Source organism: Peribacillus sp. NPDC097675 (assembly GCF_050277655.1).
In the GTDB taxonomy this organism is placed as follows: domain Bacteria; phylum Bacillota; class Bacilli; order Bacillales; family DSM-1321; genus Peribacillus.
Genome location: NZ_JBNNSK010000011.1, coordinates 115,343 through 171,441 on the forward strand (window position 1 = coordinate 115,343; position 56,099 = coordinate 171,441).

Genomic DNA, 56,099 nt, shown 5'->3' on the forward strand with positions numbered 1-56,099 from the left:
TAAAGACGCTGTAGGAATTTGCCTGCAGTGTTTATTTTTTGTCTTCGTGCTGCTTCGTATCTTTTATGCTTTAAATGGGAAAGTCAATCATTTGAAACCATTCTGAAATTATCCCATACTATATATAAGCTTATATATTACTTGAGAGGAGGGGGAACATGGGACATCATGAGGGTCACTCCCATGACCACGGACACCACCATCACCATTCTAATAATAAAAAGGCTTTGTTGGCATCATTTGTACTGATCTCCACATTCATGGTAATCGAGGTAATTGGAGGATTTATGACGAATAGCCTGGCCTTGCTGTCAGATGCAGGACATATGTTAAGCGATGCTGCAGCTTTAGGGCTTAGTTATACAGCGATAAGGTTGGGCGAGAAAAAAGCCACACAGTCAAAATCATTTGGATATAAGCGCTTCGAAATCATCGCCGCTTGTTTAAACGGTTTGACGTTAATCGTTATATCGGTATTCATTTTCATTGAAGCAATTCGGAGGTTTGTGAATCCTCCTGAGGTTCAAAGTTTGGGAATGCTGATGATTTCAATCATTGGCTTGCTTGTGAACATTATTGCCGCATGGATTTTAATGAGTGGCGATAAAGAAGAAAACCTGAATGTACGGAGTGCATTCTTACATGTAATTGGTGATATGCTTGGTTCGGTGGGCGCCATTGCTGCCGCACTCTTGATTTATTTTTTCGATTGGGGAATTGCCGATCCAATCGCGAGTATGATTGTTGCGATATTAATCGTCATAAGTGGATATAGAGTGGTGCGCGATTCTTTCCATATTTTGATGGAGGGCACACCGGAACGAATCGACATGGAAGAAGTGAAAGAGAGTCTGAAGCAATTGCCACATGTAACGGAAGTCCATGACCTCCATATCTGGACGATCACTTCCGGATTTTTTTCGTTAAGCTGTCATGTCGTCATTGGTGAAGGTGGAGATCATGATACAACCTTGGCGGTAGCGCAAAAATTATTGCATGATCAATATGGGATAGAACACAGCACACTACAAGTGGAAAAACAGGATGTGGGTTGTCCGAACCCGCATGAGACATGTAATTGAAACCAGGCCGGCTCAATGATGAAGCCGGCCTTTTTGGTATGCTGAAAAGGATTGCCTGTCCCATTTGCCACACCGTGACAGGTGAATGGGGGATGGTTCAAGATGGCTAGGAATGAGTATGAACATATTCCTGACACATTCAGAGGATATGATGGAGGATAAAAAAGGTCAATTCACACTGGGGTTGGCTAATGCAATATGATTAAACTATAATTTAAGAAGGAGGAATTCCTTTATGAAAAAAATTCTAGTCGTTGAAGATGAAATTGCCATTTCAATGGTATTGAAAGCATATTTACAACGTGAAGGGATGGAAGTCGTCCAAGTATTCGATGGACTTAAGGCTATTCCAACCTTTGAAGAAATGAAACCGGACCTCGTGCTACTTGACGTGATGTTGCCAGGTAAGGAAGGCTGGGACATCCTGAAAGAGATAAGGGAGAAGGACATGTGCCCCGTGATCATGTTAACTGCATTGAATGATGTGGATTACCGTCTGTCCGGCTTTAAATCGGGAGCGGATGATTATATTTCCAAGCCGTTTGTGGCGGAAGAAGTCATGGCCCGGGTGCAAGCCGTCTTAAGGCGCAGCTCGGTACCTGTGGTGGAAGAAAAACATGTTCACGAATTTGGAAGCCTGTCCATTGATAACAAGTCCTACTCGGTATTTTTAAAAGGGCAAGAAATCAGCTTGACGCCCCGTGATTTGTCGTTGCTCATTTTTTTCGCGAAGCATCCCAACCATATTTTCACGAGAGAGCAGCTGCTCGATCAAGTGTGGGGCTTAGATTATGATGGAAGTGACCGTGCTGTGGACTTGGCCATCAAACGAATTAGGAAGGCGCTTGATGCTTGGCCATCATCGGAAGGGGAAATAAAAACGTTGCGTGGATTGGGGTATCAATTGAGTGTCTATGAAAACTAGAAAACGTACAACCTTGCAGCTCTATTGGACGAAAAGATATGTATTGACCTTGATTTCGGGCTTATTGATATTGTCGGTTTTTTCATTATGGTGGATGGAAAAGACGGCATTGGAATATAGGTTGAGCTTGCTCAAATATTTAGCGGATGAAACGTCCGACCGGGCAATGAAGGAGAATGGTCAAATTGTCGTGGGTCCCATCCTTTCAGAAATCGTTGAGGAAAGGGAAAAAATCCTGCAGCTCAATAAGCAACCAATCATATATATCGTCGATCCTGATGGAAGTATCATATATACGATGCCTCAATTATATATTGATGAGGATAATAGTAAACTGCCCGGCGCCATCATGAATAATGGAGAATTAATTCAGAAGGTCAAGATTTCAGAGAATAAGGTGTTTGTCGTCAAATCGCCGATCAAATTTGAAGGGGAGACAAAGGGATGGGTCGTCATCGCCCAGGAAGAAGGGGCCTTGAAGGAAGTGAATCAAGATCACGGCTTGCTTGCATTCTTGATTGGTGGTTTGCTTTTACTTGGGACGGGCGTCATTTATTTTCTCTCTAGAAAGATATCAAGGCCCATCCAAGATGTGGCTAATGCGGCTGTCCAGGTGAGGGAAGGCAATTATGATATTCATTTTAAAGAAGAAGAGGAAATACGGGAAGAAGAGATATACGAACTCGTGGAATCCTTTAAAGAAATGACAAACCGATTGAAACTCATGGAAAAGTTACGGGCTGAGTTGCTTGCTGGTGTCACCCATGATTTAAAAACACCAGTCACTTCCATTAGTGGTTTGATCCAAGCGGTCAGGGATGATGTGGTAACGGGTGAACAGAGTAAGGAATTCCTGGATATCTCCTTGAAGGAAACACAACGGCTACAGGTAATGATAGAAGATTTATTGGATTATAACGCAATGTCGGCCGGTGCTTTTAAAATTCGGTTGGAAAAAGAAAATCTCAATACTTTCCTACGGGAAATTGCCTATCGGTGGCATGTCACTCAGGAGAATCAGGATTTCACTCTGAAGGTACAGGTTCCGGATGAGTCGATCTATGGGGAAGTTGATTCACTGAGGATGCAACAAATTATCATTAACCTTTTGAACAATGCGAAGCATTCACTTGATGGAAAGGGATCCATTGAGATTTGCCTCTATGAAATGGATGACTCCCGAATCGGTATCGATGTGAAGGATAGTGGCCGAGGGATTCCTCTACATGAACAGCAGTATGTGTTCGAACCATTTTACCGAGGGGAAAACAAAAAATTGAAGGTACGCGGATTAGGGTTAGGTTTGCCATTCAGTAAGATGCTCGCTAAAGCGCAAAAAGGAGATTTACTATTGAAAGAAAGCGATGAAAAAGGGACGATATTTACAATTACGGTAGAGAAATCAGCTCAGGTATAACCGAAAAAGGGTTGTCCGTTTTTAATGGACAACCCTTTTGTACACAAGTATTTAATTAGGCTAGTTGACTGATGGCTTGCCATAATTGAAAATGACGAACTTTTCTTGGAAGGAAGCGGCCCATTTCTTCTTCATTGTATCCCGCATGCAAATTCTTATGATCGAAAATGATTGGGCGACGTAGCAAGTCTGGATTGGCTTGGATTAGCATGCATAGGTCGTTCAGTGGCGTATTGTTTATATCGATGTTCAAGCTTTTGAATTTCTTTGAACGGGTTGAGATGATTTCATCTGTACCACCTTCTGTTTTACGTAAGATTTCTTTGATTTCTGCTATAGATAAAGGTTGAGAATATAAGTTGCGTTCATTGTAGGAAATTTCATTTTTTTGTAACCAAGCTTTTGCTTTACGACATGCTAAGCTGCTTGGGGTAGTATAAATTGTAACCATTTAAAATCGACTCCCTTAAGGTTTCATATTTTTTTTAGGTTTTTGATTTTTATTTTTATGAGTTAAAATTATTTTTGTTTTTGTGATACTCTTACTTTAACGTTTGTATGTGTCAGCAATATGTCAAGAAAAATAAACTTAAAAGTTTTTTTAAAAAAGGGAGAATTTCAAATGAAGATTTTTAAAAGATGGGGAGTCCCTACATCTGATGGAAATCAGGAAAATATAGGTTCTATGGAGCAAGTATCATGACGGCGGAATTTTGGTCACCCGTCAGATTATCCATTCAAATCGCCGGCATCTCGGGAATCCTAGTCTTTATTTTAGGAATCCTGCTTGCCAGGTTCATGGCAAAGAAGCGTTTCAAGGGCAGAATCCTACTGGAGACCGTGTTTTTGCTTCCACTTGTTCTGCCTCCTTCTGTCGTAGGATTTTTACTGATTGTGTTTTTCGGTAAAAACGGAACGCTTGGGCAAATCATTGAAATGGTATTTAGCCAACCAATCATGTTCACCTGGTGGGCAGCGGTCATTGCTTCCACTGTGGTGGCTTTCCCGCTTATGTACCAATCGGCCAAAACGGGGTTTGAAGGCATAGACGAGGAAATCGAAAACGCCGCGAGAGTGGATGGAGCGGGCGAATGGAAATTGTTTTTGCTTGTATCCCTCCCATTAGCCGGTAGATCGATCCTTACCGGCGCGATATTAAGTTCAGCCAGGGCCTTGGGGGAATTCGGGGCTACGCTTATGTTTGCGGGAAACATCCCAGGACAGACCCAGACGATTCCGACAGCGATATATATAGCGATGGATTCGGGGAACATGACTTTAGCATGGCTATGGGTCGCTGTAATCATTGCCATCTCTTTCATCATGCTTTTCATTGTGACGTACATAAAATGATCATTTTTCGTATAGACTAATGAAAAATTCAGGTGCGACTTCCACATCTTTTGTATGTAAAAAGCCGTTTTTTTCATAAAGTTTTCGTGCAGGGTGGTTCAATGCACCGGTAGAAACGGTTAGCTTTTCCCCTAAAACGATACTCTGCAGGTGGGTAAGGAGGGCATTTGCGATCCCCTTGCGAAAATGATCCGGGTGGACGATCATTCGGCAAATCTCTATCTGCCCACTTTCGTTTTTATATGAAATAGCCCCAGCAATCTCACCGTCAATAAAAAAACCGATAAACGTCTCCTTGCAGCTTGTAAATTGGTCAAACGTTTCTAATAGTGGGGGGATTTCGAAATATCCAATCATTTCTGCTTCCACTGCATAGGCTTTTTTCTGAAGGGAAAAAAGTTGGTGCCCATGGAGGGAATTCAGTTCTGTAATAATTTTCATCATCATGCGTAAATCATCTCCTTATATACATTATAATAGAAGCTGGCGAAGAGATTTATTGTTTCTTGTGTTATAATCGACAAACAAGATGAACTAATGAAATGAGGAAGAAATTTGTTAACTTTTGAAGAAAAACTAAGTATCATTGAAACATTCCCGGAATTAGAACGGAAAGATGTATCACTAGGACGCGTCAATTTCCATTTTCCAGGTAGTGTCCAAGAGAAAAAAATCGTTGTGCAACATCTTCATCCGAATGGAAATGGCTTTGTATATGCAGGCCATCTGAAAAAGAAGGAAACAGACCGCAAAGGATTCATCAATATACGTGATTATTCCGAAGAGGAATTGAAAGCTTTGATCAAAACTAGCTTGTCCTATTTATCGGAACCTCCTGTCATGCAAGAAGAAGAGGAAGACGATGAATTCACTAAGTTGGAAGGTACTTGGGTTGGCCAGGACAAGCAGGAGCTATCGCTTGTTCGAGAAGACCAGCTTTGGAACGTATACTCAGGACCGAATTTAGAGGAGTGTTTCGAAAGCCCTATCGAAGCGGAACGCTACTTATTAGATGAAGGATTCCGTCAAAATAAGAAAAGAAAAATGTAGAATATTAGGGGAATTTGTCGGCAAAATTCCGATCATTAATATTGTTTTCAGTTAATTACCCATGCTATAATATGGGTAATTATTTTTGTTCGGAATAAGTTGTTTGATAGAAGGATTTACCGTTTTAGGGTTCCTCTTGAGACATTATCCAGAACCAAAAATAGTAATAAAACGGATTTTTTCCAAACACAGGAGGAACTAACATGGTACAAGGTAAAGTAAAATGGTTTAACGCAGAAAAAGGTTTCGGTTTCATCGAAGTTGAAGGACAAGACGACGTATTCGTACATTTCTCAGCTATTCAAGGTGAAGGCTTCAAAACTCTTGAAGAAGGCCAAGAAGTTTCTTTCGAAATCGAACAAGGCGCTCGTGGACCACAAGCTGCTAACGTTCAAAAATAATCGAACGTTAATAAAGACCCCAATTTGGGGTCTTTTTATTTTGTATTTATAAGTCTGCGAGGTTGCTAGTTTTTAAAAAGAGAAGCGAACTTTTTTATCCGGTGAAGGTCCGTCTCTTGATACAATTGTTCAATCTTCAAAGTAGCGACCAATTGGCTATTGGCAAAGAGCATGTCACGAAATTGGTCGACGGCTCCGCAAAAATGATTATAATTGGTTTCACCCGTTCCGAAGACACCAGTCTTCAGGTGTGAGATTGGCATTTGTTCTAGCTCCGCATAGAAGGCGGACATTCTGGCAGGAAGCTCGCCATTTCCCCATGTATAGGTACCGACAATCAACGAATCATACTCATGCACTGTCTGGGTATCAAATTCAATAACCCGAAATAGCTTTGCATTAGGCAATAGGGAAGCAATAACTTCAGCGAGCGCCTTTGTATTGCCGCCTGCCGAATGATGGACGATGGCCGTTTTATAGCTCATCGAACCCATTGCTAGCATTTACTTGGCTATAGGTTCTCGATTTTTGCTCGAAGAAGTCGGTTTTCGTTAGCCCGATGGATTCATCGTCGAACGTTTTGATCCAGGGCATTGGGTTTTCGCTATATTCTTGATACAAGTTATCAAGTCCAAGCATGCGTAGTCGTTTGTTGGCGATATATTCGATATACTCGTTGAATTCTTCCAAGTCGAGATCTGCTTTCGTTTGGATATCTTCAAGCATATATTCGGACCATTCCTTTTCAAGTTCAACGGCTTTTTCAATCGTCGTATAGATGAATTTCGTGTTGTCTTCATTATTCAGCTCCGGGTATTCATACATCAAGATTTGGATAAGCATGCCAATGAAATCGAAGTGAACCATTTCATCGCGATGAATATAGGAAATCATCGTTGCCGAACCGGTCATCAGGTTTTGCCGGCCTAAGTTGTAATAGAAGGCAAAAGCCAGGTAAAAATAAATCCCTTCAAGGTTCGTGGAATGGATGAGGGCCTCGAATAAATGCTGAGGGCTAGGGTCATCCACAAATGTTTGATAGGCATCCACAATCGGTTGATTCCGCTTGATCACTTCCGGGTGCTTTTTAATGCGGTCAAAAAGCTGTTTTTGCTGGCCGACAGGAATCAAAGAAGCGAGGATATAAGAATAGGACTCATTATGAATCGATTCCTGCTGGGCCATGTTGGCGAGGATCGCCTTTGCTGCCGGATCTTTGATGTAGCGGAGGATTTCCACTAATGTCGGTGTTTGAAGGCTGTCCATCCCGGCAATCATCGTGAGGATATCGAGGAAAGCGTCCTGAATGTCCTCGTCCAATTCCCCCCACTGCTTTTTATCCTGAATCATGTTCACGCTCGATGGCTTCCAAAAATTATTGATGAGCTGTGTGTATGTGTCATAGAATTTCTCATATTGAATGTCATTCCAAAGGAGGAAGCCTGAAGCTTCTCCTTTGAATACGCCCGTTGCTTTTGTAGGATGGGTTGGTTCGAGCATCCTGATTTTCTTGATATGGTTTGTCATCTATAAAATCTCCTTCAAAAAATAATTCCGATGAAACTAGTTAACTAGAGCAGCTCTCGCACGCGTTATCGTATTCGGATGAAGTGGAACGAAGATAATATGTCGACTTCAACCCGCTTTCCCAAGCTGTCAGGTGGATATCCAATAACACCTTGGCTTTGATTGTGTTTTGTACATATAAGTTGAAGCTAATGGCCTGGTCGATATGACGCTGGCGGGCTGCATTTTGCCTGATGCTTTCCTTTTGGTCCAAATGGAAGCGCGTTTTTTTATAGTATTCATACGTTTTAGGCGTCAATCCAGGTGCGGTTACTTTGAATTTGAAGTTTTTCTTCTCTTCGTAAAACTCAATTTCATATAACGGATCGATTCCATCGGTGGAATGACCGATTTTGGCCGTCGATGAGTTTGGGGCTATCGCCATTAAATAGCCGTTTCTCGTGCCATACTGCTGCACTTCTTCTTTTAATTCCAACCATTTTGAATCCGTATAGTCACGAAGGTTGAAATACTCTCCCGTATGCCAATCCGACCCTTCGAAGTATGGATAGGCCCCTTTTTCCTTGGCCAATTCATTGGAGGCTTTAATGGTTAGATATGCGATTTTCTCATATAGGGCATCGGCATACTGAACGGCTTCATCAGACTCCCAGTAGATATTTTGTGTCGCCAGTAAGTGATGCCACCCGAATGTACCTAAGCCAATTGACCGGTAGCGCTTGTTCGTAATGGAAGCCTGCTTGACGGGTAAGGTATTCACGTCAATGACGTTATCGAGCATGCGGATTTGAATTGGAATCAATCTGTCCAATACATCGCTGTTCACTGCACGGGGCAGGTTGATGGAAGAAAGGTTACAGACAACGAAATCACCGCTCTTGCGAACCACGACGACATCGCCATCTTCTGTTTCATATTCGTCGGTGATCGTTGAAGGGCTTAAATTTTGGGCAATCTCGGTGCAAAGGTTCGAACAATAGATCATGCCTTTATGTTTATTGGGATTCTTCCTGTTCACCTCGTCACGGTAGAACATATAGGGTACGCCTTCTTCTAATTGTGAAATCATGATGGCCTTCATAATGTCCATCGCCTTGATTTTCTCGAAACTATAGCCTGGAAGTGTGCCGTTCTCCGCAGCCTCTATAGCGAGGGAGTAATGGTCTCTGAAACTTCCTTCCCCTTTTTTCTCATCGTAAAAATCTTCGAGTGAAAACCCAAGGGTTTGCTTCACGGTATGAGGGTCGAAAAGGTACCATTCTTTTCGGTCGCGTACGGCTTCCATGAACAAATCAGGGATACAGACACCTGTGAAAATATCATGTGCCTTTAGGCGGTCATCTCCGTTTTGTGTCTTTAAGTCCAAGAAACTCATGATGTCTTTATGCCATGCGTCGAGATAGATGGCAATGGCACCTTTACGTTGCCCCAATTGGTCGACGCTGACGGCTGTTTGGTTAAAGAGACGTATCCAAGGAGTCGTACCTGAACTGTTGCCAGAAAAACCACGGATATCAGAACCGAGCGAGCGGATTTTCCCGACATACAGACCGACGCCGCCACCGAATTTGGATACTTTTGCGGCATCATGGTTTGATTGATAAATGCCGTCGATGGAATCCTCGATTGCGTCGATGAAGCATGAGCTCAATTGCCCATGGGTCTTCCCGGCATTTGAGAGGGTAGGGGTTGCAACCGTCATATATAGATTGGACATGGCCCAGTATGCTTCTTTTACAAGCTGCAGGCGGTGTTCTGATTTTTCCAGCCTCATGATTTCCATAGCTATGATCATGAAGCGCTCCTGAGGAAGTTCATAGACCTTGTCTCTTTTGGGACGGGCCAAGTAGCGGTCATTCAATAGATAGATTCCGATATATGAAAATAGTTTATCGTTTTCCGGATTGATGACCGAACCCAATTCTTCGATCTCTGCTTTAGTGTAAGAGTCGAGAAGCTCCAATTTATAAACGGGATAACGCTGACCTTCATGCTGTTGCGAAAGTTCTTGAATCAATTCATAGAAGGGTCCATAGCTTCTGCCTTCATAGCCCCGGTTTGTTTGGGCATCACGATACATGGTGTTCAATAGTTCTCTAGCAGCGACGAATGTCCAATCAGGAGCATCGATATCGACACTCTCAAGTGCAAGCTGAATTAGTTTTTTGGATGTTTGTTCTTCCGAAGCATCACTTTTTCGATCGCTCCATTTAGTGAAACGCTTTTTGAATTTGTCCATATCAAGCCGGTTTTCGAAATCCTTGGATAGCATCGCGAGCTGGATTGATTTTGTTTCATTTTCTATAGTCGAGTTATATGTTTGAGTCATAAATGATCCTCCTCTTAAAACGTACATAAATAAAAAATCCGCCCAATAAATTGAGCGGATCAAACGATAGGATAAAAGAGCCATGAAAAAATAGCCGTTACACTATCGTTTCACCATCTCAATCCCCGAAGAATAAGAAACATGAAAAAACCAGGCAGGTCTCCTGACTCATGATCATCCTACTTTGAGTCCTTCCCGTATAGAGAGCTATACAGTGGTTTTCTCATTTCGTCACATTTACAGTTGCGGGGACAGTTTCGGGATTACACCGAATTCCCTTTTCAGCCATCTCTGGCACCTTGGTTCCATTAATTCTATATATAGTTAGTTAAGTTGTTGAATAAGTCAATATCTAGTATTTATGCTTATATTATCGTAAGCCATCTATGCCGATAATTCAAGAGATATATTTGTGGAAAACGAAACCATATCTATTGACAAGTGGGATAAAGGGAAGGGGCATAACCAAAGAATATAGTCAGCAATAGAAAAATCCATCGAGGAATGTCAGCTGTTTTGTGTTAAAATAAATTACATAGCAAAACTAGGGATTCTGCTTATTGAAAAGAAGAAGAACCCTGAAAATCATTTAAGAAAAAGGAGCAAAAATCGTGGAAAAAATATTAGTTTTTGGACATAAAAATCCGGATACCGACACTATCTGTTCAGCCATCGCTTATGCTGATCTGAAAAAGCAGTTGGGCATCAATGCTGAACCAGTACGTCTTGGTGAAGTGAATGGTGAAACACAATATGCGTTGGACCAATTCAAATTTGAAGCACCACGCCTTGTTGAAAAGGTGGCAGGTGAAGCGGATGGCGTCATTTTGGTCGATCATAACGAACGCCAACAAAGTGCGGAAGACATTGATCAAGTCCGTGTATTGGAAGTCATCGACCATCACCGTATCGCTAATTTCGAAACAAGTGATCCTTTATATTACCGCGCAGAACCAGTTGGCTGCACGGCTACTATTTTAAATAAGATTTATAAAGAAAATGGGATTGAAGTACCTAAGGCCATTGCAGGTCTTATGCTTTCAGCCATCATTTCTGATTCTTTACTATTCAAATCTCCTACATGCACAGAGCAAGATGTCGCAGCGGCTATGGAATTAGCAGAAATTGCCGGCATCAACGCTGAAACATATGGCTTGGACATGCTAAAAGCTGGAGCTGACTTGAGTGATAAAACGATTGGTCAGCTTATCACTCTTGATGCAAAAGAATTTGTTATGGGAACGGCAAAAGTTGAGATTGCTCAAGTAAACGCTGTTGATCCGAATGAAGTACTTGCAAAGCAAACAGAAATCGAAGCAGCGATTCATGCTGTCATTGCTGCGAAAGAATTGGATCTATTCTTATTTGTCGTAACGGATATCTTAACGAATGATTCTGTTGCCTTGGCTTTAGGAACATCAGCAGTTGCAGTGGAAAAAGCCTATAACGTTACATTGAATAACAACATTGCCGTTTTAGAAGGCGTCGTGTCACGTAAAAAACAAATCGTACCGGTTTTAACAGACATCTTCGCTAAGCTATAAGCCAGGCAGCATGCAAGGTATATAAAAAAGGACTCGAAGCCACTTTGTTAGTAGCTCTCGAGTCCTTTTTTTAATTCAGTGATTCTTTCTCTTTTTCATACGCAATTACGATCAGTTCTTTGTTTGATTCCTCACGCATTTTGCCTTCAAAGAGTTTTAATTCATTGAGAAGGTCGGGTGATAGGTCTGCTGCCGTATAATCCTGCTCAGTTGACATGGTTCTCCCTCCAATCCAGAGTATCCTCCACTCTAGTTTGGCGGTTCATGAAGATTTTATACAATGAAGAAGCCATGTACCATTTATTTACCATAAGAGGCGAGGTTCTTTAGCAATTGGGAACTCTCTTGATTAAGACCGAGTACCTGAACCGTCTTGCCTTGTACTCTATATTTCAGGATAACTTTCTCAACGGCATCTACAGCAGAAGCATCCCATATCTTAGAATCGGAAAAATCAATGATAATGGAATCTGCACTCTCCAGCGGATTGAAATTCGATATGAAGTCCTGGACCGATGCAAAGAATACCTGTCCCTTTATTTTATAAGTGATAATTCTAGCCTGTTGGTCCACTGTTTTCTCGACCGACACTTTAGAAATTTTAGCCGAGAAGAAAATCATGCTCAAGAGCACCCCGGCGAATACGCCTTTGGATAAGTCATGTGTATAAAGAACAACAAGGACTGTCACGATCATGACGATTGCCTCGGTTTTAGGCGTGATCCGAAGCCTTTTTAAGGAGGACCAGTCAAAAGTCCCGATGGAGACCATAATCATGACGGCAACAAGCGCAGCCATCGGAATTTTAATTAAGACATCATTCAATAATACAATCAAGGTTAACAAAAAGGCACCGGCAACGAAAGTGGACAGTCGGCCTCTCCCCCCGGACTTGATGTTTATCCCGGATTGTCCAATCATTGCACACCCGGCCATTCCACCAAAGAATCCGGCAACGATATTCGCTATTCCTTGTCCTTTGGCTTCCCGGTTTTTATTGCTATCGGTATCGGTCATTTCGTCAACGATTTGCGCCGTTAGTAAAGATTCAAGCAACCCGACAAATGCAAGGGCAATGGAATAGGGGAAAATGATGGCCAATGTCTCGAATGTCAAAGGAATATCTGGAATCAAGAACATCGGAAGTGCTTCGCTCAATTGCCCCATGTCGCCTACCGTTCTTACTGAAGCGCTAGTTGCAACAGCCACGATTGTCATGAAGACGATTGCAACGAGTGAGGAAGGAACGGCCTTGGTTATCCGTGGGAATAGATAGATGATGGCGAGTGAACCAGCAGTCATGACATACATGACCCACGTTTCCCCTTTAAAATGAGTAAGCTGGGCCATGAAAATCATAATGGCTAATGCATTCACAAATCCAGTCATAACAGGCTTAGGTATAAATTTCATGAGCTTCCCAATTTTAAAGACACCCAGTAGAATCTGAAGGATTCCCGTTAAAATGGTGGCGGCAAGCAAATAGTTCAAGCCGTGATCCTTTACAAGGTCAACCATCACGAGTGCCATAGCCCCGGTTGCCGCCGATATCATTCCTGGTCGCCCTCCAACAAAGGAGATGACAATGGCAATGCAGAAGGAAGCATATAATCCCACCATCGGGTCGACCCCTGCAATAATGGAGAAAGCTATCGCCTCTGGAATTAAGGCCAGGGCAACGACGATACCGGAGAGTATATCCCCTCGAACATTGCCAAACCATTCTTGTTTTAATGTAGATCTATTCAAAATGACACTTCCTTTTACTCTATATAAGTCTTAGTCGGCTTTTGTAACGTACTAGATTATAGCATGACTTCATTTTTCTATCTATGGATTCATAATTAAATGGAAGTTTATAATGAAGGGGTGAAATCTAGCTGGTTTCTATTTTCTCTTTTAGCATGTCTAGCAGCGGACCAAAACAGGTGGTCTCCTGTAAAGGATTGAGTGAGAAACGGTGACTTGCGGATAAACGCCTTGCTTAATATCAGTTTGGCCAAATAAAAAAAGATTCAAGAGAGCCACCTTCAACAAAAAAAGACCCGAGCTGGTCTTTTTTTGTTGAACTTACAAGTCATAAGTAAATTTCCGGTTCCGTACACACTGTGGGATGGATGAAATAATACTATGAAAGGGGTGGGCTTGATTGCATAAATATGTAGAAGCATTAGAGAGAGGAGTGGTAAATGTCCTGCTTATTCTTCTTTATGGATAATGCTAGATTTACATGCTGTACAGGTTACTTCTTTATAATGCTTGAAAATGATCTTTCGAAGATCTCTTCTGGATAACATAGCAAATACATTATACCTCGTACCACATACACACGTATGTTTATCTTTTACGATGTGTCTTTCATCCGTTTTGATAGTAGGAAAAAGCATTTTAACCCTCTTTTAAACTAATTTTAGGCGAAAAAAACCAAGAAAAGAATAAATCTTGGAAATCCATCCACCATCACACCATCACAAAAGCTCGGATTTGTCTGGTCCGTGGCTTTCACCTTCAATAATCTTAACATAAAAAAGAATCAAATCTATAAATATACAAAAAAACACGATAATGTTTAAAAAAACAGAAGGAGGAAGACGAGGAAATGAATAGATATACCTATGACTTAGGTTGTTCGTTTAAGAACTTTTCCCTACAAAATCTGCAGGTAATATCGGAAACCGATTTAAATTTAACCTTTTTCAGGTCTTTTTTATTGAATATGCCCCGGTAATTATGAATTATTCCACATTCACAATAACGCTGATCCTTGATGATGTGAACTTTTGCATAATACGTGAAGGTCGGATACATGTTGACACCTCTTTATAGGTATATATTACCGGGTATATTATACTATTTAGTTGTGTCTATGTAAAAAAATAACTCTCTAATAAATCTGGTGAAGTAAAGCATTGCTAAAGAGAGGGTCCCAAGCACCTGTTGGGTAAGTTTGAGTGATAACAAAAGGCACCCGTTAGATGTAACATCTAATGGGTGCCTTTTGTTATCAAAGTTCCAATCAATGTGAATGGTGGGCCAACTCTGGGTTGCGATGTACAGCCAAATAAAGGACAATTCCTGCAATAAGCAGTAGGAAGCTGGTCGTTATAAAAACGGCTGAAAATCCATAGAATCCAGCAACCATTCCTCCCATTGCCGGGCCGATGATATTGCCTAAAAAGCGGAGACTGGTATTATATCCAAGCACTTCCCCTTGCATGGATACGGGAGCTTCTTGGCGGATATAGGCAATTCTAACAGGAATGATTCCGCCTATGACTATACCTAATGCAAACCGTACAAAAACAAGTTGCCAAAAGTGATTGATGAAAGCCCCAGGCAAGTATACGAGTGCTGTGAGGAAAAGAAGTAGCATCAGTATCTTTATATGCCCATGGTGGTCGCCTATCCTGCCCCAGTACCTGGCCATCAATAAGTTTCCGAGTCCAGCTGCGGAAAAGGCGATGCCTGAGTAAAAGGCAAGATTAGTGGTTCCATGCAGTTCCCCGACATATAAAGAAAGAATGGGTTGGATGCTGAAGTGAGCCACTTGGACGATCGTTGAAATGAGCATGACGTTTACGAGAATGGGGTTCCTTAAAATGTGTGAGAGGACCTCCCGGCTCGTATAACTGGCTTTTGTTCCTTTTTGGCGCTGAACTTGATATTCCTTGGTTGCGAATACAAGAAGTCCAGAGACGAAAATGGTGATGGAGGTAAACTTGAACGCTGTCGAGTAGCCAAGAGTATCCGCAAGTACGCCACCAATCAATGGTCCAAAAAGGGAGCCGGTTATGTTCCCCGTTTGAAGAGTACCCAAGACTCTTCCGGCAATCTCTTTCGGTGTCTGTGTGGAAATGAAAGCTTGTGACATGGAGATGAATCCAGTGAATATGCCCATGAACATCCTCAATAAGAATAATTGCAGGACATTTTCTACAAATCCCATCAAGAAAATCGATAGACCCATACCGAAGGCGCAGGCAATCAGGATTTTCTTTCTACCATAGCGGTCTCCGATACGTCCCCAAATAGGAGAAAACAAAAAGGCGGTCACAAAGGTAATTCCGAATGTCCACCCTGACCAATGCTGGACATATTGTGTAGAATAATTGCCAAATGTACCGATGTATAACGAGATGAAGGGAAGAACCATCGTCATGCTACCACCAATGAAGAAATTGGCAAACCACATGATGATGAGATTCCGTTTGGCCAATTTATGAACATCCATATACATGTAACACTTCTTTCTTTTGGATATTTACTGTTAGTATACAGAATTTCACTATTCTATTAAATGTATTTGATTCAGGCATGCTTCAGGGCAAGAGATAAATCTAGTTTGAAAAAGTTGTTTTTTAATGAAATACCCAGTGTTATACTAACTAAATACTAATTTTTCAGAAAATAAAAAATATTTTATGAAAGTTAATTTTTTGTAGTAAGGAGAGGATTTACATGTTATCAATTCTTGGTTTTTGTATGATATTAACATTCCTTATCTTGGTCATTTCAAAGCGTCTTTCGGTGGTCGTCGCTTTTATTTTTACTAGTATCCTTTTTGCTTTGATCGGTGGATTTGCTTCGGATATGGGAGAAATGATGATGGCAGGGATTATGAAGGTAACGCCAACAGCCGTTATGATAGTTTTTGCTATTCTATATTTTGGTTTAATGCTAGATGTTGGCTTATTTGAACCAATGATCGCTAAAATACTAAGCCTTGTGAAAGGTGATCCATTAAAAGTTGTGATGGCAACAGCTGTTATCACGATGTTAGTAGGTTTGGATGGTGATGGTTCTTCCACCTTCATGATTACCGTTACAGCTATGTTGCCGCTATATATAAAATTAGGAATGAATAGACTTATATTGGCCTGTGTCGTTGCATTAGGAGCAGGTGTCATGAATATCATTCCTTGGGGCGGCCCGTTGGTGAGAGCGGCAGCCAGTTTACAAGTGGAAGTCTCAGACTTATTCATCCCGCTCATCCCAGTGATGATATCAGGGCTAATATGGACGTTGTTTTCCGCCTATATCCTTGGTAAGAAGGAGAGAGCTAGATTGGGAATCAGCCAAGCGGAGAGTACCATGCTTCCGGGATGGAATGAACAGGCTGTTGCTGTTGAATCTACTAATGGAAAAACCAAGCTTTTTTGGTTCAATTGGTTATTAACGATAGTACTAATGGTGTTTTTGGTATTGGAAGTGTTGCCTTTACAAATTTTATTTGCATCGGCTTTTGCCATAGCATTATTTGTTAACTATCCGAATCCAAAAGAACAGCAGGAAAAGATTTTAAGTCATGCCAATAGTTTTGTTATGATATGTACACTGATTTTTGCAGCCGGAATTTTTACGGGTATCTTCACTGAAACAAAAATGATGGATTCGATGGCATCTTCCATTGTTTCCGTTATACCAGAGTGGCTGGGTGCTCATTTACCTCTTGTTGTAGCACTTACTAGCATTCCGATGGGGTTTATTTTTTCACCTGATGCTTATTACTTTGGCATTATTCCTATTATTAGTGAAACCGCAGCGAACTTTGGAATTGCTCCAGTAGAAATTGGAAGGGCAGCATTATTAGGCCATTCAACAACAGGCTTTCCCTTATCTCCCTTGGTTCCAGCCACCTTCATTCTGATTGGACTTGTTGGTGTCGATTTTGGTGACCATCAAAAGTACCTATTCAAATGGGCGTGTGGGACAACGATTGTTATGACGATGGTAGCCATAACTCTTGGAGTGATTCCTTTATAAATGCAAGTCTAATAAACTATGTATTGAAATTTTTTACTGTAATAGTAGTAAGGGAGTACTATACATGCATAATCTAATTCCCTATTTTTCCCTCTCTCCGTTTACACTTTCAATATAGTGGAAATGATTAATAAGACTATACATAATAAATGAGAGAGAGGGAATGGACAATGAACTATAAGCAAAAGTTGATGATACCTATGTGCGCTGCCTTTTTATTGTATGGATGCAATTCAAAAGATAATTCAACGGATACTGATAAAAACGCAGATGATGCAAGACCCGTACAAGGCCTACAAACAGAGGTGGATCCTCAAGCAAAGGCGGAAGTCAAAGATACCGAGGGTAAAACATTAGGTACTGTCAATTTTTCCGCGGAAGAGAATTCGGTCTTGATTGAGGCGTCCCTAGAAGGTTTAGAACCAGGTTATCACGGCTTCCATGTTCATGAAAATGCTTCGTGTGAATCAGATGCAAAGGAAGGTCCTTTCACGACTGCTGGGGGTCACTACAATCCAACGGATGAAACGCACTCCAAACATGCCGGTGATATGCTTCCCCTGTTTGCTAAAGATGATGGAACGGCCAAATATACAGCCACGTTGGATAACGTGACGGTGGAGCAACTGAAGCAAGAAAAGCTGTCAGTCATCGTACATGCAAATCCGGACAACTTTGCCAATATCCCTGACCATTATGAAGCGGATGGAGAAAAGGGACCGAATGAAGCCACGTTGAAAACGGGCGATGCTGGTGACAGGCAAGCCTGTGGGATTGTAGTTAGTGTTGATGAAAAAAAATAAGCATATGAGCAAATAAAATAGAGTAAATGGGGCGGCCAAATTGGGCCGCCTTTTACTAGTAGTCAGCGATTATGGATGTTTCGACCAAAAGGTCATACCGGAATGGCGAATATAGCTTCAAAATGGTCTTAAAAAAAGGTTTTTCTATTTTGATATAGAAGTAAGGAGGAGGGGGAAGAAAAAACAAGTAGAAAAAACCCGAATAGGAACATAGATCTCCTAATTCGGGTTTGCAAGGTCTTATTCTGCTGTAGTAGGTTCTTTAATAAGTTGCAGTCGTTCTGCCACTTCTTCTTCAGATAAGTTATGCTCGACCACATAGCGGTTACGAGGGTGGACCCGGCATTCGTGGGAACAGCTGCGTAAATGCTTGTGCTCGTTTTCTTCACTGCAAAGAATCTTCTTGTTACATTCCGGGTTCGCGCAGTTTACATAGCGTTCACATGGTTCGCCAGAGTATATATCCCGGCCGACAATGACATGTTCCTTTTGATTAATTGGAACGGCAATTCTTTGATCGAATACATACATTTGGCCATCCCAAAGATCGCCTTGGACCTCAGGGTCCTTTCCGTACGTTGCGATTCCGCCGTGAAGCTGGCTGACATCTTCAAAGCCTTCTTTGACAAGCCATCCGGAGAATTTCTCGCAACGGATTCCGCCTGTACAATACGTAAGAATTTTTTTACCTTCAAACATCTCTTTATTCTCACGTACCCATTCCGGAAGCTCGCGGAAATTCGTGATATCGGGCTTGATTGCGCCGCGGAAGTGACCTAAATCAAATTCATAGTCATTTCTCGCATCAAGTACGACTGTATTTTCATCTTGCATTTGCTCATAAAATTCTTTTGGGCTTAAATAATTCCCTGTTGTCTGGTTTGGATCGACGTCATCCTCCAATCGAAGTGTAACCAGTTCATTTTTTGGACGGACATGCATTTTTTTGAAAGCATGGCCATCAGCTTCATCGATTTTATAGACCATATCGGCAAAGCGAGGATCGCTTTTCATCATGTCCATGTATTTGTTGGTTTGTTCGATTGTACCTGAAACCGTACCGTTGATTCCTTCTTGTGCAACTAGAATCCGGCCTTTCAGCTCAAGTTCTTTACAAGCCGCAAGATGTTCCGCAGCGAACTCCACGTGGTTCTCGATCGGTGTATACAAATAATACAGTAAAACTCTATATGGTTTTGTTTCCATTTATTAACTACCACCTATGTTTTATATTTGCAAGATATAAAGGGTGATCATTTAAGACACTTTTTCTCTTACAGACAATCATTATACCAAGAAAACATAACTTTGATAAGTGAATGATGAAAAATGAAAGGGGATGAGCAAAAGTGCTTCAAAATTTAATGGAATATCCCATCATACAAGCTCCCATGGCTGGAGGGGCATCCACCCCAATGCTTGCAGCTACGGTATGTAATGCAGGAGGAATAGGATTTCTCGCGGCCGGTTATAAAACTTCAGATGAAATGAGAAGTGAAATAGAAGAGACCCAGCGATTGACCGATCGGCCTTTTGGCGTAAATGTTTTTGTTCCAAGTAAAGAGGTTGTGGATGAAGCCATATTATCCGCCTATCGGGAAAAAATACAAAAAGAGGCAGAGAGTGTCGGGGTTTCAGTAGGACAAGCCATTATCGATGATGATGACTGGGGCAGTAAAATAACCACGTTAAAGGAACTGAGTGTCGCGATAGTGAGTTTCACGTTCGGGTGTCCTGAATCACGCATAATCAAGGAACTCCAAGATGCAGGTTCGCTTGTTGCCATATCGGTAACCAACCTGGATGAAGCACGAATCGCGGTTACGGCGGGAGCGGATATTCTTTGTGCACAAGGAATTGAGGCCGGAGGGCATCGAGCAAGTTTCGAAAATCAGACAGAAGGTGATCAAGGTCTTTTAGAATTGGTCGGGATGATCAAAAAAGAATTAAACGTTCCGATGATTGCCGCAGGTGGATTGATGGATGGCAAAGACATCACTGCAGTACTTGCCGCAGGTGCAGTGGCGGCACAACTGGGCACCGCTTTTCTACGGTGTCCGGAAAGTGGCGCCAGCCCCGCTCATAAGGCAGCTCTTTATGATCCCCGGTTTACTAAAACGGCGATCACCCGCGCATTTAGCGGTCGCCGGGCAAGAGGGTTGGTGAATCGCTTCTTAGCAGAATATGACAAGGACGCCCCGCGCGCCTATCCTTATGTTCATCACATGACGAAACAAATGCGGAAGGTGGCAGGGCAGAAAGAACAACCTGAATTGATGGCTCTTTGGGCAGGTCAAGGGTACAGGCGAAGTAGAGAGCTTCCTGCTTCGCAATTGATGGGAAAATTACTAGAGGAAATGAGAAGTGAATGAATATGGAGGTTAGACTTTTATACCCGAATGAGATACCGCCAATGGATTTGCTGCTACTTGCCGATCCTTCAAGAGAGTTGGTCGAGGCCTATTTGCAAAGGGGTACATGCTTTGTAGCTGAGATGGACGGGCAAATGATCGGTGTGTATGTTTTGTTGGAATTAACCGCTGAAACAGTGGAAATCGTCAACGTTGCTGTTGCGGAACAATACCAAGGCAAAGGCCTAGGGAAACAATTGGTCAACCATGCGATTCGCCATGCTAAATCACTTGGGTATGTCACAATTGAGATTGGTACCGGTAATTCGGGAATAGGGCAGCTTGCCCTTTATCAAAAATGTGGATTTAGAATAACGGCAATCGATCAAGATTTTTTCACGAGGAATTATCCGGAAGCCATATATGAAAATGGAATCCAGTGCCGGGATATGATTCGTTTATCTCAAACCATCGGGATAAAATAAGCCAACTGTGCTTCATCATATTGGTATGGGGGGAATACCATGTTCTTGGGAGATACGATTTATCTTTTATTTGCGTTTCTTATGCCACTTTTTTTCGCTATTATCGTGTTTATATTCATTCGGTCCACTAAAAAGCAGAATGAAGCTTTAAAGCATAGGGAGAAGGAGATGATGGAATTTCATAAAGAATCGTCTGGAAAATAATTTTAAATGGAGAGTGTCCAAATGAGTGGACACTCTCTTTACTCATCTTTTCAGAAATCCTTCCAACCTCTGCTTCACAGCCGGCCATTCTTCTTGGAGAATGCTATAAACCATGGTGTTTCTGACTCTACCATCTTTCAGTTTCCTATCTTTGCGTAACATTCCCTCTTCAAGAGCTCCAAGCCTTGTTATGGCCGCACGTGATTTACGGTTCAATTCATCCGTCCTGAATTCGACCCGGTTCATCTGCCATGTTTCAAAGGCATGCTGTAAAAGCAGAAATTTACATTCGGTGTTGACGGCGGTCCTCCATTTGGAAGGATGATACCAAGTTGATCCGATTTCTACTGTCTGGTTGTCGAATTGGATATCCCTTAGAGAGGTGCTTCCAATGACCGAACCAGTCAAAGAATCGATTACGACAAAAGGATAGTGCTGTTTCTTCTCCCTCGCTAAAATACCTTCTTGTACAAAGTCTACAGCGTCTTGATGCGACAAAATCTTCGTGGCGCTCCACACCCAGATTTCTGTGGGGAGAGAGGCTGTGTAAATCGGTTCAATATGTTTTTCCGTCATGGGTATCAGTGACACGTATTTCCCGGTTAATTCAATTGACTTCATGCCAACTCCTCCTAATACTTGATATCTTGATTATAGAAATAATCTGGTTCTGTAATAAGGACCAGAACTGGTATAATTTATGGGACCAGTATAAAGGAGTGTATCCGATGTTTGAAATCACTTTTCATCTTAAAAAAACAAAAAATGTACCGTTATATGCTCAGTTGTATGATTACTTTAAAGTGGAAATCCAGAATGGACAAATAAAGGCTGGAATGAAATTACCTTCTAAACGAAGATTAGCCGCTCACTTTGGTATTGGTTTGAATACCGTGGATACAGCTTATCAACAGTTAATCGCGGAAGGATATGTGGAGAGCCGTGTGAGAAAAGGATATTTCGTAGCGGATATGGATCCCATTTTTCCTATTATGGAGCAAGCAACCACTCCAAAGTTAGCTTCCCAAAGGGAAACGAACATGATAGATTTCAATCATGGCAATGTGGATACGGATTCCTTTCCGCATTCCGTGTGGAAAAAGTGTCTAAATAAAACACTATATCTTCAGGAAAGAGAGATGTTCATCAGTGGCGACCCTCAAGGGGAGATAGGGCTCCGAGCCGAAATTGCCGATTACCTATTTCAGTCAAGAGGGGTTAGATGTGTCCCTGATCAAATCATCTTGGGGGCAGGTACACAGTATATGATTCACCTTCTAAGGCTCCTTCTCGGTAAGGAGCGTGTATTTGGGCTGGAAGACCCTGGATTCCATCGGGTAAGGGAGGTATTGAAAGTGGAGGGAGCTGAAGTGAGATTCATTCCATGTGATGAAAGAGGGTTAAAGGTGGAGTCCTTAAAGGAAAGTCATGCGGATATTGCCTATGTCACACCTTCCCATCAATTCCCTTTAGGAATGATCATGCCCATTTCACGAAGGGTGGAATTATTAAAATGGGCTAAGGAGTCCGATGGCTATATTATTGAAGATGACTATGATGGGGAATTCCGACATGAAGGCAAACCTATTCCATCCTTGCAAGGCCTGGATGCTTGTGGAAGGGTCATTTATTTAGGGACATTTTCTAAATCCTTGATTCCTACGATTAGAGCAGGTTATATGGTTCTTCCCCCTGAGTTAATCAAGATCTATCACGAGAAATTGCAAGGATACAAACAGACCATTTCCAAAATGATTCAAGAAACGGTCTGTCTTTTTATGAAAGGTGGCCATTGGGAACGGCACCTGAATAGAATGAGAATACTGTACCGAAAAAAGAATCAGGTGTTACTTGCTGCACTGGAAGAAACTTTCCCTGATGGTATTACAGTAATAGGTGAGAAGTCGGGATTACATGTTCTATTGCAAGTTTCCCTTAATAAATCTGAAACCGAACTCATTCAATCCGCTGCAAAAGAAGGGGTGAAAGTGTATCCGACTTCGGTATATCATTCCAAGAAAGTTAACAAACCGACTATCCTAATGGGATATGGAGGCTTACCCGAAAGGAAAATCAAAGAAGGGATTTCCCTTTTGAAAAAAGCATGGCTATAGCTAAAAAACAATTAAGCTCTAATATTATTAAGTATTTTAAGCAAAGTTTGAAAAAATAAATCCTGTTCTTCCTCGGAAATGCCTTCTAAGGCTTTTCCTTCTATTTTATCGGCAATTTTCATGCATTTCATATGTACTTCTTTTCCTCTGGCTGTCAGTTCAATGCGTTTTTCCTCTTCGTCTTTTCCAGGCACTTGCTTAATCAAATGATTCTCTTCCATGCTGTTCACGGAACGGGTAATGATAACACTACCAACATCCAAGTAATTGGATATGTCATTAATGGTTGTATATCCGCAGTTCTTTAAATAATTCAAAATTGTCCATTGGTTATGGTAAATGTTAAGACTTGTGATTTGTTCATTCATATTTTTTACGATTGATCTAGATAATTGTAAGTGTTGATGAAATAGTTGATTTTGTTTTGTTGTCATATAATTCTCCTTCATAATGAGCAGCCACTTCATTATAATTTATAAATGGTAAAAGTCTATGATAAAGAAAAATTCATTCGACTCATTATACTCGCATCGGATTTTATCTTACAAGACATGTAAGGGAGTATCCTAACTTTTCTTATACTTTGTGACTAAATGAACATAAACAAATATCGAAAAGAGGATGGCACTTTGTATTATACGACAAACATGAGGGAATTTTAAGTGGTCTTTCAAAGTATGGGGAATTTTGTTCAACTCTCTCATAAACAATATCAGCCTAAAAAAACCAGCGATGAGCTGGTTTTTTAGGGCTAGATTCTTTCGCTTGCGGACCGATGCTTGGTTTCTTCTTTATTTCGTTCTTCTTCGTGTTCGTATTTAATATCTTCTAGTGGCAAATCGTCAATGGGCATCACAATTTGATCACGTTCTAGCTGTTTTTCTTGGCTTTTTTTAAATGCCTTGGATTTATCATTACGTTCTTGTAAAATTTTATCTTTGTCTTGGTTATCCATTAACAATCCCTCCGTCTCTTTGCCTGTCTTTTCCCTTTAATTGAGAAAATAAAACGTGTACACGAAATATATGGGGAATTGCTTCATAAATATAGGAGAATAAGGCAAGGAGGGTGTGGTGATTGAAGATCGCTTTATTTTTTCGTTGGTTTTGGAGGATGGCTATCCTTTTCGGAATTATATTTTTAATTCCTTATTCGTGGGCACTGATTTTCGCTTTAGTGACTGCAATCATGTTAGATGGATTAGTCAACTTCATTAGCAAATGGTTAAAGTTACATCGCTTATGGGGCGTATTAATAACGTTTATTATTTATGTAGGTGGCGTTATCGGCTTGATTTATTTCTTGCTTTCCGTTTTAATCAAACGAATCATTATCCATTCGGAAATATTACCAAGTGTAATCAGGGAAATATACCTGACGGCGATATTACCTGTCATTAGGCAATGGGAGCAATACTCACAAACGTTGCCATCCAACCTTATTCAGTCAATTGAACTTACCATGGAAAGAGGAGTTATAGCTCTTGAAGGGTTTACGAAGGATTTCGTCCAAGACATGGTTCAATTCGTTACGCTCATTCCCGCTTTTTTTATAGATTTCTTAATCTATTTAATCGCTTTGTTCTTAATCAGCTTAGAGCTTCCCCTATTGAAGAAAAAGTTAGTCTCATTTCTAAAGGAATCAACATACCAAAAGATCACCATGGTTTATCAAGATCTTAGTATGGCAGCGGTCGGATTCATTAGGGCCCAAATAGTCTTGAGTCTATTCACGTTCTTGATGGCCTATTCGGGATTATGGTTATTACATGTGAAATACACCTTTATTTTGGCCCTTTTAATTGTCATGGTAGATATTCTCCCAATATTGGGAACGGGGTCCGTGCTCGTGCCTTGGGCTATTATCGTGTGGTCGCAGGGTAACCCCCACCTTGGCATAGGGTTACTAATCTTGTTCCTGGTCATTACGGTTGTCAGAAGAATCATCGAGCCTAAGATATATTCAGCAAATATGGGGCTAACCCCATTAGCTTCCCTTGTCAGCCTTTACTTGGGATTTAAGGTGCTAGGGGTAATCGGTCTTTTCCTCGGTCCTGCTGTTCTTATCGTTTATAATACCTTGAAAAAGGCGGGTGTAATCAAGCTTCAACATTTTAAGATATGAACAGGTGCTAGAAATTTTTAATGGAGTTTACAGAATTGGACATATCTTTGACTGTTTTCCCTTGTCCTTTGCAATGATTGCAGTTCCGTGAAAAAAACTGTAGATAGCGAGTTTTGCCTTTTCCCTTGCATTGCTGGCAAATGGTAATTACTTTCATCAGTCTTCACTCCTTCTTAAAATAGTTTCTTTAACAGTATGAAACAAGGAAGGTAGAACTATACCTCAACCCATACAAATAGGGGAGGAGATTTCATATATAATATGAATTTTTTATGTTACATGTACCAAAAAGGAAGAGAAATCATAGGGGCCCCATGATGTAGTTAGAATAAAACCCCGTCCTAATAACTAGGGCGGGGTATTTTATCAAGAAACGATTTCAGTCTGTGACATTATGGGGAATTCCTTCACTTCTGTTACTGCTTTTACGGGTTTATATATCTCGATATAGCTAATGTGGTGTTCTTCCATTTCCTTGATCTTGAAATGGTAAGGACCATAAGTCAGGATATCCCCTTGTTTGACTTCGTAATTCTCAGTAAGAATCCAGCCACCCATCGTATCGACGTCTTCATCATTAATATCGATTCCCAGTAAATCATTTATTTCACTGATCAATACCTTCGCATCAATAATATAATGATTTTCTTTTACTTTACGAACATCAGGCACTTCATCTAAATCGAATTCATCCCGGATATCCCCGACGATTTCCTCAAGGATATCTTCAACGGTCACCAATCCTGATGTACCGCCATATTCGTCCATGAGGATGGCCATATGAACGCGTTCTTTTTGCATTTTCAAAAGTAAATCGTGAATGGGTATACTATCGATGACGCGAATGATCGGGCGAACATAACGATTGATCGTCGATGTTGCCTGGTTTTTTTTGTCTATCATTTCAGTGAAAAGTTCCTTGATATTGACCAGTCCGATGATATGGTCCTTATCACCATCAATGACTGGATAACGAGTGAAGTTCTCTTCGGATATGATGGAAAAAAATTGTTGTATGGTATCATCTTTAGAAATCGTAGCGATTTCAGTACGAGGGACCATGATTTCCTTCGCTATGCGATCATCAAACTCAAAAATTTTATTCACATATTTAAACTCAGAATGGTTAATTTCGCCACTTTTATAGCTTTCTGAAACAATGATGCGAAGCTCTTCTTCCGTATGAGCCAAGTCATGTTCAGAAACTGCTTTTAATCCAAACATTCTTGTTAGCACTCGTGCAGAGCCATTCAGTATCCAGATGAAGGGATACATGATCTTATTAAAACCAATGAGCGGTTTGGCAATGAACAATGTTACTTGCTCTGCTTTTTGAATGGCCATTGTCTTTGGCGCCAGTTCCCCCACCACTACATGAATGAAGGTAATTAAAGAAAAGGCAATTGCAATTGAAAGGATATGTGAAGCAGATTCAGGAATATTCAATTGAATGAGAAGCGGGCCTAAGATACTTTCTACAGTCGGTTCTCCCAGCCACCCAAGTCCTAATGCGGTAACAGTAATTCCAAGTTGACATGTTGACAAGTATTCATCGAGATTGGATGTGACCATCTTTGCTGATAGGGCATTCGGCTTGCCTTCTTCAATTAATTGATCGATCCTCGTGCTTCTCACTTTAACAATCGCAAACTCCGAAGCTACAAAAAATGCTGTTAAAGCAATTAAAATGGCAATAAGTACCAAGTTTATTATGTCCAAAAAGTCTCCCTTACATCGCCTGTGAGACGAATAAGGAGTCCACCTCCTACATTTTTAAAATATACAAGTATATTTTTTTTGTCGTGCACAAAAGTTAAATACCGTCTGGAGTTGTTACTTAACGTACTTACCTAAACTCCAGTTTTTAATTGTATAGAGTACTAGTATATGTGTTTTAGCGATAAGTAGACGGGATATAGAAGAATTTTGCAAGGTAAATACAAGCAAATTTATTTAGTGCCGTACACTTTTTCGCCAGGCAAAGCCACGTCCGTCCGTCAAAACGAACATTCTTTAATGTCCCATCCAATCACCTCAGTTTAATTGATTTAAATACTTTCATTATAGAAAGAGTTAGCCATACAGTCAAATTGCTTAGAAGACGTAAAATGGTGGATATAGCTTGTAAATGGTTCTTTTATTTCACTATTTAGCGATTTTTGACCAATTCCTTTTCTGTATCCATTATATAATTGAATATTCTGAAAAATAAAGGGCCATTCATATAAAATATAAAAAAGGTAAGTTTCATTAATTTTTAGCGTCTCTATACATAGGATATATGAATTGGACAAGATTATCCATGTTAAAGGATGTGGAATCATGATAATAATGGAAAAGATGGCCGCCATTATGGCTGGAAGTTTGCTCGTAGGCGTTGGAATCAACTTTTTCCTCATCCCTTATCACTTATTGGATGGTGGAATGATTGGAATTGGTTTAATCATTCATTATTTTCTAGGGCTTCCAACTGGGCTAGGGGTGATTTTAAGTAGTATTCCCTTATATATATATGCATGGTACTACGAGAAAAAACTATTTCTTAACAGTTTGCATGGCCTACTTTTTTCTTCGTTATGTATCGATATTTTTTCTGAAGCTGTCATTGAATGGAATATCCCCATCTTTATAAGTGCCATAATCGGAGGTGGATTAATCGGACTTGGAGTCGGGCTCATGCTTCGATATGGAACCTCGACCGGTGGGACGGATATGCTAGCACAAATCATTTCGAGCAAAAGCGGGCTAAATGCCGGTGTGTTAATTTTCTTTATTGATGGATGTGTCCTCCTGGTTGGGTTAAGTGTGGTGGATTGGGCAATATTTTTTTATTCATTTTTGACCATCACCGCGGTGGCCATGCTGACTTCTGTGACCGTAATGCGGACGGCCACTTAATGACATGTATATAAATCGGTTAGTTGGGAAGGATGGGGAATAAATCGGCCGGCTTATCGGTTTAATAGGAAGAAGAGGGAATTTTTCAATGAAGAAATTTTATCTATGTGCTGTATTAATGTTAGCGTTAGCTGGATGTCAGGAAAACGAAAAACCGGAAGATGAAGAAGTGAGCAATATCATCCCAGATACGATGGAAGCTACCATTGCCGTCAAAGGAACTCTGGTTTCCGGTAAAGAGGTCATTCTAGAAACGACAGTGAAAGAAGGAAGTCATCTTGTAAACGAAACGGACGAGGTCCTTTTTGAAGTGAGAAAATCCGGACAGGATAAACGTGAAATGTTAGAGACAAAGAATACGGGAAGCGGGACCTATCAAGTGATGCACACCTTTGGAAAAGAAGGGAAGTATCATGTCATTGCCCACGTAACAGCCAAAGGCCAGCATGTGATGCCTGAAAAGGAAATTGTCATAACGGACAATGAGAGTGAAGGCGCAGCGGTCCATCCAAGGGCAGATGTTTTAATCGAGTTTCATAGCAACCCGGTAACGGCTGGAAATAGTTCGACTTTTGAAGCAAAAGTACATAAGGATGGAAAGCCCTTGACGGATGCAGATGTTCATTTTGAGGTGTGGAAAGATGGCAGTGACGAAAGTCAATTCACGAACACAAAAGAGGGAGAAAATGGGAAGTATCTAAATAAAGTATCTTTTGACGAAACAGGAACCTATAAGGTCCAAGTGCATGTGGAAAAAGAAGAAGTCCATGAACATCAGCTTCAAACGATACAGGTTAATTGAACTGGTAATATAAACCTTTTGGTGGGGATTTCTCTAGAGAGGTTTTAGCCCATCCTTTAATGGGAACGTAAAGGATAACGAATATAGCAGGAAGGGAGAGTAAGCATGAACAATGAAATAATCAACAAGTACAAAAATCTAGGAGTCCATATTAAAAAAACGAAATCACGTCAGGAGATCTTCACGAATATTTCACAAACTGATTCATCCTTACTCGCCTTACAGTCCACAGTGGTTTTTTCTCAATATGTTCAAAAAATGGAAATGAAAGAATGTTAATCAGAAGGAGACCGGGAAATACGAGCTGGTCTTTTTTTGTGTGAAGTATTAAAAGACCCTGAATAGTAAGCAGAGTTTCTTCTTGGAAAATTATTAAGGGCAATAGTGATTGATTATATCCATAAGGCGTTCGGGTTTTTCTGAAGATACATTTTCAGATAATCTTGCCCCCGCAATGATTGGGGCCCACTGAAGAATTTCGTCCATGAATAATCCACTTTTCTCACAATAAAGTCGTAAATACAAATCAGCTAATTCAGTAGAGAGTTGCGAATACAAAAGATACGTCCTATAAATGTCCGCACGTATATCTCCCGAACTGGAATCTACCCAATCGATAATCGTAACTTCTTGGTTATTTGCCATAATCAAATTAAATAGATGAAAGTCTCCATGACAAAGCCTATTCGTATATGTAATAGATTCCAACTTATTTAGTAAAAAGGCCTTTTTTCTTTTATCAAGACTCTGAACAGATTCAATTTGACGGCATAATTTTTCAGACATTGGCTCAAAAGAATCTACGATAAGGGTATGGACTTTTTGTTGAACATCAATGGCTATGTTCATGTAATATTCTGCTTGTTTGTTTTTAAGAAATAAGTCTCCTAAGGTTCTTCCCTCAATATATTCCATTACGATTGCTTGTTTTCTATCTATTTTCGTGACATTCAATACTTTAGGAACAGCAAGCCCACAAGAATATGCAAAATTTTGCTTATAGGCTTCATATGAAGATTCTGTATCCGGCAAATACTCATGAAAAACCTTGATGATTTGATTTTTATAAAGATATATTTTTGCCGTATTGCCTGTGGCTATCGGTTTCCCCAAATTCATATGTTATCGCTCCCCTATATAAACGTTTGACCCTGAAAATACGTTTGGTAAATTATAGCATATTTCGTTGTTTAGTTTTATTTTATAAAAGGCGATCGATCATGATTGTATTGTTATCGAAATAAAATGATATCCAATAGTCAGCTATTCCTCCTTCTGAAAAATTGAATAGAACGGTTTCTCTTGCAATAGGATAGAAGGACAACCGTGTCAAAATTAGCCGGTAAAGGGAGTATAATAACATGATGTCAGAGCTTATCATGAGAATTCTGAATTGGTTTGCGGAAATGGGGTATATAGGTATTTTATTGGGGTTGATGGTGGAAGTCATCCCTAGTGAACTTGTACTTGGATATGGTGGTTATTTAGTCGGAATGGGTAGGATGAACTTTCTTTTGGCAGTTATTGCAGGTGTGGTGGGAGGTACAATCGCCCAATTATTTCTCTATTGGGCTGGTTATTATGGAGGTCGGACATTTCTTTTAAAGTATGGAAAATATATATTCATTAAAGAAACGCACATCGTAATGGCTGAAGAATGGTTCCAACGATATGGGGTGGGGGTGGTATTCACGGCCCGCTTCATTCCGGTCGTCCGCCATGCCATTTCGATTCCGGCTGGAATCGCCCGGATGTCCGCGTGGAAATTCACTTTCTATACGGTAGCGGCGGTCATTCCCTGGACCATATTATTCCTCTCACTAGGACGGATACTAGGGGAGAATTGGCAACAAATTAGAGAAATCACTACGCCTTACTTAATCCCCGTGGCAGGTTTTTCATTCGTTTTGATCATGTTGTATATCATTTGGAAGAGAAAGAGCCCACCGCCAATCGTCACAGTCAAAAAGGTGAGGCATTTCCCTGATAAAAGAACATAAAAAAGATGGCCCTGATATGTATGGGCCACCTTTTTTTTGCCTTAATCTTGTGGAAGGTTTTCCTCAAGCGTTAGTTGCTCCACTTTTTTTGTCACTTCTATAAATCGGATGGCGTGTTCATCCATCTCGATTACCTTGAAGCAGAACCCGTCTTTTTCCATGATATCACCGACGATTACATCATAGTTCTCCGTTAAGATCCAACCACCGATAGTATCGACATCTTCTTCATCAAGGTGAATTCCGAGTAAATCATTTACATCCTTTACGAGAAGTTTGGAGTCCAGGATATAGTGACCATCCTTGATTTTGCGTATGGAAGCCACTTCATCGATATCAAATTCATCTCGTATTTCACCGACGATTTCCTCGAGGATATCTTCAACGGTTACGAGGCCGGATGTACCACCATATTCATCCATCAATATGGCCATATGAATCCGTTCTTTTTGCATTCTTAGCAATAAAGTATGAATCGGAATGTTTTCCATGACCCGAATGATTGGTCGAGTGTAATCTTCAATCGTTTTAGAATGGATATTTCGGTTTTTGATAAGATCCGAAAAAACTTCTTTCAAATTGACTAAGCCGATGACATGGTCTTTATCACCCTCGACAACTGGGTAGCGTGTGTACTTTTCCATTTTTGCAACATCAACGAAGCCCTGAACCGTCTCATCCTTAGAGATGGTCAGGATTTCCGTTCTTGGAACCATGATTTCTTTGGCCACTCGATCATCGAAATCAAATATATTGCTTACATATTTAAATTCAGATTGATTGATTTCCCCGCTTTTATAACTATCCGATAAGATGAAACGTAATTCTTCTTCCGTATGTGCCAGTTCACTTTCAGAAGCAGCTTTGAAACCAAATAATCCAACAACGAAGCGAGATGAATGGTTCAAAATCCAGATGAATGGAAACGCGATTTTATGGAAGAAAATCAAAGGTTTGGCGATGGCTAAGGCAACCTCTTCCGCCTTTTGGATGGCAACAGTTTTAGGAGCCAGTTCACCAACAACGACATTCAAGAAAGTCATCAAGGAAAATGCGATAATAAATGATAGCACACCTGTTACATTTTCTGGAATGTGTAACAGATTGAATAAAGGTTCAATCAATTTAAAGATTGTTGGTTGTCCAAGCCACCCAAGTCCTAGGGCAGTCACTGTAATGCCGAGCTGTGTTGCCGATAGGTATTCATCGAGATCCGATGTCACTTTTTTAGCGGCTAAAGCTTTTTTATTTCCTTCTTCTATTAACTGATCAATTCGTGAACTTCTAACCCGAATGATGGAAAATTCGGAAGCAACGAAGAAAGCGGTTAAAGCAATTAAGATTATGACTAAGGCTAAACTAAATATGTCCAATAGTGAGGGATTAAATTAAACCGTTCAGTTTGCTAAACGATGAATTATCCCAGTCACCTCCCAAAAACAAATATGAATGAGATGTATAATTGTTTATAAAAAAGTAGATACAATTATATTGCTAAAATGATTTTTTCGTACAATTATGCATTTCACCTAATTATAGTATAAGGAACTGTAAGGGAATCAGTCAAAAATTACATACGACTTTCCTTGATTTGGTGATTTTACCTTATGCTTTAGTTTTTACGTGTATGGTAAAAGTAGTTAAGAAGTCTGTTGAATGGCAAGTCAAGGTGCCTTGATGCTTCAAGATGATCTCTTTACAAACAAAAAGTCCTAACCCAGTGCCCCTCTTTTTAGTTGTGATAAATGGTTCAAAGATGTTAGGAAGAACCTCATCAGGTATTTTTGGTCCGTTATTGGAAATATTCAAGGTTAGGAAACCGGATGATACCGATCCTGAAATGTCTATGGTTGGTTGCTGCAATTCGGCTACCACATCTAGCGCATTTAATATGATATTAAGCAATACTTGTCTGAATTCCTCTTTAGAACCGACGATTTCGACATCCTCATCGATCTTACAGGAGATGTAAGCGTTCGCTTCTAAAATGCTAGGATATAGGAATTCCATCACTTCATCTACTAAGGAAGCGATTGGAAATACTTCATTTTGTGAAGTTTCCGTTTCCTTCTTGGAAAGATTAAGAAACTGTGTAATCCGATAATTAAGTTGGTCTAATTCTTTTGAAATAATGTCCAAATATTTGATGTCAGGCTGTTCGGCTTGCAGCAGTTGAACGAAACCCATTATCGAAGTGAGGGGATTCCTAAATTCATGGACAAAGCTCGATGTCATTTGGCCTAAAAGTGTCAAGCGGTCTTTATGATTAGGATTGATAAGCTGATATTGCTTCGCAACCTGCTTCGTTTTTAAATCAGTGAAACTGGTTAGGGCAAAATAAATGACTTTATCGAAATATGAATTCACCTGATGGATAACGGCAGATATTTCTCCTTTAACGACCTCATACTTTAGAAATTGATCGATGATGATAGACCTTCCAATCGAGGTTATAGAAAAGAAAATATCCATATTTAAATGCTGTTTGACTCGGTTAGCAGAAATTTTTTCTCCTAAATCCTTTAATAACTCATCGAAGTTAGTATCTGTTTCTTTTAGTTGTTTCATCAGTGAATTTAAGATTTTTTCTATGTCTTCTTCAAAATAGTCTATATAACTATCCGGTAAATGTTTCAAGCGCTCTTTCCATTCGGTAAGGATAGTAGTTTTATGAGAAGATAGGAAGTGAAGAGTCATTTCTCGATTCAATACCATTTTGCCCTCCATCGTGTAGGAAAATGAATTTTTTTACTTTATTATGAATTAATTTGAATATAATTCCAAAACTTATATACGTTTTTAATAATACCAGATTAAAAGCTTTCTTTAAATACTCATTTAATGGGGGATATGTGCAGGAGTTTCGCGGTTATTATTAATTGTAGGTAAATAACGTAAAAATAAGGTTTTGTATATTAAAAAAGGTACCGCAAATTATTGACGGGTACCTTTTTTTTGAAATACATATGGTTCAATATGAACGATGACATGTTTAATGCCATGTTCCTTTAGAAGGTTTTCTTCCACCTTCACAGTGATATCGTGACTTTGGATGACGGTCAAAAGCGGATTGACATGAACGGTAGCTTCGACAAGGATTTCATTTCCATGCATTCGAGCTTTAATTTCACTCATGTCTTTCACACCATCCGTTAGCTCGATGGTTTGACCGATTTGTTGTAGATGTTGCTCATCGAACCCATCCGTCAAAGAGAGTGAAGCGGCATGGAAAATGTCCCAAGCGGTTTTACAAATCATCAAACCCACCACCAATGCCGCGACGGCATCTAACCATGAAATTCCGATTGTGCTCCCGATGATACCTATGAAAGCGCCGATACTAACCAAAGCATCCGAACGATTATCCTGTGCAACAGCATGAATGGAAGCACTTTTTGTCTTTTTGCTCAATGCTAAATTGTAGCGATAGATTCCGTACATGAAGATGGCGGAGAATAAAGCGACGTAAGCAGTAAACATATCGGGTACAACTGACGTATCCTGTGAGAAGAAAGATTCAATGGCACTGTATATGACCTGTAGGCCAACCGTGATCATAATGAAGGCAGCAACCAATGAAGCTACGGTTTCAGCTCTCAGATGACCGTATGAATGATTATCATCAGGTGGTCTTTTCGATATTTTTAAACCTACTAATACAGCAACAGAGGCAATGATATCGGTTGTGTTATTTAATCCATCTGCCCAAAGCCCCTTGGAGTCACCAAAATAACCAAATGTTAATTTGAGGGCTGACAAGAATATATATGCGGCAATACTGATATAGGCTCCCTTTTCAGCAGAAATTGAATGTTTATCCATGTCTTTTCCCCCTCGTGCAAAATAGCCTTAATAAAGATATCAAATCTAACCGTAGTGAGTCTATAGAAAAATTGTCGTCTTAATCCATCTAACTTGGTTTATGCCATGTGTATTGAAGGTATGTAAAGAAGTTGGTTATGTGAAAAAATATAACCAATAAAAGGGAAGGTGGAAAAGGATTCTTTGCATTTATTTACTTGTTATTTATAGAAACTAGTAGTATATTCTAACCGAGGATTAAAAATTAAATACTTCCACAAGGGGAGCCAAGTTGGCTGAGAGTGAACGTTTGAGTTCAGACCCTATGAACCTGTTAGTTAGTACTAGCGTAGGGATGTGGTTTTGGATAGCAATACTGGGCATCCATTACCGCCCTGGTGTTGCTTTTTTGTATGCAAAAAAAAGCAACACGGGAACTCATGGGCACTTTTGCACGTGGAGAAGGGTGAGAGATGATGAAGCATAAAACATTATTCATGACCGAGGTTGCCATTTTTTCTGCATTGGCATTACTGCTGGATTTAGTCTCCGGCTTCGTTTTTGCAAGGATTTGGCCGCAGGGGGGATCGATTTCCATTGCCATGGTGCCCATTTTTTTAATGGGCTATCGCTGGGGGATCAAGGGCGGAATGGCAACCGGTTTATTATTGGGACTTTTGCAGTTAGTCACTACGCCGGTCCAAATCATGACACCGCTTCAGGGATTCATAGATTACTTCCTTGCCTTTACCGTCGTAGGAATTTCTGGATTATTCATGAATGGATTCGTGAATAATTATAAAGAGGAAAACCGTTTGAAAGCGAAATTATTTGGAATAGGCGGCATGTTCGTGGGCAGTTTTCTGAGGTTTATCTGTCATTTTACATCAGGTATCGTTTTCTTTGGTAAATATGCGCCAGAAGGACAGCCAGTCGTTCTTTATTCATTAATCTACAATGGGACATATATGCTGATTAGTTTTATCTTATCTGCGGTCGTGATAATGGTGCTTTATTCGGCTGCTTCAAATGTTTTAATCAAAAAAGCCTATTAAGGTAAATGAGAAAAGGGCCGGCTCAAGGATGAGCCGGCCCTTATTGTCATTTTGCAATAAATACCGAGCAAGGTGCATGCTTGGCGATGGAGCTACTTGTGCTTCCAAGGAAAAATCGTTCCAAACCACTCTTGGAACTGTTACCGACAATAATTAGATCGGCATCGGTTCGCTTTGCGTACTCACATATACTATCGGGGGCATTACCTTCCAATATCTCAACTTCCCCTATAATGCCATATTCATTTAGCAGGCTTAGTAAGTTACTTTCGGCGATCCTTGCGTTATTTTCAAAAACGGAGGGAGTATCGTTAGCCCGCATTTGAAGCTGATGCTCCACTTCTGTAACGGGATGCGTTTGTGAGGGATCAACATAAAAGCCTGCAGCCGGAACGAATCCTGGAGCTGATGCACTTTCAATAATGCGGTTGTCCCCCTTTTCATTCAACACTTGAACAATGGTCATTACAGCATCAGGAAATGCTTTTTTTAATGTGGCTCCGTATTCTATTGCCCGATTACTATCTTCATTTCCATCATGCGCGATGACAATTCGTTTCAATTCCTTCATCTGATCATCTCTCCCCATATTATGTCATTACAGGTTATATACCCGTTTTTTCTGGTTTCATCCCTTTTTCAAAGGTATATTGATTATTAAATAGGGTATAGGGTATGAGAAAAGACTAGACTACATAGGATGCATGCACTTTTGTGGAAAAAGGATGAAAGAAAGAATGTTTGTAAGCTGAAACTTTGTCTTTTGACCCATTGCAAGAGTTATCTTTCATAAAAAGGGTAAAATATTTTTAATGAAGCATGTCGCATCTGGGAAAATGGGGGTTCAAATGAAAGGGTTATTGAAAATAGGTCTGATAATTTTATCAATCATTGTGGTAGTGGGAGTTGGTTTGTTCGTTTATTTTAAACAAACTGCGGATATAAGTGATCTTCAGGATCAACTTCAGCAGCCAACTAAGATTTATGATGAGGATGGGAATGTAGCGAGTACCATTACGGCTAATAAATCTGAAGGCGTCGCGATAGAGGAAATACCGGACCATGTCATCCAAGCGGTCGTCTCCATTGAGGATCACCGTTTTTATGAACATCATGGTATTGATTATCAAGCGATTACGCGGGCCATGGTGAAAAATATCAAGGCGAAAAGCGTAGTGGAAGGCGGAAGTACACTTACCCAGCAACTTGTAAAAATTACAATGCTTGAATCGGATCGTACCCTGAAACGGAAGATAGAAGAGTTTTTTATCGCTCAGGAAATGGAAAGTACGTATACAAAAGATGAGATATTGGAAATGTATGTGAACCAGGTTTACTTTGGCCATGGTGCATGGGGACTTAAAAAGGCGGCAAACATCTATTTTGCCAAGGATGTTTCTGAGTTAACCGTCGCCGAAGGAGCTTTACTGGCGGGCGTCATTAATCTGCCATCGAAGCTAGATCCGTATAAAAATCCTGATGGCGCGGTCAAGAGACGTGATTTAGTGCTTTCCCGGATGACCGAACATGGATATTTGACCGAAAAAGAAGCGACTTCTGCCAAAGAGGAAAAACTGTCACTTCTTTTAGGTGAGAATACAGATCCGTTAAAGGGGAAATATCCTTATTATGTGGACCATGTCCTAACGGAAGCCTCCAGTAAGTATGGGTTGGAACTTCAAGAACTGCTGACAAGGGGCTATCACATTCATACCACCCTAAACCAATCGATGCAGCAGGCAGCAGAATCGGTCTATAGTAATGATGGGAATTTTCCTACGGGGACAAGTGATGACAAACTGGTGCAAAGTGGAACGGTTCTCCTTCATCCTAAGGATGGGGGAATAAAGGCACTTGTCGGTGGCAGGGGAGAACATCAATTCATGGGATACAACCGGGCAACACAGCTGAAGCGATCGCCTGGTTCGTCAATTAAACCGCTCGTGGTCTATACGCCTGCGATTGCAGAAGGATATGAAATCACGGACTCGATAAAAGATGAGAAAATGAAGTTCGGGAATTATGAACCAACCAATTTGAATGGTACATATAAAGGCGAAGTGCCGATGTATGAAGCGGTCATGAACTCCTTAAATGTACCGACTGTTTGGCTGCTAAATGAAATTGGAATCGATAAGGGATTGGATTCGCTCAAGCGATTCGGGATTCCTTACGAAAAGAACGACCGGAACTTGTCAATTGCCTTAGGCGGGATGGAGAATGGCGTTTCTCCACTGCAAATGGCTGGAGCCTTTTCTGCATTTGCAAATGAGGGTAAGCGTTATGAAGCTCATGCCATTATCAAAATAGAAGATGCGGATGGGAAAGAAATCGCTGCCTGGAAGGAAAAGAAGACAAAGGTAACTTCCAAGGGTGTCGTCGATAAAATGAATGCGATGCTTCTCGGTACAGTGAAATATGGAACGGCCAAAAACGCCGCTGTCCCTGGCTACGAAGTCGCTGGAAAGACAGGATCCACGCAGGTGCCGATTGAAGGGATTTCTGGGGTAAAGGATCAATGGTTCGTTGGATATACACCTAATTTAGTAGGAGCTGTATGGGCAGGTTATGATAAAACGGACAAAAACCATCATTTAACCACACATAGCAGTCAGGGAAGTGCAATCATCTTTCAAAAAATCATGGCTCAGGCAGTAAAGAATGAAACGGCAGAATCCTTCCATGCAGAAGATATCGGACCGTTGATAGCTGAACAGAAAGAAAAGGAGGAAGAAGCGGAAAGAAAGCAATACTGGATTGACAAAGGAAATGAAATCAAGGAAGGGCTAGGAAAATGGAAAGAATGGAATATGCCTTGGTAAATGGGAAGAACCATATTCTTGATCTTCCTCAACATAAAAAAAAGACTGTCAAATAAGACAGTCTTTTTTCATTCATTAAAAAATGAAGTTTACAATTACACCGATTACAACGATAGCTCCAATAATGGTTAAAATGGTTCTCATCTCTAACACCTCTCTCATTTCCAATTTTTAAGTATATTAGATGCCAACGGTTTGGTTGGACTGAAAGCTTAATTCATTTTCATCATTTTCCTTACAAATGGCTTGAACTTTATCCAGCATAGCATGAACATTTTGTCCTTCTAAGATCACTTTCATATTTACACACTCTTGTAGGATAAGGACGAATGAAACAAAAGTAGAAAGCTTTGTGGCATCGACCATTTTATGATTGCATATGAAGTAAATATTACCTTTGAATTCTTTTGTTACTTGATACAAGTTCATGATTTGACGCATGGATAATCTTTTATTTGTTTTAATATCAGCAGAAATTACTTTGTTCATGGTTGTTTACTCCTTTAATTTTCTATACTTTTTCTGAAAAAACATTAATTCTTGTGCCGTAATATTTTAAGATAAAAAACTATGTTAAGTCTTTTTGTTATTGTAAGTGGGTTATGGTGTATATTTACCCGCGTATATCATTTCAAAACCTATCTGAAAATTTAGACTTGAAGAAAGCGATATGGAATCGCTGATAAAGAATCACTATGTCTAGAGACAGTACATAGGAAAAGAATGAAAAAAGATATTAAATTGGTTTTATAGTGGATACGATTAATCGTCCTTCCTACCTTATGAAAAATAAATCGTCGATTTCTCTTTAATGTAATGGGATTTTTAGGTAAAATTATCTAAAAAGTATGATAAAGGGGATTGGGTGAGATTTTAAAACTTTTTGAAAATCGAAATTATACGAAATTATTTTTGGCGAACGTAACATCGCAAATGGGCGGGACCATCGGTATGACGGCCTTCCTGTTTTACTTATTGGACCGCTTCAGCAATCAGCCAATTTATGCAACGATTACGGAATTAATGTATTCTTTGCCTACACTCGCTGTTTTCTTACTAGTGGGTGTTTTTGCTGACAGATTGGACAGGCAAAAAGTTGCATTGTATTGTGATTGGATCTGTGCAGGTTTGTCGGTGCTATTTCTTCTATCCTTAGAGCTAGATTTCATCATGGTTTCATTTGCCATCATTTTTCTAAGAAGTGCCATCAGGAATTTCTTTGTGCCGGCTGAATCAGCATTGATTCAAGGCATTTTACTTAAAGAGGATTACACGATGGCGGCTGGTCTAAATCAGATGGTTTCGAGTTTGTTCATGCTTTTTGGGAACGGAATCGGCATTTTTATCTATTGGTCAGTCGGCATCGAGGGGGCAGTTATCTTTGATGTAATCGGGTTTATCATCAGCGGCTTCTTAATCCGATCCTGTCGGATTACACAAGAAGTCAGACAGCCGAACGGAGTTTACAATTTGAAGGAACTGAGCGTAACAGGTGTTTGGGCAGATTTTAAAATTGGCTGGCAATATATATGGCAGTATAAGTTATTGTTTACGCTCATTAGTGGGTTTCTTGTTTTTGGGATTGTAAATGGTGGATTTTCCGTGATGCAGGTCTTCATCTTGAAGTACAAACTCGAACCTGTTGATTATGAAAAGTATTCCGTCATCTTAGGGGTCATTTTTGGAGTAGGAGTATTGGTGGGAAGCATCTTCGCTTCTATACTGGCCAAAAAAATGAAGCTCCATCATATGATGATCGTAGGCTTGCTGATATCGGGTGTGGGAACGGCTGCTGCAGGGCTTGTCGAAACGACCCTGCAATATATGATTGGTTTAGCTGTCGTGGCTCTATCGCTTCCGATACTTAATGTATCCCTGGGCGGATGGCTGCCAAGCCTAGTCGCTCCCGAAATGATGGGGAGGGTGCAAGGGTGGATCAATCCGTTGGTGATGTTATCGCAATCAGTCACGTTATTCTTGATAGCCCTTGGCTTCCCTGACTATATTTCAGTAGAAACGTTATATTGGGTAGTGGGAGGGTGCCTGATTTTTGTAGGTTTCTTATATATGGCCATCATTCCGAAGTTCATCCATGAAAAAGCACCAGAAGCAGACGTGATGATGAAGGAACAAGCAAGTAACTAAATAAATGTACGGAACAAGTGAATTCCTTGTTCCGTCCATTTATTTATTCTGTTTTCTAAACGTAGAGGTGGTTATCTTGTTGGGGGACAGGTTCAATTTAATCGGAAAAATTTGTGCTAACACTCTGGGGATATATACAAAGAGGCGTTAGGATATTTGGAGGGGACCATGGAATCGAAGTTAATCATCATACGAGGGAACTCTGGCAGTGGAAAAACAACGTTAGCAGAGAGTCTTCAAAATCAATTAGGAAATGGAACTCTATTGGTTTCTCAGGATACCGTTCGTCGTGACATGTTAAAAGTCCACGATAGAGAAGGAAACCTTTCAATTGATTTGATCCGTCAAATTACTGAATACGGCAAAGGGAGATGTGACTATGTCATTTTGGAAGGGATCTTACATAAGAATCTCTATGGTGACATGCTACATCATTTAATTCAGTTCTATAACGAAAAGGTCTATACGTATTATTTTGATTTATCCTTTGATGAAACAGTCAAACGTCACAACTCTCGTTCAAAAAAGTTGGACTTTGGAGAAGCGTCTTTGCGGACTTGGTGGAAGCCCGATGATTGTCTGGGTATCAATAATGAAATGAAACTGACTAATGATATATCACAGAATGACGTATTGAATCTTGTGCTACATCATGTAGAAGATTGATTCAAGAATGATTATAAAAGCAGAGTGCATTCAAATGTGAATGACTCTGCTTTTATATTTTAGGGGCGTTTTGATAACTCCACAAAAGTACAAATCAACTACAAGGTAAAGACACTATTTCAATCCCAACATGGCTCCAAAATATTGTTGGGCGGTTGTGAAGCATATGAAGGCTACTAATTCCGATATTTCTTCATCGCTGAATACTTCCTTTAATATGACAAAGAAGGTTGCTTCTATTTTCTCACGTTGTGTTAGAAATACTTCTGCAAAGGCCATTGCGTAGCTTTCTTTTATGTCTTCCGTTATTAATGGACGGCCCTTTCCCTGACAGTATGTACATCCATTTCCATATGCTAGAACCCTTCTGACATTTTCCTTTAATTCCTTCGTAAGCGCCCCGTCAGAAGAAATTTCTTCTGAGAGATCACTCCACTTATTGGAAATTAGTTGGTTATGAAACAGTTGCTGAAACGGACTTGATCCGATTTCGGACTTTTTTATTCTTGGCATAATTATCTCCCCTTTGAGATAATCATATTATAGAAAAATAGGTTATTTAATTGCATATGAAAAGAAAATTGAACGATAAATTAATAAGTATATAGATAAGAGGGAGAATTATATTCATATGAAAATAGACGATAAAGACCGTAGCATTTTAGCCGTATTGACGAAGGATAGCAGGCTCTCAATGAGGGAACTTGCCAAGAAAGTGGAGATGTCTGCCCCCGCCGTTACAGAACGTGTCCGGCAAATGGAATCCTTTGGCATCATTAAAGGCTATGGTACCGAGATTGATTACAAGAAAATCGGATTTCCCATTGAATGTATTTTGGAAGCGACAGTGAAGAATGGGGAATATGACCGGTTCAAAAGGTTTATCGCTGGGCAATTGAATGTGGACTTTTGCTATCGGGTCGCCGGACGGGCTTGTTTTATGTTGAAAATACGCTGTGAAAGCCTACAAAAAGTGGAAGAATTCATTAATCAGACCATCCCTTATGCTGCGACGGTGACGCATGTCATCCTCTCAGAAGTAGAACGAAATCCGGAATGAAAACTATTTTTACATTCCAGTGAACGAATTCATTTCCTTAAACGTCATATAAGTATAAAAGGTTCGGATCAGGGAGCGGGTGATGATAGATGGAAGAGAAAGAGCTGGTTAAAGCTGCAAAAAAGGGTAATGATCAGGCGTTAGCCGAATTATTTCGAACCTCCTATCCTTTTCTGCTTAAATATTTGCTGAAATTGACCTTTAATCAGCAAAACGCAGAAGATGTGGCCCAGGAAACCTTTTCAAAGGCAATTGAGAATCTTTCGAAGTTTAAAGGAACTTCCAAGTTTTCCACCTGGCTGATTTCCATTGCGACCCGGGTATACTTGGACCAAAAAAGGAAGCAGAAAAGGGAAATTTCCTGGTTAAAACAAGAGCAATCGGTCAGGAAGCTAAAATGGGAGACACAAGCCAACAACCAAGCATGGGACGATGTGATGGAAGCATTGGGGCAATTGGATGATGATCTGCGCATTCCGATTTTATTGAAGCACTATTACGGATTTTCTTACGAAGAGATCGGGAAAATCATCAAGATGCCAGAAGGCACCGTGAAGTCACGTGTCCATACAGGAATTAAAAAGGTTAGAAAGGAGTTGAACCCCATTGATGAAGAATCAGGATTTACCAAACCGCTCAGCCAAGGGTGATCAAGAGGCGGTTAGTCAAATAAATAAGAGCTTGAAAGATTTTGATGATACGGTTTCAATTGAAATTCCTCAATTATCCTTTTTTGAAAAAACCATTAAGCTACAGCGTGAAAAAAACAGGAAAGAATGGTGGAAAGAGCTGCTGATGTTTATAGGATTAGCTGCCATCATTCTCTGGATCCTACTTCTTTCCTTATTCCATCAGCCCGAAGTATTTCTAATAGTCCAAGTATTGAGCGTTATTTTCATCGGTTCCTATACGGTTTATGTGAAAAGGAAGGTGGAGAGCAGTCATGAGTAATATGGAAATATATACATTGATTGTGTGCGGTGTGATTTTGCTGGCACAAAGCATTTTTTTATTCACCGATGCAAAGAAGAGTGGATTCAATCATTGGTTGTGGGGAATTTTAGGCTTGATTCAAGCACCGGTGCCATTAATCTTTTATTTGATTGTAAAAAAAATAAGGAAAAAGGAAGAGGATGAACTATATGATTATCGTGACTACTAATGAAGTACCCGGAAAAGATATCAAGGAGTTAAAGGGGCTAGTTAAGGGAAATTCGGTTCAATCCAAGCATATCGGGAAAGATATCATGGCAGGGTTACGGACAATCGTTGGCGGAGAAATTTCTGAGTATACGGAAATGATGAAGGAAGCTAGACAGAAAGCGATTGGGCGGATGGTGGACGAGGCGAAGGAAAAAGGAGCGAATGCAATTGTTGCGATGCGCCTTGAAACTTCGGCGATCATGCAGAATGCTTGTGAAATCATCGCTTATGGAACAGCGGTATATGTTGAATAGGAATATAATTTAGGTCTTTGGTTATGGGTAGTTGAGCTTATTTCTTTCATTATCTATACCCCTATCGTATAATCCTAGATAGATATGAGGGGGGATAACGAGTGGGTATATATGACTTTTCTGCAAAGAGAATCAATGGACAGGAAGTTTCTTTAGAGCAATTTAAAGGTGAGGTCCTTATCGTCGTCAATACGGCAAGTAAATGTGGATTCACACCGCAATATGAAGATTTGCAAAAACTTTATGACCGCTACAAAGATAAAGGATTGAACATTATCGGTTTTCCTTGCAATCAGTTTGGGGAACAGGAACTCGACCAAAACCATGAAGTGGAAGCATTCTGTCAGTTGAATTATGGCGTGACCTTCCCGTTATTCAGCCAGGTGGATGTTAGGGGCAGGAATGCGCATCCTCTATTTCATTATTTAACAGATGAAGCACCTTTTACAGGACTTGTCGATAAACCGGGTGGAAAAATGCTGCATGCAAAATTGCAAGCGGAGCATCCTGAGTTTTTGATTGATGACTCAATTAAGTGGAATTTTACGAAGTTCCTGATTGACCGTGAAGGAAACGTCGTGAAGCGTTTTGAACCGGTGGAAGCCCCATTTGATATGGAAACTGATGTTGAAAATCTTTTATAAACAACCATAAATAGAATAGATATACCAAAACGCTTGAATTTATCTCAGGCGTTTTTGTTTTTTTCTGTTAAAAACATTTTCATATGGAAATAAAGAGAATGACGATGTGCTATCTTGTGTTTTATTTGGAATAGGCGAACCACAAAAGGGGTACTGGTAAAATATATCAATGAAAAGACGGGGTGATGAGCATGAAGGAAAATGAAAATGTTAAACCGGATTTAGCTAGTCAGGCGGTTGATGCCATTGAAAAAGTCGTTGGCACGTTTCCAGGCAAGCGTCGAGCACATGCGAAGGGAAATTACTATAAGGGGATTTTCATCCCTAATGGCAAAGCTGCTTTTTTAACGAGTGCCCCACATCTACAGAATCAGGCGGTGCCTGTCACCATCCGCTTCTCAAACAGCTCACCGAATCCCAATCATACGGATGCCCAGTCTCCCGTGAAGGGGATGGCCATCAAGTTTCACTTGCCTGATGGGGAGGAGACAGATTTAATCACGGTTACGATTCCTTTGTTCTTTGCAAAAAAGCCAGAAGCGTTTGTTGAGATTCTAGAGTTTGTCAAATCAGCTAAAGATGGTTTTCCGAATTTGAAAGAACTGGCAACGATTGCTGTGAAATACCCTGAAAGTAAAGCGGGCCTTCATATGATAAAAGAAATGCGATCGCCCGCCAGTTTTTCAACCGCACAATATTTTTCCATACACGCCTATTATTTTATTAATGAAAGGGGGCAGCGACAGGCAATCAAATACCAATGGGAACCGGAAGCAGGTTTAAGCATGTTGGAAAAAGACGAATTGGCAAACCTTACGGCTGATTTTCTTACCGAAGATATGGAAGAGAGGCTAAAAAAAGGACCAATTGGCTTTAACTTAAACATTCAAATAGGCAAGGATGAGGCCCCAACTGATGATCCTACTGTGGTGTGGCCGGAAGATAGTCAGATCATAACTATTGGGCAGTTATCCATCACGGAAAGAGTGGACTCTCCTCATGAGGCGATGATGTTTGATCCGACGAATGTGACAGCTGGAATTGAGTGCTCGGAAGATGCCATCCTGAATTTTCGCCACAGTGCTTATGCAGTGTCTTTCGAACGCCGCAAACATAACCAATGATAGGGTAGGAGACGAGTGATTATACAAAAAAAGAGAAAATGCCTTGGATAAGGATTTTCTCTTTTTTCTGTGGAAGCTACATCCTTCCAGATCTAAAGATGGTATAGAGCATGAGTAGGAACATGAGAGCTGCCACGACAAAACCAATCTCGATGGCCGGTATGTTCCAAAGAATGTTTGCTTGCCCGGCAATCGCAGAACCGACAATGAGGCCGACCATGATAATGCTGAAGGCAAGCAGGATAATGCTGAAAGACAATCGATTCGAGATTTGATCGAGCTTATGTAAGAAAACCTGGAGTTCGGGTATGTTGATGTCTAATCGTAATTTTCCTTTTTTGATGATGTCGGACACTTCTCTTACATCTTTGGGAAGTTCTGAAAGTGCTTCGGCGGAATCGATAAATTGATTCCATGTTTTTTTAGCAAGATTCTTAGGGTGGAAACGCTCTTTCAATAACCTTTCACCAAAAGGTTCCGCGGCTTTCATGATACTGAAGTTCGGGTCTAATTCCTCGACAATGGCTTCCATGGTAAGCAAAGCCTTCCCAAGCATCGTGAATTCGGGTGGAATCATGATCTTGTGCTCATTGGCCACGCCAAACAGATCATTGACCGCTCCACCTAAGCTAATCTGGCTTAAGGGAATGTCATAATATTTATTCCGCAATTCATCAATATCATATCGTAATGAAGTCATATCCGTTTCATCCGTGAGAAGGCCCATATTGGAAAGGGTATTGATCAATCCATTGGTACTTCCGCGTTTTAAATTGATGACAAGGGAGGCAAATTGGTACTTCAACTCTTCCTCCAGACGGCCGACCATGCCAAAATCCATCAGGGAAACGACATTCCCCGGTAAAATGACGATATTGCCAGGATGAGGATCACCGTGATAGAATCCATCGATTAAAATCTGCTGAAGCATGGAATTTGCTAACCGTTCCGCTATTACTCTACGGTCGTACCCTTCTTCATCAAGCTGTTGATAATGATTGATCTTGATGCCTTTTATAAAGTCCATCGTCAGGACCTTGCTGGTTGAAAAATCCCAGTGAATCTTTGGTATCTTGATACCTGGATTGTCGACGAAATGATTGGCTATCCTTTCGCCATTCCGTCCTTCGGAATTGTAATCAAGTTCAGCTTTAAGGGATTTAGCGAATTCATCGATCATTTTTCTGATTTGATATCGTCTTGCCCAAGGTATTCTGGCTTCCATAAGCCTTGCCAAGTCATCAAGGATTTCCAAATCCGTTTCCACTTTTTTCAGGATATCTGGACGTTGGACTTTGATGGCCACTACTTCCTGTGAGTGGAGCCGGGCAAGGTGAACCTGTCCAATCGAAGCAGTTGCCAGTGGGATTTCTTGAAATTCAAGAAAAAGGTTTTCCAAGGAATCACCCAATTCAGCTTCAACTATCTGACGTGCTTTTTCAAATGGAAAGGGTGTGACCTGGTCCTGGAGCTTCTCTAGTTCGCGGACAATTTCTACCGGTACAATGTCACGTCTGGTACTGGCAATCTGACCAAGCTTTATGAAAGTGGGTCCAAGACTTTGCAAGATCTTATGCAGACGTCCCCCGATTGACCGCAGGTTCAGGTTTTCATTGGGTGCGGCTTTTGAAGCAGATTTATCATCGGATAATCCCAATCGATAAATGAAATAACCTAAGCCATTTTTCAAAAAAGCATTCGTGATTTCCTGGTACCGTTGTGCGTGTTTCAATCGCTTGCCAAACATTCAATTTCCCCCAGATCAAGGTTGTATGGATTGGTTTTTTTGTTCCAAAGCGGCTATCCGACGCTCTAATGCTTGTACTTCTTCTTTTGTTGCCAGATTTAGCCCGTTCAGGGCTTGGTTGACTTTAACTTTGACGGTATCGTCGATGTGCTTTTGGGCTTGTTCTCCTTTTTCGACCCATTGTTTAATGAGGTCCTTTGATTCTTCCTTGCTGATATCCCCTTTTTTGACAAGGGTATCCACGGTTTTTTCAATCTGTTCTTTCGTTGCTGCAGCAGCACCTATACCTAACGAGAATATATTTTTAAATAAGTCCATGTTTACATTCCTCCAATATAAAGTTTTTCACACCTTAAAATCCAGAGTAAACCTTGTTGATTCTTCTATCATACATGATTCATGAACACTACTAAAATATTTTGGGTTCAATCTTCACGATGAAATAAAGAAATGTTTATAAAGTAAAGGGTGAACATATGGCCGTTTCATTGGGCTCTTCTATTTAACCCGAATTGAAGGGAGGGAGAAAAGGTTTGAAAGCATTTTGGCAGATTTGAAGGTGTATGCTGGGCATGGATTAAGTACGAAGGTTACTCTACTTGTGACAGATGTTGATGAAAAGAAGAAACGAGGGAAATGATTATCTTTTACGGTAGCGGTATTGCCATTCGGTTCCGAGCTCCCGATTAAGCAGCAGCTCCATTTGTTCAAGTTCGTACTTGCCGACGGTTTCATCGGTAGATGTCCAATGAATGGTATAAATGAAATAATAATCTCTTATCTTACGAAAAATGACGGGGGAGTTGGGGTATTGGTCAAAAATCGCTTTGATATTATAACGCCTCATATAAGACCATTTAACAAGCTGCATATCGATTACCCCCTTATCTCAAGATGACCTATGGCCGTCAAACCTGACGACCACAGATGATTATTATGGTTATTATTTATCGTTAAATAAGCTGAACAGTCCTTTTGCTATGCTTCCTTCATCGGAGGACCCGCCATTTTGTGGCATGGCAGCAAAGACACGGCTAGCTAGACGGCTGAAAGGCAGGGATTGGATCCAGACGGTTCCAGGACCCTTTAGTGTCGCGAAGAATAAACCTTCTCCACCAAATAGTGCCGTTTTTACCCCTTTAACGAACTCGATATTATAATCCACGCCGCTCGTCATGGCGACAAGACAGCCCGTATCCACACGTAGAACCTCACCTGCAGCCAATTCCTTTTTATGGATCGTTCCGCCTGCATGAACGAAAGTCATTCCATCTCCTTCGAGTTTTTGCATGATGAATCCTTCACCACCAAAAAAGCCCGTCCCAATTTTCCTCTGAAACTCGATTCCTACCGAGACCCCTTTTGCAGCCGCTAAAAAAGCGTCCTTTTGGCAGATGATTTTTCCACCAAGCTCGCTCAAGTCCATTGGAATGATTTTTCCAGGATAAGGGGAGGCGAAGGAAACATGTCTTTTTTCATGACTTTCATTTGTAAAGGTGGTCATGAATAAGCTCTCTCCGGTCAGTAGCCTTTTTCCGGCTCCGAAAAGTTTTCCCATCATTCCGCCATCACTGCTAGATGAGCCATCTCCAAAGATGGTTTCCATTTTGATTTGGTCTTCCATCATCATTAAACTACCAGCTTCGGCAATCACCGTTTCCTTGGGGTCCAATTCGACTTCGACAAACTGCATGTCGTCACCATGTAACTTGTAATCTATTTCATGATTATTCATCTTCTATTCCTCCAATCTCATCTTATTTTTATTGTAAAAGATATTTAATCATTCTGCCAATATTATTCCATATTTGTTTTACGGGAAAGGGTGACTGATCGCAACTTATTTAAATGATGAAGGACAGAAAGTAGAAAAATTGACAAAGAATGCTCAAGTACAAAGGTCTTTTAATGATAGAATTAGATGGAAAGCTAGAAATGGATATGGAACAGCAACTTATTAGAAGGAGTGGTCGAATGTTAGTCAAGGACTTCATGATCAAAGAGGTATATGTTGCACGCCCGAATTTCACATTAAAGGAAATCATGGGACTCTTTATAGACAATAAAGTTGGAGGGGTTCCAGTAGTCGATGAACAGGATAAGCTTCTAGGAATGGTCTCGGATGGCGATATATTACGTTATTTAACTCCGGCAGAAGAATCCATTAAGGGGTATTTCACGTATGTCACGATTTTACCTGGTGAAGAGCTGGATGAAAAAGTCGCATCTAAAATGAATGATACAGTCTCGCAAATCATCAAGAATAAGAAAATCACGAAGTTATCTCCGGAAGATCCGTTATCGGATTTGATAAAGGTCATTTCAAAACATCACTTCAAGAAAATACCGGTTGTGGATGAAAATGATAAAGTTGTAGGCATAATCAGCAGGGGAGATGCACTACGGGCTCTTTATAAAGAGTTTGTGCAAAAGCTATAATACTATGGATAAATGAATGGCCTGCTCATAACTTGAGCAGGCCATTTTTGTTCATTCATTTCATGTGCGTTCACTCGGGATTGGAGTCTACAGTTTTGTTATCAGCTGTATCCCCTTTTAGTCTCTTCTCCTTTAGTTTGAAATAGGCATCCATGACGGCTTCCCCAATCCGTTTGTTAATGTCATCGGCGGCGGAACCTTGGTAAACCCATGGAGTTATGACTGAAAAGGCCACTTCCGGTTTATCGTGTGGAGCGTAACCTACGAGTGTTAGATTGATAGTCGGTACAGGCTCGCTATATTCTTTTCGTCGCGGTCCATCATAAAAGGCCTGAGCCGTTCCTGTTTTCGCCGCTGGGTGGTATGACTTACCGGCAAAAGCACTATAGGCTGTTCCTCCAGGTTCCTGTGCAACCTGTCTGAAACCTTCTTGAATACGTTGAATCCAAATATCTTCCCCGTCCAAATCATTTAATACTTTTGGACCCACGGATTGAAATACAGGTCCCAATGTCCCGTGTTTATCAGAGGGGTCCCTGATCTCTTTAACGACATGAGGCTCCAATCTTTTTCCACCATTTGCAATGGTCGATACATATTGTGCCAATTGCATCGCTGTATAGGTATCATACTGCCCAATCGATAAATCGAGTAGCAACCCGTCTGTTGAAGTATCCACCCCTTTGAAACCGGCAGATTCATTGGGAAGGTCAATGCCCGTACGGACCCCTAACCCAAATTGTGCATAATGATTTCTAAGTTTGGTGAAGGCCCCACTCTCAAGTCCCAATCTTTGTTGTGGACTATAATGTCCGCCACCAATCTTGATTGCCGTCAAGAACATATAAACATTCGATGATTTTTTTAATGCTGTTACATCGGATACGTACCCCAAGTTGCTGTACGATTTTTTTGGTTTGGCTCCAGCTAGGTAAAGCGGTTGGTCATAAAGGGTTGTTCCAGGAGAGATGACACCCGTTTGAAAACCTGAGTAAACCGTCGCCCCTTTAACAGAGGAACCAATTGTATAAGATGTGGTGATCGTTCCAAGCGAAAAATCATTGATCTCGGTTGCTCCGGTTTTACTATTACGCCCGTATTGTTTTCCTGCCATCGTCAGGACTTCGCCAGTATTGGGATCCATTAATACGACGAAGGCACGATCTAATAAGTAGGTGTTTCCTTTCGCTTTCGTTCTCTGTAATTCTGTTTCAATAATCTTATCCACCGTTTCCTGAAGCTCCATATCCATGGTCAACACTAAATCTTTTCCGCTTTCCCCCTCAGTTACAGTCCGTGTCTCGACCACTTCGCCTTTACTCAGAATGTTTTCCACTTTTGCCTTTTTTCCTTGGAGGACATCCTCATATTGTTTTTCGATGTAGCTTTTTCCGACTCGATCATTCCGGGTATAGTCCCGTGATAGGTAATAGTCGAGATTTTCGCTAGGGAGACCTTCTTCAGAAGAGGAAACTTTCCCGAGAACTGACCTCAATGTGTCTCCATATTTATAGGTCCTATCCCAATCTGTCGTAACATCGACCCCAGGCAAATCGGATAAATGCTCACTGACCCGGGCAAACTCCTGCTTTGTCACTCCTTTATTCTTAACAATGGCCGGCGTAAGAGCATAGCCGCTATTAAACTCTCGGAAAATTGCTAGAACTTCCAATTCATCCTTAGTGAATTCATTGATGTTTTCTTCGGTAATCCGGTCTAGTTGAAGTTTATACAAATCTTTTTCTTCCAATTTCTTTTCTTCTACTTTCTTTCTGTCAGCTTTCGTAATCAAGGCCTCTGCTTTTTTTGGGTTTTTTATAATCCAGAAATCTTTTCTATCGCGTTCCGTAATTTTTTTTGTATCCTTTTTTATCAAAGTGGCGAGGATTTCGGCCGTTTTGACCATCTCGGCCGGTTTAGTATTTGGGTATCTCGTGTAGGTAATTGCATTAAGCGGATCATTATCAACAACCGGGTTTAAGTAGCGGTCGTACATCTTGCCGCGGGGAACGGGTGTATTGACAACGTCATTTTCCGTCCGGTCCACTTGGCGTAAATAATCATCTCCATAGACGATTTGCACGATGCCAAGCCTGATAACCAAGGCGGAAAATAAAACGAATATTAAAAAGAACATAAAGTTCAGTCGGAAAGGAATTGGATTTTTTTTCTTCTTTTCTTTCTTCAATTGATTCATCCCTTTCTATGTAAAGTAAAAAAATTCCTAAATCTAATGATATATAAAATTGGGTTATATTTCTATCATTATTCCTTAATATTCTCTTAAATAGAAAAAATTTGATTAAGATATATAAATTGCATAAAAGGAGGCTGGAGATTGTGCAGGGAAAAATGGTGGACCAGTTAGCTGCTTTGGCGTACTTCATTCTTTTATAGGAGGGAACAAGCATAGCAGAACCGAATTGAGGAAATATTGAAATCGCAGCGGTGAACCTGTTCTATTCATCTTTAGTTTTAGCTGTGTTCAAGGTAAGGGCTGGTATTTTGATATAATGAAAGAAAAGAATTGATGTGGAAGTATGCTTTTAAATGATTATATGAATGAAAATTTTCCTAACTTAAATCTTAGACCAGCCTTGTTTTATAACTGGGAAGTCGGCATACGCTTTTGAGTTAGGGATAGAATGGGAATTTGGAAATCATTGCGAAAACAGTCCTTATACACGAGGGGTATACAAGAGGGCTGTCACGTTGTTTGAATCACTGCATTCACAAGAGGAGGACGTTATTGTTGTCGTAGATGTGGATGATTTTGGAGATGGAAAAACCTATAAACACAAAACGAAGATCTTTCCAAAATATATCTACGAAAAAACACTGTTATATAAATTAAAGCATACAGAAATGCCTTATATTTTAGCTGAAGAGGAAGAAGAGGAGAAATATAAGACGAATAGATTTACACTACAATGCAAAGTATCAGATATGAAATACATTCCATTGTTAAAAGCAGTATGTAATCAGGATTTAGGTATCCAACCAAGTATTTATCATAGGATTTATTTTTTAAATATCAAAAGGAAAACCATTTTTCACGTTTATGATGATAGAGGCTGTGATTTGCTTGCTACCTCACCTGACTCTATACGGGACATTTACAATACATACAATGATTGGATATTAGATTATGACAAGGACGTAATCAATAAAGTGTTTAAATGAAAATTAATCCTTGTTTCATAAATGTTTGCTTGGAAAAAAGGGACATTCAAGTAAAATGAGTTTGGATATACATGTTGAGCTCATTTTTTATATGGATTTTTAAATCAACCTTTGTCTTTATCTCCACGCCATACGTGATGACCTTCCTTGGCTATCTGATTCGATTGAGAGTGTTGCGAAAAATCCAATCGAAATAAGCAACATGTTTAATGGCCTTCATTCTCTCGCGATGTAAGCGTATAGGGTATACGGTCGGTCACGGAGATTATTTCATTGAAATACCCACAAAGTTCAAACCACTTTTCGGGATAAATCGCTATAAAACGTTCCATTGTCTCGATGGAATGGAGGATTAGACAATCAATCGGTTTTACCTGTTTATTCTGCAGGTTAAAGAGAAGCACATGTGGAATGGTGTAATACGGATAGAGTTGATAGGGATTCAGTATAACCGGGGAAATATTATGTTCTTCTATAAACTTGTCCGTCACGATTTTTTGGATGGCGAAGCTTTCGCTCGGATGTAAGTCTCCAATGGCGAAATGTGGATTCATCAGTACAATGCCTCTCATTTTGTTTCACCCATTCTTTTTTTGGTACTCATTGTTGCCAAATGAAGGAGTGGGTATTCAAGATGAGAGACATGCATTCATATGAAAGATTTCAGTTCGTTGATGGTTTTAAGCTGTTGGACATTTTCGAACACCTTATTTGTCAGGTCCGTTCTTTTAACGAGCGGCAAGGATTGTATATCATTGATGAAGGTTTCTTTCGTAAACCAATCCGTTGGAGGTAAAGGGAAAACGGGACGATCGGGCCAGGCGGTAGGGAGCGTTGGGCTGTAGACTTTCCCTTCATCACCAGAGTTGCTTATGGAGGTGTATATGGCATCCCAATAATCTTCCCTAGAACCGGTATGAGGAGTATTGTTTGCGAATTGTTCAACGCCTTTTAGAATCACAGGGTGTTGAAAGAGAAGCTGATATAGGATTTTTCCTGTCTCGATTCTTTGAAATGGATCGGCAAATCGCGAAACGGTCAAACCGGTTAATGAATATAGTTTTTTCTGAGGTGCATAAGGAAAGAGCACTGTCGTAAAGCCTAACAGTTCCTGTAGCCGGAAATCGAGCCTTCGAAGGATTTCACCATGCCTGGAGCGCTTCAATACACGTTCCTCAAGCATTCTTTGTTCATTGATAATCAGGGCGGTGGTTAAAAGCTGAGAGTGGGGCTCATTCAAAAAGTATTCCCATATTGGGGCCATGAAGTTGGAAATATGGAAGGGTCGCAAAAGTCTCCTTAAGGGGATTTTTTTTTGCTTGGATGTTTCATATAAAAGGAGCTGTGGAAAGGCATCTGCAAAGATAGCTGAATTTGCACGTTCGAGAAATAGGAAAAACTTTTGCCGATCCTCGTTGGTAAGGAGATGGGTCATGGAAGAACTGATCAAGTCGGTCATATGATAGCCACCATTCCTTGAAACCATATGAGCCAGAAAGGACCAATGCACTTCGGGGTTACGCTGGTAATAAGAAAGGTAAGCTTGTGTCCTTGTCACATTATTCTGATTCAAGGATGTAGTCTCCGCTCGTATCCTTTTAATAAGAGCCGTTTCATCGGGAAAGAAAACGATGGATTCTTTTTTAGGCTGTTTTAGCTCATTCACTAATGTGGATTTTAACGTATTAAATTCCCCTGACTCCAAAACTGGTTTGATCTTGGGCTGAGGTTTACCCAACAGCTTCTGCACATATTGCGAGAACATACAATCACCACGGATGTTTTTCGGTTAGTATATGCAGAGCGGTCAAGAAAGGGGCGTTGTTCCTGCAGTGCCCTCATCTAATCAACGATTTTTCTTCTTATTGCGGAATAAGATAATATAATAGACGATCCAGAAAAGCGCCACAGGAATGAAAGCTAATGGAATGTATTTGGGTGGAACGACAAATGCAATGAAGATGGATGACAATAAAAACGGAACGGCTAGTAGGATATAGCTTTGCCAATTCATTAAATGAACCTCCTTAAGGTTACGTCATTTCTATAGGATAAAGGATTATCCAACAATAATCTAGAAAAGTCACAATTGACAAAAATATACACCCGTAGTAATCTTTAAAAACAAGTTAAATATTTCCAAAGTTACTCTCTGGAAGGGGGAGGGCGTCATGACTACATTCGATAGGCAAAACCTCGCTACAAGCGTATATTTTCATACGTCAGCCTGCCCTGAAGCATTGTCTTTATAAGCAATAGGCTTATATGTTTCTTAAGATTTAATTCGTGCAGGTTGTGGAGTATTCGCGGCCTGCTTTTTTATGCGTTTTCTGAAGTAATTTAAAAAGCTTCTGCTAAATCATGCGGAAGCTTTTCTTAATTAGGGAACCTGGGTGCCAAGCACTCTTTCCATATAAAAAATGATGATAGGAGGAATGTCAGATGAGACAAATGACAGGAGTACATTTACTTCAACCGGGAGATCCGAATAGTGGCTAGTGACCCTTAGGTGACTATATAAGGAGGATGAATGCATGTTTTCGATATTCAAAAAGCTGGGCTGGTTCTTTAAGGAGCAGTGGCAGCGCTATACGTGGGCAATTATTTTTTTATGTTTAGTGAATGCAATGGAAGTCATTCCGCCGAGGCTAGTAGGGAATGCCATCGATGATATGAACAATGGCAGCATGACCCATGAAGCTATACTGCAATATGTTATTTATTTGTTTGTTCTTATGTGTGCAAGTTATTTATTTGGATACTTATGGAGTTACCTTTTGTTTG

59 protein-coding genes, 1 pseudogene and 2 riboswitches (1 of these 62 cut by a window edge) are annotated in these 56,099 nt (G+C 40.4%); of the genes and pseudogenes, 32 read left to right on the plus strand and 28 right to left on the minus strand.

The genetic code is table 11. The features are described 5' to 3' along the window. Window positions 1-158 precede the first annotated feature (158 nt). The 3 genes from ACQKL5_RS16685 to ACQKL5_RS16695 all read left to right on the plus strand — a co-directional run bounded on the left by ACQKL5_RS16685 (window position 159) and on the right by ACQKL5_RS16695 (window position 3,424). Window positions 159-1,082 (plus strand): cation diffusion facilitator family transporter, encoded by a 924-nt coding sequence (locus tag ACQKL5_RS16685; protein WP_427610010.1) that lies wholly within the window; start codon window positions 159-161, stop codon window positions 1,080-1,082. Between the two features lie 235 nt (window positions 1,083-1,317). After that, window positions 1,318-2,007: a response regulator transcription factor gene (locus ACQKL5_RS16690; RefSeq protein WP_427610011.1), complete on the plus strand. Its 690-nt coding sequence runs from the start codon at window positions 1,318-1,320 to the stop codon at window positions 2,005-2,007. Next, window positions 1,997-3,424, plus strand: a complete 1,428-nt coding sequence (locus ACQKL5_RS16695; protein WP_427610012.1) for an ATP-binding protein — start codon at window positions 1,997-1,999, stop codon at window positions 3,422-3,424. Before ACQKL5_RS16690 ends, ACQKL5_RS16695 begins: the two co-directional genes overlap by 11 nt. A gap of 55 nt (window positions 3,425-3,479) precedes the next feature. Here the strand turns inward: ACQKL5_RS16695 and spx are convergent, their stop codons facing one another. Next, complete coding sequence (spx, locus tag ACQKL5_RS16700) at window positions 3,480-3,875, minus strand: transcriptional regulator Spx (RefSeq protein WP_427610013.1); 396 nt, start codon at window positions 3,873-3,875, stop codon at window positions 3,480-3,482. Window positions 3,876-4,123: 248 nt separating this feature from the next. Here spx and modB point away from each other — a divergent pair, with 248 nt between their 5' ends. Next, window positions 4,124-4,777, plus strand: coding sequence for a molybdate ABC transporter permease subunit (gene modB / locus ACQKL5_RS16705; RefSeq protein ID WP_427610014.1), 654 nt, complete (start codon window positions 4,124-4,126; stop codon window positions 4,775-4,777). Here the strand turns inward: modB and ACQKL5_RS16710 are convergent, their stop codons facing one another. Continuing rightward, complete coding sequence (locus ACQKL5_RS16710; protein WP_427610015.1) at window positions 4,778-5,224, minus strand: GNAT family N-acetyltransferase; 447 nt, start codon at window positions 5,222-5,224, stop codon at window positions 4,778-4,780. 108 nt (window positions 5,225-5,332) lie between these two features. Between ACQKL5_RS16710 and ACQKL5_RS16715 the strand changes: the two genes are divergently transcribed. Then, entirely contained in the window at window positions 5,333-5,827 is a 495-nt protein-coding gene (locus ACQKL5_RS16715) for a hypothetical protein (protein WP_427610016.1), read from the plus strand. Window positions 5,828-6,030: 203 nt separating this feature from the next. Further along, a complete protein-coding gene (locus ACQKL5_RS16720) occupies window positions 6,031-6,228 on the plus strand; it encodes a cold-shock protein (protein WP_028393295.1) in 198 nt (65 codons plus the stop codon). A gap of 65 nt (window positions 6,229-6,293) precedes the next feature. Here ACQKL5_RS16720 and ACQKL5_RS16725 read toward each other — a convergent pair whose 3' ends face one another. From ACQKL5_RS16725 to ACQKL5_RS16735, 3 genes are read right to left on the minus strand one after another with little or no spacing between them, the layout of a single operon-like run. Next, entirely contained in the window at window positions 6,294-6,731 is a 438-nt protein-coding gene (locus ACQKL5_RS16725; protein WP_427610017.1) for a flavodoxin domain-containing protein, read from the minus strand. After that, entirely contained in the window at window positions 6,703-7,755 is a 1,053-nt protein-coding gene (locus ACQKL5_RS16730; RefSeq protein ID WP_427610018.1) for a ribonucleotide-diphosphate reductase subunit beta, read from the minus strand. Before ACQKL5_RS16730 ends, ACQKL5_RS16725 begins: the two co-directional genes overlap by 29 nt. A gap of 40 nt (window positions 7,756-7,795) precedes the next feature. Then, the gene (locus ACQKL5_RS16735; RefSeq protein ID WP_427610019.1) at window positions 7,796-10,084 is read right to left on the minus strand and encodes a ribonucleoside-diphosphate reductase subunit alpha; all 2,289 of its coding nucleotides are present in this window, start codon (window positions 10,082-10,084) and stop codon (window positions 7,796-7,798) included. A 136-nt stretch (window positions 10,085-10,220) separates the two neighbouring features. After that, window positions 10,221-10,402, minus strand: a riboswitch (cobalamin riboswitch). A 293-nt stretch (window positions 10,403-10,695) separates the two neighbouring features. Between ACQKL5_RS16735 and ACQKL5_RS16740 the strand changes: the two genes are divergently transcribed. Next, window positions 10,696-11,628 carry a manganese-dependent inorganic pyrophosphatase gene (locus ACQKL5_RS16740; RefSeq protein ID WP_427610020.1) on the plus strand — a complete coding sequence of 311 codons (933 nt, stop codon included), beginning with the start codon at window positions 10,696-10,698 and terminating at the stop codon, window positions 11,626-11,628. A gap of 70 nt (window positions 11,629-11,698) precedes the next feature. On the opposite strand, the gene ACQKL5_RS16745 is transcribed toward ACQKL5_RS16740, so the two are convergent. The 3 genes from ACQKL5_RS16745 to ACQKL5_RS16755 all read right to left on the minus strand — a co-directional run bounded on the left by ACQKL5_RS16745 (window position 11,699) and on the right by ACQKL5_RS16755 (window position 15,859). Next, window positions 11,699-11,845: a hypothetical protein gene (locus tag ACQKL5_RS16745; protein WP_427610021.1), complete on the minus strand. Its 147-nt coding sequence runs from the start codon at window positions 11,843-11,845 to the stop codon at window positions 11,699-11,701. Between the two features lie 83 nt (window positions 11,846-11,928). Beyond that, window positions 11,929-13,380: a SulP family inorganic anion transporter gene (locus ACQKL5_RS16750; RefSeq protein ID WP_427610102.1), complete on the minus strand. Its 1,452-nt coding sequence runs from the start codon at window positions 13,378-13,380 to the stop codon at window positions 11,929-11,931. A gap of 1,264 nt (window positions 13,381-14,644) precedes the next feature. Next, window positions 14,645-15,859: an MFS transporter gene (locus ACQKL5_RS16755; RefSeq protein ID WP_427610022.1), complete on the minus strand. Its 1,215-nt coding sequence runs from the start codon at window positions 15,857-15,859 to the stop codon at window positions 14,645-14,647. 227 nt (window positions 15,860-16,086) lie between these two features. On the opposite strand from ACQKL5_RS16755, the gene ACQKL5_RS16760 reads away from it, so the two are divergent. Both ACQKL5_RS16760 and ACQKL5_RS16765 read left to right on the plus strand, forming a co-directional pair. Further along, complete coding sequence (locus ACQKL5_RS16760) at window positions 16,087-17,391, plus strand: CitMHS family transporter (protein ID WP_427610023.1); 1,305 nt, start codon at window positions 16,087-16,089, stop codon at window positions 17,389-17,391. Between the two features lie 170 nt (window positions 17,392-17,561). Then, a complete protein-coding gene (locus tag ACQKL5_RS16765) occupies window positions 17,562-18,194 on the plus strand; it encodes a superoxide dismutase family protein (protein WP_427610024.1) in 633 nt (210 codons plus the stop codon). A 240-nt stretch (window positions 18,195-18,434) separates the two neighbouring features. On the opposite strand, the gene ACQKL5_RS16770 is transcribed toward ACQKL5_RS16765, so the two are convergent. Then, window positions 18,435-19,400, minus strand: coding sequence for a rhodanese-related sulfurtransferase (locus tag ACQKL5_RS16770; RefSeq protein WP_427610025.1), 966 nt, complete (start codon window positions 19,398-19,400; stop codon window positions 18,435-18,437). A 158-nt stretch (window positions 19,401-19,558) separates the two neighbouring features. Here ACQKL5_RS16770 and ACQKL5_RS16775 point away from each other — a divergent pair, with 158 nt between their 5' ends. Genes ACQKL5_RS16775 through ACQKL5_RS16785 form a run of 3 tightly spaced genes read left to right on the plus strand, consistent with a single transcriptional unit; the run spans window position 19,559 to window position 21,234 of the window. Continuing rightward, window positions 19,559-20,566, plus strand: a complete 1,008-nt coding sequence (locus ACQKL5_RS16775) for a nitronate monooxygenase (RefSeq protein WP_427610103.1) — start codon at window positions 19,559-19,561, stop codon at window positions 20,564-20,566. 2 nt (window positions 20,567-20,568) lie between these two features. Beyond that, window positions 20,569-21,030: a GNAT family N-acetyltransferase gene (locus tag ACQKL5_RS16780; RefSeq protein WP_427610026.1), complete on the plus strand. Its 462-nt coding sequence runs from the start codon at window positions 20,569-20,571 to the stop codon at window positions 21,028-21,030. A 39-nt stretch (window positions 21,031-21,069) separates the two neighbouring features. Next, window positions 21,070-21,234: a hypothetical protein gene (locus ACQKL5_RS16785; RefSeq protein ID WP_427610027.1), complete on the plus strand. Its 165-nt coding sequence runs from the start codon at window positions 21,070-21,072 to the stop codon at window positions 21,232-21,234. Window positions 21,235-21,276: 42 nt separating this feature from the next. Here the strand turns inward: ACQKL5_RS16785 and ACQKL5_RS16790 are convergent, their stop codons facing one another. After that, a complete protein-coding gene (locus tag ACQKL5_RS16790) occupies window positions 21,277-21,855 on the minus strand; it encodes a GNAT family N-acetyltransferase (protein WP_427610029.1) in 579 nt (192 codons plus the stop codon). A gap of 107 nt (window positions 21,856-21,962) precedes the next feature. Here ACQKL5_RS16790 and ACQKL5_RS16795 point away from each other — a divergent pair, with 107 nt between their 5' ends. Beyond that, window positions 21,963-23,348, plus strand: a complete 1,386-nt coding sequence (locus ACQKL5_RS16795) for a PLP-dependent aminotransferase family protein (protein ID WP_427610030.1) — start codon at window positions 21,963-21,965, stop codon at window positions 23,346-23,348. Window positions 23,349-23,359: 11 nt separating this feature from the next. Here the strand turns inward: ACQKL5_RS16795 and ACQKL5_RS16800 are convergent, their stop codons facing one another. Together ACQKL5_RS16800 and ACQKL5_RS16805 are read right to left on the minus strand one after the other, a co-directional pair. Further along, entirely contained in the window at window positions 23,360-23,782 is a 423-nt protein-coding gene (locus ACQKL5_RS16800) for a MarR family winged helix-turn-helix transcriptional regulator (RefSeq protein ID WP_402963822.1), read from the minus strand. Between the two features lie 317 nt (window positions 23,783-24,099). Then, complete coding sequence (locus tag ACQKL5_RS16805; protein WP_427610031.1) at window positions 24,100-24,303, minus strand: hypothetical protein; 204 nt, start codon at window positions 24,301-24,303, stop codon at window positions 24,100-24,102. 122 nt (window positions 24,304-24,425) lie between these two features. Between ACQKL5_RS16805 and ytvI the strand changes: the two genes are divergently transcribed. Then, entirely contained in the window at window positions 24,426-25,472 is a 1,047-nt protein-coding gene (gene ytvI, locus ACQKL5_RS16810) for a sporulation integral membrane protein YtvI (protein ID WP_427610032.1), read from the plus strand. A gap of 366 nt (window positions 25,473-25,838) precedes the next feature. Here ytvI and ACQKL5_RS16815 read toward each other — a convergent pair whose 3' ends face one another. Further along, window positions 25,839-27,191 carry a hemolysin family protein gene (locus tag ACQKL5_RS16815; protein ID WP_427610034.1) on the minus strand — a complete coding sequence of 451 codons (1,353 nt, stop codon included), beginning with the start codon at window positions 27,189-27,191 and terminating at the stop codon, window positions 25,839-25,841. 603 nt (window positions 27,192-27,794) lie between these two features. Here ACQKL5_RS16815 and ACQKL5_RS16820 point away from each other — a divergent pair. The 3 genes from ACQKL5_RS16820 to ACQKL5_RS16830 all read left to right on the plus strand — a co-directional run bounded on the left by ACQKL5_RS16820 (window position 27,795) and on the right by ACQKL5_RS16830 (window position 29,451). Beyond that, window positions 27,795-28,370, plus strand: coding sequence for a YitT family protein (locus tag ACQKL5_RS16820; protein ID WP_427610035.1), 576 nt, complete (start codon window positions 27,795-27,797; stop codon window positions 28,368-28,370). Between the two features lie 88 nt (window positions 28,371-28,458). Then, the gene (locus tag ACQKL5_RS16825) at window positions 28,459-29,172 is read left to right on the plus strand and encodes a FixH family protein (RefSeq protein ID WP_427610037.1); all 714 of its coding nucleotides are present in this window, start codon (window positions 28,459-28,461) and stop codon (window positions 29,170-29,172) included. A 105-nt stretch (window positions 29,173-29,277) separates the two neighbouring features. Further along, the gene (locus ACQKL5_RS16830) at window positions 29,278-29,451 is read left to right on the plus strand and encodes an Lmo0850 family protein (RefSeq protein WP_427610038.1); all 174 of its coding nucleotides are present in this window, start codon (window positions 29,278-29,280) and stop codon (window positions 29,449-29,451) included. A 93-nt stretch (window positions 29,452-29,544) separates the two neighbouring features. On the opposite strand, the gene ACQKL5_RS16835 is transcribed toward ACQKL5_RS16830, so the two are convergent. Continuing rightward, window positions 29,545-30,291 carry a phosphotransferase gene (locus tag ACQKL5_RS16835; protein ID WP_427610039.1) on the minus strand — a complete coding sequence of 249 codons (747 nt, stop codon included), beginning with the start codon at window positions 30,289-30,291 and terminating at the stop codon, window positions 29,545-29,547. Window positions 30,292-30,536: 245 nt separating this feature from the next. On the opposite strand from ACQKL5_RS16835, the gene ACQKL5_RS16840 reads away from it, so the two are divergent. Then, entirely contained in the window at window positions 30,537-31,172 is a 636-nt protein-coding gene (locus ACQKL5_RS16840; protein WP_427610104.1) for a DedA family protein, read from the plus strand. 41 nt (window positions 31,173-31,213) lie between these two features. Here the strand turns inward: ACQKL5_RS16840 and ACQKL5_RS16845 are convergent, their stop codons facing one another. From ACQKL5_RS16845 to ACQKL5_RS16855, 3 genes are all read right to left on the minus strand, one after another. Further along, complete coding sequence (locus tag ACQKL5_RS16845; protein WP_427610040.1) at window positions 31,214-32,545, minus strand: hemolysin family protein; 1,332 nt, start codon at window positions 32,543-32,545, stop codon at window positions 31,214-31,216. Between the two features lie 232 nt (window positions 32,546-32,777). Then, the gene (locus ACQKL5_RS16850; protein WP_427610041.1) at window positions 32,778-33,899 is read right to left on the minus strand and encodes an ATP-binding protein; all 1,122 of its coding nucleotides are present in this window, start codon (window positions 33,897-33,899) and stop codon (window positions 32,778-32,780) included. A 207-nt stretch (window positions 33,900-34,106) separates the two neighbouring features. Beyond that, window positions 34,107-34,994 carry a cation diffusion facilitator family transporter gene (locus tag ACQKL5_RS16855; RefSeq protein WP_427610042.1) on the minus strand — a complete coding sequence of 296 codons (888 nt, stop codon included), beginning with the start codon at window positions 34,992-34,994 and terminating at the stop codon, window positions 34,107-34,109. A 249-nt stretch (window positions 34,995-35,243) separates the two neighbouring features. After that, window positions 35,244-35,346, plus strand: a riboswitch (TPP riboswitch). Window positions 35,347-35,446: 100 nt separating this feature from the next. Here ACQKL5_RS16855 and thiT point away from each other — a divergent pair. Continuing rightward, window positions 35,447-36,028: an energy-coupled thiamine transporter ThiT gene (thiT, locus tag ACQKL5_RS16860; protein WP_427610043.1), complete on the plus strand. Its 582-nt coding sequence runs from the start codon at window positions 35,447-35,449 to the stop codon at window positions 36,026-36,028. A 46-nt stretch (window positions 36,029-36,074) separates the two neighbouring features. Here thiT and ACQKL5_RS16865 read toward each other — a convergent pair whose 3' ends face one another. Then, window positions 36,075-36,599 carry a universal stress protein gene (locus tag ACQKL5_RS16865; protein WP_427610044.1) on the minus strand — a complete coding sequence of 175 codons (525 nt, stop codon included), beginning with the start codon at window positions 36,597-36,599 and terminating at the stop codon, window positions 36,075-36,077. A 241-nt stretch (window positions 36,600-36,840) separates the two neighbouring features. Between ACQKL5_RS16865 and ACQKL5_RS16870 the strand changes: the two genes are divergently transcribed. Then, window positions 36,841-38,850 (plus strand): transglycosylase domain-containing protein, encoded by a 2,010-nt coding sequence (locus ACQKL5_RS16870; RefSeq protein ID WP_427610046.1) that lies wholly within the window; start codon window positions 36,841-36,843, stop codon window positions 38,848-38,850. 180 nt (window positions 38,851-39,030) lie between these two features. Here ACQKL5_RS16870 and ACQKL5_RS16875 read toward each other — a convergent pair whose 3' ends face one another. Further along, window positions 39,031-39,339, minus strand: a complete 309-nt coding sequence (locus tag ACQKL5_RS16875; protein ID WP_427610047.1) for a hypothetical protein — start codon at window positions 39,337-39,339, stop codon at window positions 39,031-39,033. A 372-nt stretch (window positions 39,340-39,711) separates the two neighbouring features. On the opposite strand from ACQKL5_RS16875, the gene ACQKL5_RS16880 reads away from it, so the two are divergent. Both ACQKL5_RS16880 and ACQKL5_RS16885 read left to right on the plus strand, forming a co-directional pair. Continuing rightward, the gene (locus tag ACQKL5_RS16880) at window positions 39,712-40,995 is read left to right on the plus strand and encodes an MFS transporter (protein ID WP_427610048.1); all 1,284 of its coding nucleotides are present in this window, start codon (window positions 39,712-39,714) and stop codon (window positions 40,993-40,995) included. A 168-nt stretch (window positions 40,996-41,163) separates the two neighbouring features. Further along, window positions 41,164-41,661 carry a kinase gene (locus tag ACQKL5_RS16885; protein ID WP_427610050.1) on the plus strand — a complete coding sequence of 166 codons (498 nt, stop codon included), beginning with the start codon at window positions 41,164-41,166 and terminating at the stop codon, window positions 41,659-41,661. Window positions 41,662-41,775: 114 nt separating this feature from the next. Here ACQKL5_RS16885 and ACQKL5_RS16890 read toward each other — a convergent pair whose 3' ends face one another. Then, entirely contained in the window at window positions 41,776-42,174 is a 399-nt protein-coding gene (locus tag ACQKL5_RS16890) for a carboxymuconolactone decarboxylase family protein (RefSeq protein WP_427610052.1), read from the minus strand. Between the two features lie 118 nt (window positions 42,175-42,292). On the opposite strand from ACQKL5_RS16890, the gene ACQKL5_RS16895 reads away from it, so the two are divergent. The 7 genes from ACQKL5_RS16895 (at window position 42,293) to ACQKL5_RS16925 (ending at window position 45,946) form a co-directional block, all read left to right on the plus strand. Beyond that, window positions 42,293-42,721 carry an Lrp/AsnC family transcriptional regulator gene (locus tag ACQKL5_RS16895; RefSeq protein ID WP_427610053.1) on the plus strand — a complete coding sequence of 143 codons (429 nt, stop codon included), beginning with the start codon at window positions 42,293-42,295 and terminating at the stop codon, window positions 42,719-42,721. 89 nt (window positions 42,722-42,810) lie between these two features. Then, on the plus strand, window positions 42,811-43,371 hold the full coding sequence (gene sigY / locus ACQKL5_RS16900; RefSeq protein WP_427610054.1) for an RNA polymerase sigma factor SigY: 561 nt from the start codon (window positions 42,811-42,813) through the stop codon (window positions 43,369-43,371). Then, window positions 43,331-43,672 (plus strand): YxlC family protein, encoded by a 342-nt coding sequence (locus ACQKL5_RS16905; RefSeq protein ID WP_427610105.1) that lies wholly within the window; start codon window positions 43,331-43,333, stop codon window positions 43,670-43,672. The genes sigY and ACQKL5_RS16905 overlap by 41 nt, the downstream gene beginning before the upstream one ends. Then, the gene (locus ACQKL5_RS16910) at window positions 43,665-43,883 is read left to right on the plus strand and encodes a sigma-Y antisigma factor component (RefSeq protein WP_427610055.1); all 219 of its coding nucleotides are present in this window, start codon (window positions 43,665-43,667) and stop codon (window positions 43,881-43,883) included. Before ACQKL5_RS16905 ends, ACQKL5_RS16910 begins: the two co-directional genes overlap by 8 nt. After that, the gene (locus ACQKL5_RS16915; RefSeq protein ID WP_427610056.1) at window positions 43,864-44,178 is read left to right on the plus strand and encodes a YbjQ family protein; all 315 of its coding nucleotides are present in this window, start codon (window positions 43,864-43,866) and stop codon (window positions 44,176-44,178) included. The genes ACQKL5_RS16910 and ACQKL5_RS16915 overlap by 20 nt, the downstream gene beginning before the upstream one ends. Before the next feature lie 101 nt (window positions 44,179-44,279). Next, window positions 44,280-44,822 carry a glutathione peroxidase gene (locus ACQKL5_RS16920; protein WP_427610057.1) on the plus strand — a complete coding sequence of 181 codons (543 nt, stop codon included), beginning with the start codon at window positions 44,280-44,282 and terminating at the stop codon, window positions 44,820-44,822. A gap of 191 nt (window positions 44,823-45,013) precedes the next feature. Continuing rightward, on the plus strand, window positions 45,014-45,946 hold the full coding sequence (locus ACQKL5_RS16925) for a catalase family peroxidase (RefSeq protein ID WP_427610058.1): 933 nt from the start codon (window positions 45,014-45,016) through the stop codon (window positions 45,944-45,946). Between the two features lie 76 nt (window positions 45,947-46,022). On the opposite strand, the gene ACQKL5_RS16930 is transcribed toward ACQKL5_RS16925, so the two are convergent. The 4 genes from ACQKL5_RS16930 to ACQKL5_RS16945 form a co-directional block, all read right to left on the minus strand. Continuing rightward, window positions 46,023-47,693 (minus strand): ABC1 kinase family protein, encoded by a 1,671-nt coding sequence (locus ACQKL5_RS16930; protein WP_427610059.1) that lies wholly within the window; start codon window positions 47,691-47,693, stop codon window positions 46,023-46,025. A gap of 15 nt (window positions 47,694-47,708) precedes the next feature. Beyond that, window positions 47,709-48,011 carry a phasin family protein gene (locus ACQKL5_RS16935; RefSeq protein WP_427610060.1) on the minus strand — a complete coding sequence of 101 codons (303 nt, stop codon included), beginning with the start codon at window positions 48,009-48,011 and terminating at the stop codon, window positions 47,709-47,711. A gap of 322 nt (window positions 48,012-48,333) precedes the next feature. After that, the gene (locus tag ACQKL5_RS16940) at window positions 48,334-48,564 is read right to left on the minus strand and encodes a hypothetical protein (protein WP_427610061.1); all 231 of its coding nucleotides are present in this window, start codon (window positions 48,562-48,564) and stop codon (window positions 48,334-48,336) included. 72 nt (window positions 48,565-48,636) lie between these two features. After that, window positions 48,637-49,428 carry a TIGR00266 family protein gene (locus ACQKL5_RS16945; RefSeq protein ID WP_427610062.1) on the minus strand — a complete coding sequence of 264 codons (792 nt, stop codon included), beginning with the start codon at window positions 49,426-49,428 and terminating at the stop codon, window positions 48,637-48,639. A gap of 149 nt (window positions 49,429-49,577) precedes the next feature. On the opposite strand from ACQKL5_RS16945, the gene ACQKL5_RS16950 reads away from it, so the two are divergent. Continuing rightward, entirely contained in the window at window positions 49,578-50,132 is a 555-nt protein-coding gene (locus ACQKL5_RS16950) for a CBS domain-containing protein (RefSeq protein ID WP_427610064.1), read from the plus strand. A gap of 70 nt (window positions 50,133-50,202) precedes the next feature. On the opposite strand, the gene ACQKL5_RS16955 is transcribed toward ACQKL5_RS16950, so the two are convergent. Next, complete coding sequence (locus ACQKL5_RS16955; RefSeq protein ID WP_427610066.1) at window positions 50,203-52,269, minus strand: peptidoglycan D,D-transpeptidase FtsI family protein; 2,067 nt, start codon at window positions 52,267-52,269, stop codon at window positions 50,203-50,205. 421 nt (window positions 52,270-52,690) lie between these two features. Between ACQKL5_RS16955 and ACQKL5_RS16960 the strand changes: the two are divergent. Beyond that, window positions 52,691-53,315: pseudogene (locus tag ACQKL5_RS16960) on the plus strand (DUF3885 domain-containing protein). 206 nt (window positions 53,316-53,521) lie between these two features. Here ACQKL5_RS16960 and ACQKL5_RS16965 read toward each other — a convergent pair. From ACQKL5_RS16965 to ACQKL5_RS16975, 3 genes are all read right to left on the minus strand, one after another. Next, a complete protein-coding gene (locus ACQKL5_RS16965) occupies window positions 53,522-53,887 on the minus strand; it encodes a hypothetical protein (RefSeq protein WP_427610067.1) in 366 nt (121 codons plus the stop codon). A 77-nt stretch (window positions 53,888-53,964) separates the two neighbouring features. Beyond that, the gene (locus ACQKL5_RS16970) at window positions 53,965-54,981 is read right to left on the minus strand and encodes a DUF2515 family protein (RefSeq protein WP_427610068.1); all 1,017 of its coding nucleotides are present in this window, start codon (window positions 54,979-54,981) and stop codon (window positions 53,965-53,967) included. A gap of 180 nt (window positions 54,982-55,161) precedes the next feature. Further along, window positions 55,162-55,329 carry a hypothetical protein gene (locus ACQKL5_RS16975; RefSeq protein WP_427610069.1) on the minus strand — a complete coding sequence of 56 codons (168 nt, stop codon included), beginning with the start codon at window positions 55,327-55,329 and terminating at the stop codon, window positions 55,162-55,164. Window positions 55,330-55,849: 520 nt separating this feature from the next. Between ACQKL5_RS16975 and ACQKL5_RS16980 the strand changes: the two genes are divergently transcribed. Further along, a protein-coding gene (locus ACQKL5_RS16980) for an ABC transporter ATP-binding protein (RefSeq protein ID WP_427610070.1) crosses the window boundary here: on the plus strand, window positions 55,850-56,099 show its 5' end (the start). The gene runs 1,502 nt beyond the window's last position; the window shows 250 of its 1,752 coding nt (coding positions 1-250); the start codon lies at window positions 55,850-55,852; the stop codon falls past the right edge of the window.

What these genes read in the sequence shown, in the direction of transcription:
- ACQKL5_RS16875 (WP_427610047.1), bottom strand. Translation starts at nt 39,339, where the DNA reads ATGAACAAAGTAATTTCTGCTGATATTAAAACAAATAAAAGATTATCC.
- ACQKL5_RS16685 (WP_427610010.1), top strand. Translation starts at nt 159, where the DNA reads ATGGGACATCATGAGGGTCACTCCCATGACCACGGACACCACCATCAC.
- thiT (WP_427610043.1), top strand. Translation starts at nt 35,447, where the DNA reads ATGATGAAGCATAAAACATTATTCATGACCGAGGTTGCCATTTTTTCT.
- ACQKL5_RS16840 (WP_427610104.1), top strand. Translation starts at nt 30,537, where the DNA reads ATGTCAGAGCTTATCATGAGAATTCTGAATTGGTTTGCGGAAATGGGG.
- ACQKL5_RS16760 (WP_427610023.1), top strand. Translation starts at nt 16,087, where the DNA reads ATGTTATCAATTCTTGGTTTTTGTATGATATTAACATTCCTTATCTTG.
- ACQKL5_RS16950 (WP_427610064.1), top strand. Translation starts at nt 49,578, where the DNA reads ATGCTCAAGTACAAAGGTCTTTTAATGATAGAATTAGATGGAAAGCTA.
- ACQKL5_RS16730 (WP_427610018.1), bottom strand. Translation starts at nt 7,755, where the DNA reads ATGACAAACCATATCAAGAAAATCAGGATGCTCGAACCAACCCATCCT.
- ACQKL5_RS16800 (WP_402963822.1), bottom strand. Translation starts at nt 23,782, where the DNA reads ATGACAACAAAACAAAATCAACTATTTCATCAACACTTACAATTATCT.
- ACQKL5_RS16905 (WP_427610105.1), top strand. Translation starts at nt 43,331, where the DNA reads ATGAAGAATCAGGATTTACCAAACCGCTCAGCCAAGGGTGATCAAGAG.
- ACQKL5_RS16865 (WP_427610044.1), bottom strand. Translation starts at nt 36,599, where the DNA reads ATGAAGGAATTGAAACGAATTGTCATCGCGCATGATGGAAATGAAGAT.
- ACQKL5_RS16695 (WP_427610012.1), top strand. Translation starts at nt 1,997, where the DNA reads ATGAAAACTAGAAAACGTACAACCTTGCAGCTCTATTGGACGAAAAGA.
- ACQKL5_RS16835 (WP_427610039.1), bottom strand. Translation starts at nt 30,291, where the DNA reads ATGAATTTGGGGAAACCGATAGCCACAGGCAATACGGCAAAAATATAT.
- modB (WP_427610014.1), top strand. Translation starts at nt 4,124, where the DNA reads ATGACGGCGGAATTTTGGTCACCCGTCAGATTATCCATTCAAATCGCC.
- ACQKL5_RS16890 (WP_427610052.1), bottom strand. Translation starts at nt 42,174, where the DNA reads ATGCCAAGAATAAAAAAGTCCGAAATCGGATCAAGTCCGTTTCAGCAA.
- ACQKL5_RS16870 (WP_427610046.1), top strand. Translation starts at nt 36,841, where the DNA reads ATGAAGCATGTCGCATCTGGGAAAATGGGGGTTCAAATGAAAGGGTTA.
- spx (WP_427610013.1), bottom strand. Translation starts at nt 3,875, where the DNA reads ATGGTTACAATTTATACTACCCCAAGCAGCTTAGCATGTCGTAAAGCA.
- sigY (WP_427610054.1), top strand. Translation starts at nt 42,811, where the DNA reads ATGGAAGAGAAAGAGCTGGTTAAAGCTGCAAAAAAGGGTAATGATCAG.
- ACQKL5_RS16690 (WP_427610011.1), top strand. Translation starts at nt 1,318, where the DNA reads ATGAAAAAAATTCTAGTCGTTGAAGATGAAATTGCCATTTCAATGGTA.
- ACQKL5_RS16710 (WP_427610015.1), bottom strand. Translation starts at nt 5,224, where the DNA reads ATGATGATGAAAATTATTACAGAACTGAATTCCCTCCATGGGCACCAA.
- ACQKL5_RS16720 (WP_028393295.1), top strand. Translation starts at nt 6,031, where the DNA reads ATGGTACAAGGTAAAGTAAAATGGTTTAACGCAGAAAAAGGTTTCGGT.
- ACQKL5_RS16790 (WP_427610029.1), bottom strand. Translation starts at nt 21,855, where the DNA reads ATGAAGTCAATTGAATTAACCGGGAAATACGTGTCACTGATACCCATG.
- ACQKL5_RS16825 (WP_427610037.1), top strand. Translation starts at nt 28,459, where the DNA reads ATGAAGAAATTTTATCTATGTGCTGTATTAATGTTAGCGTTAGCTGGA.
- ACQKL5_RS16780 (WP_427610026.1), top strand. Translation starts at nt 20,569, where the DNA reads ATGGAGGTTAGACTTTTATACCCGAATGAGATACCGCCAATGGATTTG.
- ACQKL5_RS16850 (WP_427610041.1), bottom strand. Translation starts at nt 33,899, where the DNA reads ATGGAGGGCAAAATGGTATTGAATCGAGAAATGACTCTTCACTTCCTA.
- ACQKL5_RS16965 (WP_427610067.1), bottom strand. Translation starts at nt 53,887, where the DNA reads ATGAGAGGCATTGTACTGATGAATCCACATTTCGCCATTGGAGACTTA.
- ACQKL5_RS16770 (WP_427610025.1), bottom strand. Translation starts at nt 19,400, where the DNA reads ATGGAAACAAAACCATATAGAGTTTTACTGTATTATTTGTATACACCG.
- ACQKL5_RS16820 (WP_427610035.1), top strand. Translation starts at nt 27,795, where the DNA reads ATGATAATAATGGAAAAGATGGCCGCCATTATGGCTGGAAGTTTGCTC.
- ACQKL5_RS16915 (WP_427610056.1), top strand. Translation starts at nt 43,864, where the DNA reads ATGATTATCGTGACTACTAATGAAGTACCCGGAAAAGATATCAAGGAG.
- ACQKL5_RS16745 (WP_427610021.1), bottom strand. Translation starts at nt 11,845, where the DNA reads ATGTCAACTGAGCAGGATTATACGGCAGCAGACCTATCACCCGACCTT.
- ACQKL5_RS16725 (WP_427610017.1), bottom strand. Translation starts at nt 6,731, where the DNA reads ATGCTAGCAATGGGTTCGATGAGCTATAAAACGGCCATCGTCCATCAT.
- ACQKL5_RS16935 (WP_427610060.1), bottom strand. Translation starts at nt 48,011, where the DNA reads ATGGACTTATTTAAAAATATATTCTCGTTAGGTATAGGTGCTGCTGCA.
- ACQKL5_RS16765 (WP_427610024.1), top strand. Translation starts at nt 17,562, where the DNA reads ATGAACTATAAGCAAAAGTTGATGATACCTATGTGCGCTGCCTTTTTA.
- ACQKL5_RS16785 (WP_427610027.1), top strand. Translation starts at nt 21,070, where the DNA reads ATGTTCTTGGGAGATACGATTTATCTTTTATTTGCGTTTCTTATGCCA.
- ACQKL5_RS16830 (WP_427610038.1), top strand. Translation starts at nt 29,278, where the DNA reads ATGAACAATGAAATAATCAACAAGTACAAAAATCTAGGAGTCCATATT.
- ACQKL5_RS16885 (WP_427610050.1), top strand. Translation starts at nt 41,164, where the DNA reads ATGGAATCGAAGTTAATCATCATACGAGGGAACTCTGGCAGTGGAAAA.
- ACQKL5_RS16930 (WP_427610059.1), bottom strand. Translation starts at nt 47,693, where the DNA reads ATGTTTGGCAAGCGATTGAAACACGCACAACGGTACCAGGAAATCACG.
- ACQKL5_RS16945 (WP_427610062.1), bottom strand. Translation starts at nt 49,428, where the DNA reads ATGAATAATCATGAAATAGATTACAAGTTACATGGTGACGACATGCAG.
- ACQKL5_RS16805 (WP_427610031.1), bottom strand. Translation starts at nt 24,303, where the DNA reads ATGGATAACCAAGACAAAGATAAAATTTTACAAGAACGTAATGATAAA.
- ACQKL5_RS16975 (WP_427610069.1), bottom strand. Translation starts at nt 55,329, where the DNA reads ATGAATTGGCAAAGCTATATCCTACTAGCCGTTCCGTTTTTATTGTCA.
- ACQKL5_RS16925 (WP_427610058.1), top strand. Translation starts at nt 45,014, where the DNA reads ATGAAGGAAAATGAAAATGTTAAACCGGATTTAGCTAGTCAGGCGGTT.
- ACQKL5_RS16895 (WP_427610053.1), top strand. Translation starts at nt 42,293, where the DNA reads ATGAAAATAGACGATAAAGACCGTAGCATTTTAGCCGTATTGACGAAG.
- ACQKL5_RS16795 (WP_427610030.1), top strand. Translation starts at nt 21,963, where the DNA reads ATGTTTGAAATCACTTTTCATCTTAAAAAAACAAAAAATGTACCGTTA.
- ACQKL5_RS16955 (WP_427610066.1), bottom strand. Translation starts at nt 52,269, where the DNA reads ATGTTCTTTTTAATATTCGTTTTATTTTCCGCCTTGGTTATCAGGCTT.
- ACQKL5_RS16940 (WP_427610061.1), bottom strand. Translation starts at nt 48,564, where the DNA reads ATGCAGCTTGTTAAATGGTCTTATATGAGGCGTTATAATATCAAAGCG.
- ACQKL5_RS16910 (WP_427610055.1), top strand. Translation starts at nt 43,665, where the DNA reads ATGAGTAATATGGAAATATATACATTGATTGTGTGCGGTGTGATTTTG.
- ACQKL5_RS16735 (WP_427610019.1), bottom strand. Translation starts at nt 10,084, where the DNA reads ATGACTCAAACATATAACTCGACTATAGAAAATGAAACAAAATCAATC.
- ACQKL5_RS16855 (WP_427610042.1), bottom strand. Translation starts at nt 34,994, where the DNA reads ATGGATAAACATTCAATTTCTGCTGAAAAGGGAGCCTATATCAGTATT.
- ACQKL5_RS16775 (WP_427610103.1), top strand. Translation starts at nt 19,559, where the DNA reads ATGGAATATCCCATCATACAAGCTCCCATGGCTGGAGGGGCATCCACC.
- ACQKL5_RS16755 (WP_427610022.1), bottom strand. Translation starts at nt 15,859, where the DNA reads ATGGATGTTCATAAATTGGCCAAACGGAATCTCATCATCATGTGGTTT.